Here is a 56,089-nt window from a genome sequence, read left to right as displayed (position 1 = left end):
TCCTCGGCGCGAAGAGCGGCCAACTGCGTGGCATGGTCCTCACCGAGGCCCTGCTGCTGGCCACCGGCGGCCTGGCGGGCGGCGCCCTCATCGGCTGGGCCCTGTCCGAGATGCTCGTGAAGGTCCTGACCGGCGTCTTCGATCCGCCGCCCGCGGGCCTGGCGGTGCCGGGCGGCTACCTGGCCCTGACCGCGGGCGCGGCCGTCGTCGCCGTACTGGCAGCCGCGCTGAACGGCATCCGCAGCGCCGGCCGGCCCGCCGTGGAGGAGCTGCGTGACCTGTGAGCGGACGGGAGCGGGCGGGCCGCGCGCGTCGCCCGCTCCTACGCTGTCCAGCATGCGTACGCACGCGACCGCCGATCCGAGCCGTCACCGCGTCCTCGTCGTCGAGGACGACGACATCATCGGCCGCCACCTGGAGACCGGCCTGCGCGGCAACGGCTACGCACCGACCTGGAGCCGGACGGGCTCCGCAGCGCTGGCCGAGGCCACGCAGGCGCCGTACGACGTGCTGCTGCTCGACCTGGGACTGCCCGACATGGACGGTCTGGACGTCGCGCGCGCCGTGCGCGCCCGGCACCCGGACCTGCTGATCGTCATCCTGACGGCCCGCACGGACGACATCGACGTCATCGCCGGGCTGGACGCGGGGGCCGACGACTACCTCGTCAAGCCCTTCAGCCTGACCGTGCTGCTCGCGCGGCTCCGCGCCCATCTGCGCCGCCGGGTCGTCGCCACGCCACCGCAGGAACCCGTCCGGCTGGCCGACCTCGTCCTCGACGCCGTGGCCCGACGCTGCACACTGCGCGACGCGGACATCGACCTGCGTCCCAAGGAGTTCGACCTGCTCGCCGTCCTCGCCCGGCATGCTGGGGAGGCAGTCTCCCGGGAGACCCTGATGGCCGAGGTCTGGGACGAGAACTGGTTCGGCTCCACCAAGACCCTCGACGTCACCATGGCCGGCCTGCGCCGACGCCTCGCGCAGGCCGCCGGCGCCTCGGTCCCGCCCGTCAGCCTGCCCCGCATCACCACCCTGCGCGGGCACGGCTACCGCCTGGAACTCTGACGGGCCCCGCGGCGCGGCAGCAGCGAGCAGGCCGCCGGTCTTCCCGGCCGCCGCTCATCGGGTTCAGTCCGCGTTGGGCCGGGCGAGGCCGTGGTCGTAGGCGAAGATCACGGCCTGGATCCGGTCGCGGGCCCCGATCTTGGCCAGGACGCGGCCAACGTGGGTCTTGACGGTCGACTCGGAGAGCACGAACCGGGCGGCGATCTCGCCATTGGTCCATCCCTTGCCGACGGCGACGAGGATCTCCCGCTCGCGGTCGGTGAGGGAGACGAGCCTCGGGTCCTCGGCGGCGTCACCCCGGTGGGCGGGGACGTACTGGGCGAACTCGTCCAGGAGGCGGCGAGTGAGGGTGGGCGCGATCACGGCGTCGCCGGAGGCGACGGCGCGGATCCCCGCGAGGAGCTCGTCGGGGCGCGCGTCCTTGAGGAGGAAGCCGCTGGCCCCTGCCCGGATCGCGGCGTGGACGTACTCGTCGAGGTCGAACGTCGTGAGTACGAGGACGCGTGAACGGCCGCCGGCGGCGACGATGCGGCGGGTGGCCTCGATGCCGTCCATGCCGGGCATGCGGACGTCCATCAGGACGACGTCCGGGCGCAGTTCGGCGGCCTTGCGGACGGCCTCCGCGCCGTGGGCGGCCTCCCCGACGACGTCGGTCTCGGGGACGGAGTCCAGGAGCAGGTGGAAGCCGTAGCGTTGCAGCGGCTGGTCGTCCACGATGAGGACAGTGGTCACCGGTCACCGCCCCGGGGCGTGAGGTCGAGGACGGCTTCGACGCTCCATCCTCCGCCGCCCGTCGGCCCCGCGCTGACGGTGCCTCCGTACAGAGCGGCTCTTTCTCGCATGCCCACCAGGCCGTGCCCTTCCTCGTTCGGTGGTCCCGGCTGTGCGGCCGGGCCGGTGTCCTGGACCCGGATGCTCAGCCGGGTGTCCGTCACGGCGACCGCCAGGTGCACCCGGGCGTCGTCGGCGGCGTGCTTCATGGTGTTGGTGAGGGCTTCCTGGACGATGCGGTACACCGTCAGCTGGACCCCGCCGTCCAGGGCCTCCACGTCGCCGGAGGTCCGGTAGACGACCTCCAGTCCGGCGGCGCGCACCGTGGCGCACAGCGCGCCGATGTCCGCGATGCCGGGCTGCGGGCTGAGCTCGGGCCCGTCGGCCTGACCGTCCCCGGCCTCGCGCAGTACGCCGAGTACGCGCCGCAGCTCGCCGAGGGCCTGCCGGCCGGTGTCGCCGATGAGTTGCAGGGCTTTCTTGCCCCGTTCGGGGGCGACGTCCGTGGCGTAGGCACCGGCATCGGCAAGCGTGATGATGACGGACAGGTTGTGGCCGACGATGTCGTGCATCTCGCGGGCGACCCGGGTGCGTTCGGTGGCGGCCGCGAGTCTGCTGCGCTGGTCGCGCTCGATCTCCAGCCGGGCGGCCCGGTCCCGCAGTCCGGCGAGCTGGGCCCGGCGGATGCGCACTACAAGGCCGAGTGCGAGCGCCGCGGTCGCCGTGCTCAGCAGGAAGAACAGGGCGTCCCAGACGGAGACGGCCGAGGACGCGCGGACCGCGACCAGCAGCATGGCTCCCGCCATGACCGCACCGGCCCACGGCAGCTGCCGCAGCCGACCGTGCAGGGCCAGGCTGTACAGGGCGACGAAGAGCGCGACGTCCGCGCGCAGCGCCGCGCCCAGGGACCATTGGAGGACGAACACCGCGGCGATGACCCCGAAAGCCACCATGGGCTTGCGCCGCCGCCACAGCAAGGGCAGTACGAGTCCTGCCTGCAGTGCCAGCATTCCCGCGAGGGGCAGCTCGGTGAAGGCGAGCCGGAAGCGGCGCGGGCCGTCGCCGTCGTCCACACCGTCGCGCAGCAGGTCGGGCAGGCAGAACATCAGCAGGACCACAGCCACGACCACGGTGTCCAGCACCCAGGGATGTGTCCGGTCGGCCTGCCGCAACCGCTGGCCGCCCCGGGACAGCCGGGCGACCAGCGGTCCCATGCCGCTGATGTCATCGGTGGTCACGGACGTCACCTGTCCATGGTGCGGGCGTCAGACGTCGGTGCGCGCGAGCCGGTACGCCGCGCCGCCCAGCGCAAGCGCCGTCCAGCACAGGAAGACCAGCAGTCCGGCGCCCGGCGACAGGGACGTCGAGTCGTGGGTCAGTGCGAACATCGACTCACCCGCGTTGGACGGCAGGTAGGGGCTGATGTCGTCCCGCCAGGAACTCGGCAACAGGGAGACCAGCCCCGGGATCAGCATCAGAGCCGCCACCAGCACCGAGATGCCCCCGGCCACGGACCGCAGCAGCGCGCCCAGCGCCACGCCGATCACCCCGACCAGGCCGAGGTAGAGCCCGGCGCCCAGCAGACTCCGCAGTACACCAGCGTGCGAGAGGCTCATCGCCGCGGGCGTGCCCGAGACGATTCCACTGCCGAACAGGAAGGCGACGAACCCACCCACCGTCCCCACAACCAGTGCGACCAGCCCGAACACAGCCGCCTTCGACCACAGCACGGGCAGCCGACGGGGCACCGCCGCGAGCGTGGAACGGATCATTCCGGTGGAGTACTCTCCCGCCGTGACCAGCACGCCGAGCACGCCCAGGGCGAGTTGGGCGAAGTTCGTACCGAAGAGGGACAGGCTGACGGCCGTCGAGTCGGCGAAGTCCCGGTCCATGTGGCCGGAGTCGATCCCCGACTTGTAGCGGCTCGCGGAGATCAGGCCGAAGGCCACCAGGAACAGCAGGCCGAGGCCCAGGGTGATCCAGGTCGAGCGCAAAGACCACAGCTTGGCCCACTCGGAGGAGAGCACGCGCCGTCCCGTCACCCGGTAGGCGGGGCGGACGGACGTGGTCCTGGGTTCCTCCGCGGTCGCGGTGAGGGTGCTCACGCGGGCCTCCCGAGGGTGTCGATGCCGGTCGTGGTGCCGTGGTACTCCACGGCATCCCTGGTCAGGTCCATGAACGCCTCCTCCAGCGAGACGCTTCGCGCGCTCAGCTCGAAAAGCGCGATGCCGTGTTCGGCGGCCCTCAGCCCGATCTCGCGGGCGGTCAGCCCGGTCACCTGCAGCTCCTCGGAACCGATCCGGCCGGTGACATCGACGTCCGGCCCGGCGAGCACGTCCCGCAGCCGTGCCGGATCCTGGGTGACGACCTTCACCGTGTCCCCGCCGGCCTCACGGATCAGGTCGGCCACGGTCGTGTCGGCCAGCAGCCGCCCGCGTCCCACGATGATCAGGTGGTCCGCGACCAGGGCCATCTCGCTCATCAGGTGGGAGGACACGAACACCGTCCGACCCTCGTCGGCGAGCCCTTTCAGGAGGTTGCGGATCCAGAGCACTCCTTCCGGGTCCAGCCCGTTGACCGGCTCATCGAGCATCACCGTCTGCGGATCGCCCAGCAGCGCCGCCGCGATGCCCAGCCGCTGGCCCATCCCGAGGGAGAAGGCGCCGGCCCGCTTCTTCGCCACACTGTCGAGCCCGGCAAGGCCGATGACCTCGTCGACCCGGCTGCCGGGAATGCCGTGGGTGAGTGCGAGTGCCTTGAGGTGGTTGTACGCCGAGCGGCCCGGGTGGATCGACTTGGCCTCCAAAAGGGCGCCGACCTCCTGCAGCGGAGCGCGGTGGCGAGCGTAGTGGTGGCCGTTCACGGTCACGGAGCCGCTGGTCGGGGCGTCGAGGCCGACGATCATGCGCATGGTCGTGGACTTGCCCGCGCCGTTGGGCCCCAGGAAGCCGGTCACCGTGCCCGGCTTCACCACGAAGTCCAGCCCGTCCACGGCCGTCTTCTCGCCGTACCTCTTGGTCAACCGCCGTGCGTCGATCATTCGCGTTCTCCCTGTCGGGCTCCGGCGTCCGTCACTTCGGACGCCTCACCCGCAACGCTAGGTGCCGAATCACCCGGATCCCGTGGTACCAGGAGGCTGTACCGCGGCGGGCGCGTAGTACCGCGGTACTACGCGCGCTGGCTGGCAAGGAGGTACGCAGGCGACCGCGGCGGTCGGGGACCCCGTGTCCACCGCCCGCGCCCTCGCTCGGGCAGCGCTCGCGGCCGCCGCCGGAGGCCGCCGCACGGACTCGGCTTCACCGACCGCGCGGTATCCCGCCGTGTCACCGCCCTCCAGGCCACCGCACCCGGGTGGCCGCCGACGGTGACCGTCCTGGCGCTCGGCGCCCTCACCGCGCTGGGCGCCGCCGACGCCACAGGCGACCGGCTCGGCTGCTGGAGCCGGTCCTCGCCTGAGGATGATCACGCGGCGGGCCGATTGGGCTTCCGGCGGTGGGCCGCCGGGGCCGAACCGGTCAGGGAGCCTCCTCACCCTGGGCGACCTCGACCTCGTGGTGGAAGTCGACGACGCCTGCCGCTCCGGCGGTGACGGACAGGACCGTGCAGGCCACGAGGAGGAACGCGGTACGACGGGTGGCCCGCGGGCGCGTCCGGGCGGGTGCGAGAAGCGCCGCGACGCGTTGCGGCACCGGTCCGGTCGTCGCCGCGGGTGCGAAGTCCGGTCGGGTGGAAGGGGAGGCGTTTGCGGCGAGGGCGGCGCGGGCGATGGCCGTGGCGATCAGGCGCCGGTCTCCGGTGACCTCGGCGGCGGCCTCGTCGGCAGCCCGCTCGGCGGCGAGCCGGATGGTGGCGCGGGTGGTACGCAGGGCGGGGTGGCAGTGGGCGGCGAGTTCGGCGGCGGCCAGGAAGTAGTGGTGCCCGGCCCGGTTGTGGGCGCGCTCATGGGCGAAGAGGGCCTCACGCTCGGCAGGTCCCAGACTGCGCAGCATGGCGGTGGTGACGACGATGCGGTGGGGCCGGCCGGGCAGAGCGTACGCGTCCGGATCGGGCGATTCGACCACGCACAGGTCACCTGCGGCGGGGCGGCGGTCGGCCTGCGTCCGGGCGGTTCGGAAGGCGCGGGTCTGCCGGAAGGCCGAGCGTGCGAGAGTCCAGACGCTGAGGGTGAGCACCCCGGTGGCCGCCATGGCGGCGGGGAGGACGACGTAGTCCGAGGGGGTCCGCAGGGGGTGGACGAGTTCGCCGAGGCCGGCGAAGGCGGGGAGTTTGAGCAGTCCGGTCAGAACGAGGGCGCCGAGAGCGGCGATGCAGGCTCCCGCCAGCGCCAGGGCCGAGGCGGTGAGGACCCACAGCGCGGTGGCGGGGGCCAGTCGGTCGAGGGTTCGGCGGGCCAGCTTCGGCGCGGGGAAGGGCAGGATCAGCGGGAGGAGCAGCAGAGCGGTCATCGCTCGTCACCCTCCAGGAGCCGGCGCAGATGCTGCTCGTCACCGGGACTGAGCTGGGCCACGAAGCGGGCCAGAACCGTCTCCCGGTCGGTGTCCCGGTCGAGTTCGGTGTGCATGCGCCGGGCGGTCAGGCCGGGCGCGTCCTGGACAGGGAAGTAGGCATAGCCGCGGCCCTGCCGCTCCCGGCCGACGACGCCCTTCTCGTACAGGCGGGTCAGTATCGTCGCCACCGTCGTCCGGGCCAGGCCGGAGCCGAGCTCGGTCCGCACCCGCCCTGGTGTGAGCGGGGCCCCGGCGGCCCACAGCGCGGCCATGACGGCGGCCTCGAGCTCGCCTGCCGGCCGCCGCTCGTCCCTCACGTCGGTCATGGAAACGTTCCTCGCTCCGCCATCGTCTACAGTTCAATAGACCGTCTACAAGATTGTAGTCAGTCGCCGGATGCCGCCGCGCCACCGATCCGCCGCATCCGACAGTCCGGAAGAACGACGAAGGGGCTCCCAGCCGATGACCACAGCCATGCATCTATCGTCGCAGCTCGCCGTCAATGTGCTGGACGCGCGGTCGCTGCTGTCCGCGTTCGGCGTGCTGGGCGTGGGCGTGGTGCTGTTCGCCGAGACCGGGCTGCTGATCGGCTTCTTCCTCCCGGGCGATTCCCTGCTGTTCACGGCCGGTCTGCTGTGCACGGGCACCGCCGGGAGCGGCCTGAAGCTGTCACTCGCCCCGCTCCTGGTCGCCGCGGCGGTGGGAGCGCTGGCCGGCTCGCAGTGCGGCTACCTCCTTGGCCGTCGAGCGGGCGGCGCCCTGCTCGCCCGAAGCCGCTCGGCCCGCCTGCACGAGGGGGCGAGACGCGCGGAGGAGCTGCTGGAGCGCTACGGGTACGCGAAGGCGATCGTCCTGGCCCGCTTCGTTCCGGTGGTGCGCACGGTCCTGAACCCGATGGCGGGCGCCCTGCGGGTGCCGGTGCGCACGTTCACAGTCTGGCAGGTGACCGGCGGGCTGGGGTGGAGCCTGGGGCTCACCCTGGCGGGCTACGCGCTGGGCTCCTCCGTGCCGAATGTGGACCGCTATCTGCTGCCGATGGTCGCGGTGATCGTGGGCCTGTCGCTGATTCCGGTCGCCTCCGAGGTGTACCGCTCGCGCCGGGACGCGAAGGCGAAGGAGGCACGGGGATGATCATCGCCCTTGACGGCTCGTCGGTCGACGGCTCGGCCTACACCGCCGTGGTGAACCTCGCCCGGCGCTCCCCCCTCTGGTTGGACGACACGGTGTCGGCCTGGTCGACGTACGGGCTCGCCCTGTTCGCGGTGCTCATGGCCATCGGCTGGTGGCATGCCCGGCGGGTGGGCGCCACCGCGTCCGTGACGGCACTCGCCGTGCCGTTCGTCGTGGTCGTTGCCTTCGGTGTGGACGCGGTGCTGAAGCTGCTGGTGCGCGAGGACCGGCCCTGCCAGAGCCTGCGGGTGACCACGCTGGAGGCGTGTCCGGCACCTGGCGACTGGTCCTTCCCCAGCAACCACGCGGCCATCGCCGCCGCGGCGGCCGTCGCCCTGCTGTTCGTCTCCCGCCGGCTCGGCGCGGTCGCCGTGGTGGCCGCCTGCGCGATGGCCGTCTCGCGTGTCTGGGTGGGCGCGCACTACCCCCACGACGTGCTGGCCGGGGTCGTGGTGGGCGCCGTGGCCGCCCTGCTCCTCATGTCGGCACTGCGCGGGCGTGCGGAGGCCGCAGCCCTGCGGCTCGCGGCCACCCGTCTGCGTCCGCTGCTGGTGGTGTCGTGAAGCGCGGCGAGGCCGCCGAACTGGCCGGCAGCTGCGGGCTCGGAGCGTGGACGGCGTTCGGCGTGCTGACCATGGTCGTAGTGGGCCACGACGGCACACCGCTGTTCGCGGACGCCGACCTCCTCTCGTGGTCCGTCGGCCACCGGCCCGACGTGGCGGTGGCGCTCGCCCGCGGGCTGACCGACACCGGGACCGGTGCCGTTCCGTACGCGCTGGCGGTGCTGGCCGCGCTCATCGCGGGGCGCACCCCACGGCAGCGCACGCTCGCCGTGGCGCTCTGTCTGGGCTGCCTCGGTGCGGGCCAGGCGCTGCGGTACGCGGTGATGACACTCGTCACCCGGCCGCGACCGCCCCTGACGGACTGGGCGGCGCATGCCTCGGGATGGGCGTTCCCGTCCGGTCACACCACCACGGCGGCCCTCACCGCGGGACTGCTGATCATCGCCATCCGCATACGCGGCCCGCGTGGCAGGACTGTGCTCACCCTGGTCATCGGCGGCTGGGGTGCGTCGGTCGGGCTGACCCGCGTCTACCTCGGGGTGCACTGGTTCACCGACGTCGTCGGCGGCTGGCTGTTCGCCCTCGGGTGGCTCGGCCTGTGCCTGAGCGCCGTGGCCCGCTGGCTCCCCGACCGTTGGGCCCCCGGCGTGACGGACACGGACTCGGCGCGCGGCACGGCAGAACCGACGGGCAGCACGGCAGGGGGCCGAACGCACACGGCACCGGAACAGACGGACGTGGCACGAGAGCAGAGGGAGGACCATGCGCCAGACGATCCTGGTCGTCGAGGACGATCACGCCCTGCGTGACGTGCTGATGCGCGGACTGCGCGACGAGGACTTCGACCCCGTGCCCGCACCGGACGGCGCCACCGCCCTACGACTGGCCACCCCCGCCATCTCCGCCACCGTGCTCGACATCGGGCTGCCCGACGCCGACGGGAGGGACGTGTGCCAGGCGATGCGCGCGAACGGATTCCTCTCCCCCGTCATCTTCCTGACCGCCCACCACCGGCTGAGCGACCGGCTGTCCGGGTTCTCGGCCGGAGGCGACGACTATCTGCCCAAGCCGTTCCACCTTGCCGAACTTGCAGCCCGCCTGCGCGCAGCCCTCAAACGGGCCGCACCGCCACCCGCTGCCGCAGCGGGAGATCTGGCACTGGACGCCATCCGGCACACGGTCAGCGTCCGAGGCATCCGAGTCGACCTGACACCGACCGAGTTCCGCCTCCTGGCGGCGCTCATGGCGGCTTCCGGCGGCATCGTGCGCCGCTGCGAGCTGGTCCGGGCGGCCTGGCCGGAGGGTGCCCACGTGCACGACAACACCCTCGACCAGTATCTGACCCGCCTGCGACGCAAGCTGCGCGAGGCGGGCAGCGACCGGACGATCGGCACTGCCCGCGGGGTCGGCCACCGCCTGTCATGAGCGGGTCCCGCCACCGGCTACGGCCCGCCGTGACCGGTGTCCTCCACCGTCTGGCACCCCGAACTCTGCGCGGCCGGCTGTCCCTGGTGGCCCTCACCACGGCCCCGCTACTGATGCTGGTCCTCACCGTCGCCTTCAACGCCGTGGCCCAGCACCGCCTCCAGCACCAGGCGGGCGACGAACTGTGCACCCGCGCCTCCGTCGTGACGACAACCGACACCACCGGCACGACCGTACGAGTCCTGGAAACGTCCAACGACGCCCTCCTCGACACCAACGCGTGGATCTACGCCGGCCGACGCCTGCTGAAAGAGCCGCCGAACGCCGGCCGCCTCACCCGCGTCGCCGACGCCCTTACCGGGCGCGGCGGGCGGCGGTGCGTCACCGCCGACGTGGACGGCCCTCTCCGGCTGTGCTCGCAGCCGGTGTCCACGGACAAGAGCGGGGCCCTGGTGGTCACCGCGCTCGGCCTCTCCCCCTACCGGAGTTCGGCCGACACCCTGCTCCTGGGATCGCTCGCGCAGGACGTCATGATGCTCGCCTGCACCTACGCCCTGACCCGGCTGGCAGTAGGCCGCGCGTTGCGCCCGGTCCGCACGATGACCGACCAGGCCACCCAGTGGAGCGCCGTCGCCTCCGAAGAACGCTTCGGCCATACCCGGCACCCGGCCGAACTCGCGCGCCTCGGTACATCACTGGACGCCATACTGGACCGCAGCCGCACCCTCCTGCGCCACGAGCGGCAGCTCACCGGGGAACTCTCGCACGGGCTGTGCATACCCCTGAGCCGGATCATCGCCGAACTCGACTGGTGGCGGACCCGCCCCCGCACCGCCGACGAGACCCACGCCACCCACAAGGTGACCACGGAAGCCGCCCAGACCCTGCGCACATCTGCGACACCCTCCTCGACGACGGCCCGCAGTGGCACACTCACCGCTCCCGGCCCCGCCGAGATCCTCTCCGCGCTGCGACGCCACGCCTCACCGAAGTCCTCAACACGTCGCAGCACTTGACGATCGCCGTTGACGGCCCGCTTCTGGAGGCTGGAGTCCCACCCACCCTCCTGGAACACATCGTCAGCCCGCTCCTGACCAACGCCTGCCGCTACGCCCGCTCCATCGCCATCCGTGCTGTCGCGCACCCGACGGCGTACGCGTCGACGTCATCGACGACGGGCCCGGCGTACCGCCCCCGTTCGCCGGACAACTCTTCGAGCCCGGCCGACGCGCGGATCCCGGCGACGGACACAGCGGAGCGGGCCTGGGACTGCCGCTGGCGCGACGCCTGGCCCGCTCCGTCGGCGGCGAGGTGACCTACGATCCCGGGCACCCGCCCGGGGCACGGTTCGTGGTCAGCCTGCCCGCCGGGTGACCGCGCCGCACTCGACGCCACCGGCGTGTCATGGCGTGATGTCGCGCTGAACGTCCTTGCGGGAGACGGCCAGGTAGCCGACGAAGCCGAGGATGGCCACCGTCCAGGACAGCGTGACCGGCCCCAGGCCCAGGTCGAGTCCGCCCCTGCCGTGGCCGAGGGCCATCCAGTCGGCGACAGAGGCACCGAGCGGGCGGGTGATGACGTACGCGGCCCAGAACGCGGCCACCGCGTTCAGGCTCCCCCACCGATGGGCGACGGCCGGAACGGCGATCGCAGCTGCGTACAGGACGGCGGAGCCCAGGTAGCCGAGGCCGATCGTGGCGGTGAGGTCGCCGGCGGCGGTTCCGAGAGCGAACGTGGCCAGCACGGCGGCCCAGTAGAAGCTCTCGCGGCGCCGGGTGTGGATGCTGTGGATGGACAGGGTGCGCTCGCTGCGGTGCCAGAGGGCGAAGACGGCGGCCAGCGCGGCCATGAAGAACGGGGTCGACAGCGTGTACGGCACGCCGAGGCCGACGTGCAGGACGTCGGCGGCCATGGTGCCGAACACGCTGACCATGACGATCGCCGTCCAGTAGACCCAGGCCACGTACCGACGGACGGCGAACTGCACCGCCAGAGCGGCCACCAGGGCGATGCCGCCGAGGCCGACAGCGGGGATCGGGCCGACCAGGTGGGCCAGGAAGTCGGACGCCGTCTCGCCCACCCCGGTGGTCAGCACCTTGATGATCCAGAAGTAGACAGTCACCTCCGGCACCTTGCTCGCCGCGTGACGGATGTGGCCCACGGGCCGGTTGTGAGTGAGGTGATCAGTCGACATGACAGGCACCATGACACGGTGCCCAGTGCTCGCCCCAGACCCCTTTGCCAGGGTTTTGGCGCTTCCAGTACGGGAGTTGCCCGAGGCAGGACCGAACCTGAAAGCGACCTGAACACAGAAGCAGGTGCACTGGTCAGCAGCGTGCCGCCAGTGATATCGGCTGCCTCCCGGCACCGGTCCGGCCATTGAGAAGCAGGACGCGACAGTTGGTTCGCCCAACGGCCGGACATCGATCCCGTGATCGGTTCGAATCCGGTCAGGTGCGTCTGAACGCCGCTGGGCGAGGACGATCAGACGGTCATCGACGACGAGGGCGAGCACGGTGTCGTCGGCATTCTCCAGCGTCGCCTCCCGCAGACGGACGCAGTCGCCGCGGTTGGCCGCCGGCGAGATCACAGGCCGCCCGCCCCGACCGGTTCCACGTCCTGGCGCTGGCTGCACAGGCAAGACCGACGTGCACGGCAAGCCGAGCAGTGATGATTCCTGGCCTGTGCGGGAGTCTGTCTTTCGACAGCAAGCTTCTGGAAGGCAGCCTCATGACGACCCTGCACGACTTGCTCGAAGCCCACGTTGGTGCCGGTACGCTCCCGGGAGCCGTTGGCCTCGTGGCCCGGGGTGACCAGGTCGAGGTGGCGGCCGTCGGCGCGCACGACGCCGGTGGCGGCGCCCCGATGGCGAGGGACTCCATCTTCCGGGTCGCCTCGATCACCAAGTCCGTCACCGCGGCCGCCCTGCTGATCCTCGTGGAGGAGGGCACGATCGCACTGGACGACCCGATCGGGATGTGGCTGCCGGAGCTGGGGAAGCCGGTGGTCGTACGCACGCCGGCGAGCCCGGTGGACGACGTGGTGCCGGCCGACCGGCCCATCACCGTATTCGACGTGCTGGCCTCCCAGGCCGGGTACGGATTCCCCTCCGACTTCACACTGCCGGCGGTGCAGGAGTTGTTCACGGTGCAGAAGGACGGCCGGGTGCCGAGCAACTTCCCGCCGGCCGACGAGTGGATGGCCGCGCTCGGCCGCATCCCGCTGCTGTACCAGCCCGGCGCTGCCTGGCTGTACGACACCTGCTCCGTCCTGCAAGGGGTATTGATCTCGCGGGTCACCGGACAGCCGCTGCCGGAGTTCCTGACGGAGCGGATCTTCGGGCCGCTGGGCATGGTGGACACCGGCTTCGAGGTGCCGGCCGCCAAGCGGGACCGGTTCACCAGCTTCTACAGGCCAGGCGACGACGGCAGCCTGGAACTCGCCGACGGCCCGGACGGCGAGTGGAGCAGCCTGCCCGCGCTACCGCTCGGCAATGGCGGGCTGGCCTCGACCGCCGACGACTGGCTGGCCTTCTGCCGGATGTTGCTGGCCGGCGGGATGGCGGCCGACGGCCGCCGGGTGCTGTCGGCCGACTCCGTACGCATGATGACCACCGACCATACTAATCCGGCCCAGCGCGACATCGGCCGACTGTTCCTGGAGGGCCAGGGCTGGGGCTTCGGCGGCTCGGTCGACATCGACCGGTCCAACCCGTGGAATGTGCCCGGCCGTTACGGCTGGATCGGCGGCACGGGCACAGCGGCGCACGTCGTCCCGGCCACGGGTGCGGTCACCATCCTGCTGACTCAGGTAGCAGCGATGGGTCCCGTGCCGGCACCGGTGATCAGGGAGTTCTGGCGGTACGCGGCGGACGCCTGACACAACTGCCCCTGCAAAGGGGACGCTGGGTACCGTCCTGACCAGGTGGAAGACCTCGCAGGCCGCATAGCACTTGAGGCTTCGGACTATCTCGCGCCGGGTCTTGCCCTCCTTGCTGCGACGTTCGCAGTAGGTGCGCGGGTCGACGCGCAGGCGAGTCTGCGCAATCCGGTGCAGAGCCGCATTCGCTTGCCGGTCGCCGCCCCGGCTGAGGCGACGGTACTGCCGACTGCCCGAGGAACGCTCGACCGGGCTGCCCCCGCAGAGCGCCGCGAACGACGCCTCACTACCCAGGCGTTCCGGGATGTCCCCCACCGTGATCAGCAAAGTGACGGCCGTGTCCGGACCAATGCCTGGTCTGCGGCGCGAGGAGGTGGCCTTGCTCGCAGGGGTGAGCATCGACCATTCCGTCCGCCTGGAGCGCGGCAACCTCAAGGGCGTCTCCGACACAGTCCTCGACTCACTCGCTCAAGCCCTGCAGCTCGATGCGGCAGAGCGCGCGCATCTGCGCGATCTGCCGCTCGCCTCGAACTCTGGCCCGCGACGCCGTCGGCCCTCCGACCGACAGCAGATCACAGCGAACGTGCAGCGGGCCCTGGCCGCGATGACGGATGTGCCCGCGATCGTCCGCCTCGACATCGTCGCCGCCAATCCGCTCGGCTTCGCCCTGTACGCACCCATGTTCTCCGGCGGGAAAAGACGCCCGCGAACATCGCCCGGTTCAAGTTCTCGACCCCAGGGGGCGCGAGTTCTTCGGCTGCAATTGGGACGAGTCCATGAGCAACACAGTCGCCCTGCGCATACCGAGGCCGGAATGGCTCCGCACGACAAGAGGCTGACCGACCTCATCGGCGAACCGGTGACGCGCAGCGAAGAGTTCCGTACCACCTGGGCAAAGCACAACGTGCGCCTGCACCATTCGGGCAGTGAACAGTTCCACCACCCGGCCGTCGGGGATCTCACACTCGACTTCGACGCCATGCAGTTTTTCGCCAGACCCGGCCTCACGCTCGGCGTCATGAGCGCGCCACCCGGCTCCGTCAGCGAAGACGCTCTCAAACTCCTCGCCACATGGGCCGCCACCCCTGAAGAGGCGGGGCTGGCACACCTTCTGGTCACGCCCGAGGCATGAAGCAAGACCACGCCCCGACCGTCCAGGTGGTGACCGCCCGTTGGGTCGATGAGCAGGAACGGCCTTACGGGAGGTCAGCTGACGGTGTGGGGGTAGGGACTCGGACCCTGGTGGCTTGTGTAGGCAGTGCGCGGACCAAGGTCGGGCATCGGCGGCCCGCAGTTCCTTCAGCTTCCGGACCTGCTGGGCGAGTGCGATCGCAAAGCAGCTGCACGCCGCACGCGCCAAAGGAGCCCGGAACACATAAGGTGCCGACCTCATCGTGCGCGGCAGCGCAGCCGATCTCACGGCGAAGCGGCAGTAGAACGCTCCGCTGCCGCTTCGCCGTCTCACGGCTCCGCGCAGAGTCCCCTCAGCGGTCCCCGGCGGGGCTGCGCCGTATCACTCGCGTATCACAAAGGGATCACCAACTGGGTGGCCCCTCACGGACCAGGAACCCCTGACCTGCTATTTCATGCCCACGCTGGACTGACGTGGACGCCCTTGGACGGTTCCTACAACCTGTGCCAGGTGGTGCCCAGTGAGGGACCCAGGATCAGCACCGGGGCGTCTTCCGGCCCGTCGAAGCGGTATTGCAGGGTGTTCGGGGGTGTCTCACTCACGCCCCAGACCTTCTCATGTCTCGCGACGTCCCACACGGTCGGGGGAACGTGCGTTCGATGCACATGCCCTGACCGCCTCCCTCCCTGCGGCGCCCGTGCCCCGGGTCATGCCGGAGGAACGCGGAACTCGAACTCGGGACGGTCCCACGGCACGGCGGGCGGGTTCGCGGGCGCGGTGCCGGTGCGCACCGCGCCCACGCGGTGGTAGAAGTCCTCGGCGGGGAGGTGCGACACGACCGTGACGTGGTCGAGTCCGGCGGCACGGGCCTCGGACAGCATGTGCGCCACCAGCAGCCGGCCGATCCCCAGCCCTTGCACGTCGTCGGCCACGAACAGCAGGTCGAGCTCCGGTGGCGCGAGGACGAGCGCGTAGAACCCGAGGACCCGGCCGTCGTGCTCACCGCCCCCGACGGCCACGAAGACGCGGTGGGCCTCGATGTAGTCGGGCCCCACCCGGTAGCCCGCGACTGCGCTCGCGTACTTCCCCTCATAGGCGCCGGAGCCGCGCACGAGCCGCGTGAGCCGCTTGGCGTCCTTGGCGACGGCCCTGCGGATGGTGATCTGCGGGCTGGTCGGGGAAGTGCGCCTGCTCATCGGACGAGTATGGCGCACCAGGGGGTGTCTCCTCGCGGCGGGCGGACGCCTGGGGAGCCGGTCCGAGGACGGGCCGGCTCCCCCTGCCGGCCCTCGGGCCGGCTCCCCCTGCTGTGGTCCGGCCGGTCAGCAGCCGATCGGTGACGAGCCGACCGCCACGTCGTCGAACCACAGCGTGTCGTCGCCCGTGCCGTAGCTCTCCCAGCCCAGGCGCAGGGCGGTCGGGCGGGGCGGGGTCGTGCGGGCCAGCCACTGCTGGTCGACGTCCTGGGTGGGGACGCCGTCGGCGTGCAGGCCCGGGACCTGTTCGTCGCCGAGCCAGGTGTCGAGCTTGGGCGCGGACGTGTCGATCGCGAACCGCAGGCACTGCCAACTCCCCGTCGGCAGCGGTCGGCTGAGCGCCACGCCGGTCGGGCTCTGGGCGGGCAGGGTGGCGTCGTCCGTCTCCCGGTTCCACTGCAGGGCGCCGTTCTGGCCGCCGACGCGCAGGCTCCGGCCGCCCTGGGAGGAGTCGGGCATGGAGACGAACGCGACGTGGGCCGCGGGCAGCGCGGTGGTGTGCCGCACCCACATGCGTACGTACATCACCGGGCCGACGGAGGACAGGTCGGCGGTGGCGGCGACGAAGGCGTGGTTGCAGTAACCGGCCCTGCCGTCGACCCGCAGCGACTTGCCTCCGCCGTGCGCGACCGATGTGTCGACGGCGGCCGTGCCGGTGCCCTGGCAGTCGGGTGCGGTGAAGCGCCAGGCCCCGGACGGGGTGGTGCCGGTCTGGTCCTCGAAGCCCGAGCAGATCACGGCCGAACCGCAGTCGGCGCTCGGGGGCGGAGTGGTGGGCGGCGGCGTGCTCGGGGGCGGGGTGGTCGGCGGCTGCGTGGTCGGGGGCGGGGTGGTGGGCGGCGGGGTGCCGGTGCCGCCGCAGGACACGCCGTTGAGGGCGAAGTCGACCGGTGCCGGGGCGGACGAGCGCCAGGTGCCCTGGAGGCCGAAGTCGGCGGTGCCGCCCGTGGCCAGGGCGCCGTTCCAGTTCGTGTTCACGGCGACGACGGAGCTGCCCGTCTGGGTGACGGTGGCGTTCCACGCCGAGGTCACCTGCTGGTCACCGGCGTACGTCCACGTCAGGCGCCAACTCGTCACAGCGGGACCGAGGTTGGTGACCTTGAGCTGGGCGGTGTAGCCGCCCGTCCACTGGTTCACGGTGTAGTCGACCCGGCAGCCGGACTCGGCGCCGCTCGCCGACAGGACGGTGAAGCCGGACGCGAGGAGCGCGACGGCCGTGAGGAACGCCGCGGCCGTCCAAGGGCGGCGCGGGCGGCACAGTAAGCGCCGGAGAAGGGTGCGCATGCATACCTCCGGTGGGGCGAAGGGGCGGGCGGGAGCGCCCCCTTGCTTTTGGGAGCGCTCCCAATGGGTTGGTGCGTCAGCAGGCCGGTGCGTCGGCATGCCGGCGCGTCAGTACGCCGGTGCGTGCGTGCGTCGTACGGGTTGTGCGGTGCGTGAGCGGGTCAGCTGGTCGGGAAGTTGTCGGCGGTGCTGATCCGGCTCTTGACCAGCGCGCCGGACTCCGTCAGCACCCCGCTGCTGCTGTAGTCGCCGCCGTCGCAGGTGCCCGGCTTGAACGCCGCGCTGCTCTCGTTGGCGTCGGAGTACGTCCAGTTGGCGTAGCTGATCTTCAACTGGTCGAGCAGGTCCAGCCAGGCCGTGGTGCTCGCCCGGTCCAGCGACCCGCCGCCCGTGGCGCTCACCGTGCCGAACTCGGTGACGAACAGCGGCAGTTTGGCCGCCGCCCGGCTCACCGTGGCGCGGTAGTTGTCCTTGTGGCTCGCGGCGTAGAAGTGGAACGCGTACATGATGTTGGACGCGTTGACCGGGTTGTTGACGACCTCGGTCTCGCTCGAGCCGTCCGAGACGCCCAGGGAGGACCAGCCGCGGGTGCCGACGATGACGACGGCGTCCGGGTCGGCGGCCCGGATGACGGGGATGACCTGCTCGGCGTAGCTCTTGATGGCCGTCCAGCTCACGCCGTTGGGCTCGTTGGCGATCTCGTAGATGACGTTCTTCTTGGCGGCGTTGCGGGCGGCGACGGACGCGAAGAACGTCTTGGCGCGGTCGATGTTGTAGTTCGGGTCGCCCGGGGTCAGGGTGTGGAAGTCGATCAGGGCGTACATGCCGCGGGCCTCGGCCATGTCGACGTAGCTGTTGACGCGGCTGGTGAAGCCGGCCGGGTCGGTCTCGTAGCCCTGCTCCTGCACGTACATGGCGATGCGCAGCAGGTCCGCCTTCCAGTTGGTCGCCAGGGCGTCCAGGGAGGCGCTGTTGTAGCACTTGCTGAACCACTGGATGCCGTGGGTGCTCATGCCGCGCAGCTGGATGGGGCGGTTGTACTGGTTGCACAGGTTGACGCCGCAGACCTTGAGCTGTCCGTTGACGCCCACGGGGGTGCCGGTGCCCGGGTTGCCGGGGGTGCCCGGGTCGGTCGGGGTGTCGCCGCCGACGGTGCCCGTGCAGGCCACGCCGTTGAGCGTGAACGCGGCGGGCTTGGGGTTGCTGCCCGTGAAGGTGCCGGTGAAGCCGAGGTCGGCACTGCCGCCGGTGGCCAGCGCGCGGTTCCAGTCCACGTTGGTGGCGCTGACCGTGGAACCCGACTGCGACCAGGTGCCGTTCCACCCCTGGGTCACCTTCTGACCGCCGTCCGGCCAGGTCCACTTGAGCGTCCAGCCGCTGACCGGGTCGCCCAGGTTGGTGACCTTCACCCCGGCCTGGAAGCCGCCCTGCCACTGGCTGGTGATCGTGTAGTCGACCTTGCAGCCGGTGGCGGCCACCGCCTGGGGGCCGGCCAGGGTCATCAGGCCCAGGGCCGTCGCGCAGGTGGCCAGGAGGGCCAAAGTGCGTTTCAACGTTCCTCCTCGTGCTCGTGCGATGCGAAGCGAACCGGAGAGATGACAGCGGGAGCGGAATGGGAGCGCTCCCAAAAGTGCGTCGGCCCGAGAACGTACACCGGTGCGCCGATCGCGTACAGGGATTGGACCGTCGAACGATTTCGACTTCCGGGCGAGTGGTCCGTCGGCCGGGCCGTCGGCCGGGCTGGATGCACGGGTGCGCTGCCGCTGCGCGCGGTGGGGTGCGGTCAGCTCCCGGTGCGGCAGGGGCGGCCGGTGAGCAGGGTGTCCGCGGCTCCGCCGATGACGGACTGGAGGCGGTCGCGCGTGGCGGTCAGGTCGGCGATCCGCTCGTCGATGCGGTCGCGTTCGGCGGCCAGCCGGGCGAGGAGCTCGGGGGTGGCGAGGCCGTCGACGACGCACGGCAGGAGCGCGACGATGGTTCTGCTGGACAGGCCGGCGGCGTACAGCTGCTGGATGACCCGCACCTGTTCGACGGAGGCCTCGGGGTAGTGGCGCTGGCCGCTCGGGCTGCGTTCGGGCGTCAGCAGGTGCTGTTCCTCGTAGTACCGCAGGGCCCGGACGCTCACGCCCGCCCTCGCGGCCAGCTCACCGATCCGCACGGGACCCCTCCTCGCCGGGACGTCCCCCGCCCTTGCCCCTCACGTCGACGTGAGGTTTTAGCGTACCCGGGCACGGGGCGAACCGGACGCCCGCCGTCCGCCGTCCGCCGTCGCACCATGCCGCGCCGCACCGTACGAACGACACGAGGGGCCAAGCCCATGACCACCCCCAAGCCCGCGCCCGCACCCGCAGGGATCGATGCCGTGGACGACCACGGCGCCCTCGCGGCCGCCCTCGCCGCACCCCGCGCCACGCCGATCGTCACGGTCAAGCCGATCGCGCTGCCCTCCCCGTCACGGGGCACGGACCTGCACGTACGCGTGTCCGCCCCGGTCAGTGGGCGGGGCCTGCCGATCATCCTGTTCGCGCACGGGTTCGGCTCGAACCTGGACGGTTACGCGCCCCTGACCGACCACTGGGCCGCCCACGGGTGCGTCGTCGTCCAGGCCACCCATCCGGACTCAAGGAGGCTTGGCCTCGCCGCGGACGATCCGCGCCGGCCCCGGATGTGGCGCCACCGGGTCGAGGACCTGAGGCGGCTGCTGGACGAGCTCGACGTCCTCGAAGCGGCCGTACCCGGACTGGCCGGACGGCTGGACCGCGGTCGCGTCGCCGTCGCCGGGCACTCCTTCGGCGGCCAGACGGCCGCGATCCTGCTGGGCCTGCGCGTCACCGACCCGCAGACCGGTGCCGCCGAGGACCTGTCCGACCCGCGCGTCTCGGCCGGGGTGCTGCTGGCCACGGCGGGAGCGGGCGGGGGCCACCTGACGCCCTTCGCGCACGCCCAGCTGCCCTGGCTGCGCGAGCAGGACTTCTCCCACCTCACCGCACCCGCCCTGGTGGTCGCCGGGGACGAGGACGACCTCCCGCTGACCACCCGGGGACCCGAATGGACCACCGATCCCTACACCTTGAGCCCCGGCGACAAGAGCCTGCTGACACTCTTCGGGGCGCAGCACTTCCTGGGGGGCATCTCCGGTTACGACGCGGCCGAGACCACCGACGAGAACCCCGCACACGTCGCCCTGGTCCGACAAGTCACCCTGGCCTACGTGCGGCACGCGCTGGGCATCGACAGCTCCGCCTGGAACGCGGCCCGAGCCGTCCTCGCGGACGGCCGTCACGCGTTGGGTCGGCTGATATCCAAGTGAGCCGGTAATGAGCCGAGTTCCGTCGCGCTGAACGCCAGGGAGGTCCCTGGCGGGAATCCGGAGCTTCTTGGCATTTGCTCCCCTGTCTGCTTCCCGTGCGCCCCTCATAGGCTCCGGGCATTCCACGGATCGAGCGATGACGAAGAGGAACGCAATGCACGAGGCGGGCAGGGGACATGACGGGGACGACTTCACTCGGCGCACCGCGCTGAGGCGAGGCGCCGGTGTGGCGGTGGCGGGAGCGGCCTTCACCTTGGCCTCCGCGCAGGCCGGTTCAGCCGTGGCCGCGGAGGCGACTTCGGCCGTGCGGAGTGACAACGCCTCGGAGGGATCGGGCCCAGGTCGCGAGCACCTGCCCAGGTCGGTGGCGGGAATCCGCATCCCCGGCAGCCGACTGGCCCGGGACGCCGCCGAGTTCGCCCGTGAGGCGTCGTCGGAGACGCTTTTCCATCACGTCATGCGCTCCTATTTGTTCGGCTGTGCGCTGTTCGACCGGCGGGGCGTTTCCTACGACCGTGAACTCGCCTTCGTCGCAGCGGTGCTGCACGACCTCGGTCTGGTCGAGGCCCACCGGACACCGGCCGAACGCTTCGAGGTCGACGGCGCGGATGCCGCGCGGCGTTTTCTGGTGGAACGCCGTGTCCCGGCCGAGCGGGTGGACGTCGTGTGGGACGCGATCGCGCTGCACACCAATACCGGTATCGCCACGAGGAAACGGCCCGAGATCGCGATGGTCTCCCTGGGTTCCGGGCTCGACTTCTCCGGCAACGACCTCCAGCAAATCCCGTCCGGCACGCGCGAGGAAATCCTCGCCGCGTTCCCGAGGAAGGGATTCAAGCATGACGCGCTCTCCACCATCCTGTCGCTGTGCCGCACCAAGCCCCTGTCGACCCTGATGCACCCCTTCGCGGAGGTCGGCCGCCGTCACATCCCGGGTTTCCCGGTCCCCACGGTGGAGGACCTGCTGCTCGGGGCGCCGTTCGCGGACTAGCGTCGAACTCGGTGTGACGCAACCCACGTTCGGCGGACGATGACGTGAGCGGTGCCCGGCCGTCATACCTGTGACAACAACGCCCGTGGCCGGATGAACCCGTGGCGCGGGCGGTTCGAGTGCAGCCAGCACAGCACAGACAGACGGGACACTGCCGACATGACCGACGCCGTCAAGGGCCCTGCGAGCTACTTCCCCGCCATCGAGAAGAAGTACGGTCGCCCGGTGGCGGAGTGGAAGGACCTCATCCGTTCCTCGCCGCTGACCCGGCACATGGAACTCGTGAACTGGCTCAAGGCCGAGCACGGGCTGGGGCACGGTCATGCCAACGCCCTCGTCGCGCACACCCTCGCGGAGTAGCCGGGCTGCACTGACGGCCCGGAGGTCGGGTCGGCCGGTCCGCCCGACGGCTCAGAGGGTGTCCGGGTCCGTCGCCAGGCCGGTCAGGGCTCCCACCGGGTCCGGGTCGGGGGTGCCCCGGGGCCACCAGTCGTCGTGGTCGGGTTCGGACTCGTAGGCGTACCAGAGGCCGTCGCGGCCCAGGCGGAGCTGTATGTGGCCGCGGGGGTGCGTCAGGCGGTTGCGCCAGGGGCGGAAGGCCGGGAGGTCCGCGGCGAGCAGCAGCGGGCGGGCACGGTCGAAGCGGCCCGCCGGCGGGTCCCACGGTTCCTCCAGGACGGCCAGTCCGTCGGGGCCGCCCTGCCGCCACGCCGCGACCGCGCGGGCCAGCTCGGCCGGGGTGCGCCCCGCGGCCGATGCCAGGGAGGAGTACAGGGCGCGGCTGCCGGCGGTCAGCCCGGAGCCGGGGCGGGCGGCGGCGAGCCGGACCGCGTCCTGCCACAGCGTCAGTTCGCCCACCTCGTCGCGGCCGGTCGCCAGCAGGGCGTGCGCGCGGGCGGCGGCGTCGGTGGCGAGCTGGTCGAGCGCGAAGGAGTCCGGGCCGCCCGGCACCGACGGGTACGCCGGGGGCTGCTCCGGGTGCGGCGGCAGGGGCAGGGGCGGCGGCAGGGGACTCAGCCGGCGTTCCGGAGTAAGGACTTCCGAGGCGCGGACGCCCGGCAGCGGTTCGGGGCCGTGCTCCTGGGCCGCCCGTGCCGCCCGTGCGGCGTTGCGGCGGGACAGCGCGTCCAGCAGCTCCCGCTCACCCCGGCCGCGCAGCAGGAGCAGCACGAACGGGTCGTCGTCCAGCAGACGTGCCGTCTGGTAGCAGAGCGCGGCGGCGTGCTTGCAGGGGTGGCCGCGGTCGGGGCAGCTGCACTGCGGTTCCAGGTCGCCCGCTCCCGGCAGCAGGGGGACGCCGCAGTCGGCCAGGGAGTGGGGCAGTTCCTTGTCCAGCAGGGCCGCGATGTGCCCCGGCCGCTCCACCGCCGCCTCCAGGAACCGCTCCCAGCCGTCCTCGCCCAGCGTGCGCAACCGCACCTGCACCCGGTACGGCCGCGGCCGGCTCCCCTGCACGTACGCCAGCACCGATCCCGGGGTCACCGTGATGGCGTCCACGTGCCCCTGCTCGGCGTAACCCCGGCCCCGCAGCAGCCGCTTGACGTCCAGCGCGCCCTCCTCCAGCGCGGTGATCCAGGCGTTGCCCCACCAGGTGTCCGCGAACGGGGCGGGCGCGGGGCCCTCTTCCCCCGACCCGTCGTCGTCCGCACCGGCGGGCGTGGGCGTCCGGGGCGGGAACGCGGGGAACGTGCGGCGCAGGTCACCGTCGCGGGCCGGGGCGGCCATCGAGCCGGGGGTGCGCGGCGGGGCGGCGTGCGGTTGTTCCGTGTGGCGGTCGTGGTCCGGCGCGGTCCGGGTCTCCGGGGCAGCGGCGGGCTCCTCCTGCCAGGCCCCTGCCCCGGGGGCGTTCGCGTGTGGCGGTGTGCGCTCCTCCCCCGCGTCGTCGTCATCCGACGGCATCCGGAACGCGTCCGCCAGCAGCCTGCGTACGTCGCCCGCGCGTCCACCGGGGGCACGGGTGGGTTCGGCGCGTCGGCGGCGGGACGCCGGGCGCGACGCACCCGGGTCCGGCGTCTCGCGGCGCGCCTCGGCCCGCGCCGACCGCAGGGCCTCCCTGGCGAGGTCCGAGGGCCGGGTCGCCGGTCCGCCCAGGGGTGCCGGGGGTACGTCGGCGTCGGTCTCGACGTCTCGGTCGGGAGCGGCGGGTGCGGCGGGGCGGGGGTGCGTCGCGCCCGGCGAGTCGGCTTCCCGCCCCCGCTCGTCGGGGGTCGGTTCGTCGCCCTCTCGGTCACGGTCCGGGGCGGCGTGCTCCTCCGCCGTGAACGTCCTGACGACGGCAGGCCGGCGCGCGTCCTCCACCGTGCCGTCGGATCCGCCCACGCCGTCGGATCCGCTCACGCCGTCGGCTTCCGAGGCGCCGTCGGCTTCCTCCACCCCCGTCGTGTCCCCGCTCGGCGCTCCTCTGTCCGCCCTGGCCCGCCGCAGTGCCTCGCGGGCGATGTCGGCCGGTCGGCGCGGACCCTCGCCGGGATGGCGGCCGGCCGGCGCCTCCTGGGCGGCGGCCGCGAGTTCGGGGCGAGTCGGTTCCGCCGAGGCAGACGGCGGCGTCGGTGGCTGTGTCGGCGTCGGTGCCGCGTCAGGAACGTCCGTGTGCACGTGTCCGGTGGTCGGCTCCGCGTCCGTCTCCGGCTGCGCCGTGCTCCCCCGGCCGTCCCTCGCGGCTCGCAGGGCGCGTCGGGCCGCGTCCGCCGGGCGGTCGCCGTGGTCGGTCATCACGCCTCCCTCCGCAGCGAGACGAGGTCGGACAGCTCGCGGTCGGTGAGTTCCGTGAGGGCCGACTCGCCGGAGCCGAGGATCGCGTCGGCGAGGGCGCGCTTGGCCTGGAGCATGTCGGCGATGCGGTCCTCGACGGTGCCCTCGGTGATGAGGCGGTGGACCTGGACGGGCTGGGTCTGGCCGATGCGGTAGGCGCGGTCGGTGGCCTGTTCCTCCACGGCCGGGTTCCACCAGCGGTCGAAGTGGACGACGTGACCGGCCCGCGTGAGGTTCAGGCCGGTGCCGGCCGCCTTGAGGGAGAGGACGAGCACCGGGGTCGCCCCGCTCTGGAAGCGGTCCACCATCCGCTCGCGTTCCGCCACCGGCGTCCCGCCGTGCAGCAGGTCCACCGGGACCGCTCGGCCGGCCAGGTGTGCGGCGATCAAGCGGGCCATGCCGACGTACTGGGTGAAGACCAGCGCCGAGCCGTCTTCCGCCAGGACGGTGTCCAGCAGCTCGTCCAGCAGGGCGAGCTTGCCGGAGCGGGCGACGAGCCGGTCGTCGGCGTACTGGCCGTGCTCCTCCTTCAGGTACAACGCGGGGTGGTCGCAGATCTGCTTGAGCGCGCCGAGCAGCTTGAGGACCAGGCCCCGGCGGGCGATGCCCTCCGCGCTCTCGATGGCGAGCAGCGACTCGCGCACCACCGCCTCGTACAGCGCGGCCTGTTCACGGGTGAGCGGGACCGGGTGGTCGGTCTCCGTCTTGGGCGGCAGCTCGGGGACGATGCCCGGGTCGGACTTCTTGCGGCGCAGCAGGAAGGGGCGGACCAGGCGGGCGAGGCGCTCCACGGCCTGCGGGTCCTCGCCGTTCTCCACGGCGCGGGCGTGCCGGGCGCGGAACGACTTCAGCGGGCCGAGCAGCCCGGGGGTCGTCCAGTCGAGCAGGGCCCACAGCTCCGAGAGGTTGTTCTCGACGGGCGTGCCGGTGAGCGCGATCCGTGCGGGGGCCGGGAGGGTGCGCAGCGCCTTGGCGGTCGCCGAGTACGGGTTCTTCACGTGCTGGGCCTCGTCGGCCACGACCATGCCCCAGGGTTGTTCGGCGAGCGTGGGGGCCGCGGACCGCATGGTGCCGTACGTGGTGAGCACGAAGCCGCCGGTGAGGTCGTCCAGGGTGCGCTCGGGTCCGTGGAAGCGGCGGACGGGGACGCCGGGCGCGAAACGGGTGATCTCGCGCTGCCAGTTGCCGAGCAGCGAGGCCGGGCAGACCACGAGGGTCGGCTCGGTGCGGGCGCGCTTCAGGTGCAGCGCGATGACGGTGATGGTCTTGCCGAGGCCCATGTCGTCGGCGAGGCAGCCGCCGAGGCCGAGGGTGGTCATCAGGTCGAGCCAGGCCAGGCCGCGCAGTTGGTAGTCGCGCAGGGTCGCGTGCAGGCCGGGCGGCGGGTCGGCCGGGCGGACACCGGCCGTCAGGCGGTCGCGTAGGGCGGCCAGGGCGCCCACCGGGACGGCCTCGACCGTCTCGCCGTCGACCTCGGCGGTGCCGCTGAGCGCGACGGACAGCGCGTCGACCGGGTCGAGCAGGCCCAGTTCGCGTTTGCGGGCCTTGCGGACCAGCGCCGGGTCGACGAGCACCCACTGGTCGCGCAGCCGGACGACCGGCCGGTGCGCCTCGGCGAGCAGGTCCATCTCGGTCTCGCTGAGCGGGTCACCGCCGATCGCCAACTGCCAGCGGAACTGGAGCAGTTCCTCGCTGTCGAAGAAGCCGGTGCCGTCGGTGGCCGAGCCCGGGGCGGGCCGCACGACCGCGGTCGCGGCGAGGTCGTGGGCGAGGTCGCGCGGCCAGTGGACGGCCACCCCGGCCGCCGCCAGCCGGCCGGCGGCGACGCCCAGCAGGTCGCCCAGCTCCTCCTCCGAGAGGGCGAGCACGTCGGGCGCGTCCTGCTCGGCGAGCCGGGCCAGGGGCGGCCAGACGCGGGCCGCGCGGCGCACGGCGAGCGCCGCGTCCACCCGCGCGCGGGGCCCGAAGGCCGCGTCGGCCTCGCCCGCCCACAGCGCCGCCGCGTCGGCCACCAGGGTGGGGTCGGCGAGGCTGTGCACCTGCACCACGGCGGCCCCGGCGCTGCGCGCCCCGCCGGTGCCCGCCCCGTCCCCGGCGTCGAACAGGTCGTACGCCGAAAGGTCCAGGCGCAGCGAGATCCGCACGCCCGCGTCCATGCCGGCGGCGACCTCGGCGGCCCAGTCCTGGGCTCCGGGCAGCCGCTGGGGCCTGCGGTCGGCGAAGGGCCGGCCCGAGGCGTGCGGGGCGGCCGGGGTGCGGGGCAGGGTGTCGGCGACGGCGTCGAGGAAGGCGCGCACCAGCGCCTCCGGCTGGGGCAGCCGCAGCGGACCGGGGCCGGGGAGCGGCACGGCGTGGCCCTCGGGCGGGAGGGCCGCGGCGACCGCGCGCAGGTGGGCGACGTCCTCGGGGTCGAGGGGGCCCGCCCGCCAGGCGTCGTGTCCGGTGGGCGTGAGGCCGGGCAGCAGGCGGCCCCGCGCGGCCAGCCGCACCGCGTGCAGCGCCGCCGCGCCCCAGCAGGCGGTGGCCGGGTGGGCGGCGGGATCGCGCCGGGCGCGCACGAGCAACGGGAGCGCCCGGTCCAGCGGGAGCGACAGTGCGGGGGCCTGCCTGCGGCGGACCGAGGAGCCGTGGCGGCGTACGACCGTCAGCTCCGTGCGCTCGACCTCACCCTCCGGGGTGGGCAGCGGACCGTCCGACGGGTCCCACAGGGCGATGCGGCCCTCGCGCGGGAGGGCGGCGGGCAGGAAGACGGCGGCGAGGCGCACCGGGACGGACACCGACTCCGGTGCCGGGGAGGCCGCCGCTCCTGGGACGGCCGGGCGCGCCGGGGAGGCCGCCCGCTCCCCCGTGGCCGTGTCGCCCATGAGCCCTGTTCACCTCCCGGCCGCGTCCCTGATCAGTCGTCTTCGACTCTACGGGCGGGGTCTGACAATCGGCCCCGACGACCGGCCGCCCACCGGACGACCGGCCCTGACTCGGCCGCGCACCGTACGTCCCGGTCAGGGCACCGTCCGCGAGACGACGTACACCATCGGGTAGGTCGGGTTGCCGGTGTTGACCACCACGTCGTGGGTCGGCTGCGGGTTCTTCTGCTGGTGGATCAGCCCGAAGTAGTCGCCGGGGCGCGAGCCGGGGCCCGAGAACTTCCAGCCGGTGACCTTCTGGTCGCGGGCGCTGATGGTGATGCGGTCCTCGGTCAGGTCGTCCCGGTTGACGCCCAGGTCGGAGAGGAACTGGTCCAGGCCCGCGTGGGTGGTCTGGAACTGGACGTACAGGCGGCTGGTCTTCCAGTTGTTCGTCTCGTAGTACGCGACCTTGTTGGACGGGTGCGGGACGGGCACCTGGTACAGCGTGCGCTGGACCTTCGACGGCCAGCCCTCGGTGAGGCCGGTCGCGGAGTACTTCTTCTCCTTGTCCAGACCGCTGTCGCGGCTCTGCGCGGCGGAGATCACCAGGTAGCCGGCCGGGACGCCGATGAGCAGCCCGATGATGAGCAGGGTGAGCGTCCGGCGGCGGATCATGTGGCGGCGGTCCTCGGACGGCCGGGGCGGCTCGTCCGGCGGCGCGGCCTGGCGGGGCAGCGAAGCGGTCATGCCGTGTCCCTCGTGCGGCGGAACTCGGCGAACCGCTCGTAGCGCTCGTACCGCTCGACCCGGCGCCGCTTGGCGCGCCGGAAGCGGCGGGCGACCAGGCGGGCGAGGTCGGCGGCGCCGACCATGCCCGCCTCGGGGCCGAGCTGGGCGCGCACGATGCGGGCCTCGGGGCGGTAGCCGCGCCCGGTGAGGTGCCGCTTGAACGCGTCGCGCGCGGGGCCGATGAGCAGGTCGTCGGCGGCCGAGACGCCACCGCCGATCACGAAGCAGGACGGGTCGAGGGCGGCGGCGAGGTTGGCGATGCCCACGCCGAGCCACTGCCCGATGTCCTGGAGCAGCTCGACGCACATGGCGTCGCCCTCGCGGGCCAGCTCGGTGATCATCGGGCCGGTGATGTCGGCGATGCTGCCCTTGACGTGCTCGACGATGCCGTACGCCACCGGGGAGTCGGCGGCGGCCAGCTCGCGGGCCTCGCGGACCAGGGCGTTGCCGGAGCTGTACTGCTCCCAGCAGCCGCGGTTGCCGCACGGGCAGCGGTGACCGCCGGGCACGACCTGCATGTGGCCGAACTCGCCGGCGACGCCGTACTTGCCGCGCTTGACCTGGCCGTCCTCCAGGATGGCGCCGCCGATGCCGGTGCCGAGGGTGATCATGACCAGGTGGTCCTCGCCGCGCCCCGCGCCGAAGCGCCACTCCGCCCAAGCGGCGGTGTTGGCGTCGTTGTCGACCAGGACCGGGACCGAGAGGCGGCCGGAGATGCGGTCGCGCAGGGGTTCGTTGCGCCAGTTCAGGTGGGGCGCGAACAGGACGCGGTTGCGGTCGGCGTCGATCCAGCCGGCGGCGCCGATGCCGACGGCGTGCACGTCGTGCCGGTCGGACAGGTCCAGCACCAGCTCGACGATCGTGTCCTCGACGACCTTCGGGCTCTTGGACTTGTCCGGGGTCTCCGCGCGGACCTTCTCCAGGATGTTGCCGTCGGCGTCCACGACGCCCGCCATGACCTTGGTCCCGCCGATGTCGATGCCCACCGTGGGCACGCGCGGCGCGGTCAGGTGGGAGCGGCGCTCACGTGTGCCGACGGTGCGGAGCGCCGGCGCACGGCGGGAGCCGATGGGGGCGCTGAAGTTGCCGTAGGTGCTCATCAAGGCCCGATTCTGCCGCACGGTCCCCCAGGGCGCCGAATGGGGCAACGGGCGCGCAGCGCGGGGCCGCACCCACGCGCGCGTGCCGACGTGCCGTGGGCGGCCCCTTCCGCGCAGGCCCGGCCCGTGGAACGGCGGCACGGTGCGCCACGGCTCACGCAAGCGCCCCAAGCCCCGCCGGCGGGCCACACGAACCGCCCCTCAGCCCCGCCGACTGCCCGCACGAACCACCCCTCAGCCCCGCCGCCGGCTCCCGCCGGCCGCCCTCAGCCCCGTCCCCCCAGCTCGTGGCTCAGGGCCTCCAGCTCGCTGCCGCCCGCCATCTGGTGGGTCAGTTCCTCGAGCGTGATGCGGTCGCGGGTGTAGTGGCCCACGGTCGTGCCCCGCTTCAGCAGGGCGAACCGGTCGCCGACGAGGTACGCGTGGTGCGGGTTGTGGGTGATGAGCACCACGCCCAGGCCCTGGTCGCGTGCCGCCGCGACGTACTTCAGGACCATGCCCGACTGCTTCACGCCGAGCGCCGCCGTCGGCTCGTCGAGGATGAGGACCTTGGCGCCGAAGTACACCGCGCGGGCGATCGCCACGCACTGGCGTTCGCCGCCCGACAGGGTGCCGATGGGCTGGTCGACGTCGCGCAGGTCGATGCCCAGCCGCAGCAGCTCCGCGCGCGTGGTGCGGCGCATGAGGTCGGCGTCCAGGCGCTTGAAGGGGCCGACGCCCTTGCGCGGCTCCGAGCCGAGGAAGAAGTTGCGCCACACCGGCATGAGCGGGACGACGGCCAGGTCCTGGTGGACGGTGGCGATGCCCCGGTCCAGCGCCTCGCGCGGGGAAGCCAGCCGCGTCTCCTCGCCGTCGAGCCGCAGGACCCCGCCGTCGTGCTGGTGGAGCCCGGCGATGATCTTGATGAGGGTCGACTTGCCGGCGCCGTTGTCGCCGAGGACGCAGGTGATCTCCCCCGCGTGCACCTCCAGGGAGACGCCGTCGAGGGCGCGGACGGAGCCGTAGTGCTTGCTGACACCGGTCAGCTCGACGAGGGTCACTTGGCCGCCTCCGCGCGCTTGCGGACCCAGTGGTTGAGCAGGGTCGCGAGGAGCAGCATCGCTCCGAGGAAGAACTTGAACCAGTCCGGGTTCCACTCGGCGAAGACGATGCCCTTGCTGGTCATGCCGAACAGCAGGGCGCCGACCGCCGAGCCGACGGCGCTGCCGTGGCCGCCGGTGATCAGGCAGCCGCCGATGACGGCCGCGATGATGTAGATCAGCTCGTTGCCGACGCCCTCGCCGGACTGGACGACGTCGTAGGAGAAGAGCAGGTGCTGGCCCGAGATCCAGGCGCCGAGGGCCACGCCCATGTAGAGGGCGACGCGGGTGCGGGCGACGGGGACGCCGACCGCGCGGGCGGCGTCCGCGTTGCCGCCGACGGCGAGGATCCAGTTGCCGGCCCGGGTGCGCAGCAGGATCCAGGAGGCGACGGCGACGAGGGCGATCCACCACAGGATGGTGACCTTGACGTCGACGCCGCCGACGGTGAGCGTGGAGGCGAAGACCGCGTGCGCGGCGGGGAAGCCCTCCATGTCGGCGATGGTCTTGGTGGACACCGTGCCGTCGATCAGCTTGGTGAAGCCCAGGTTCATGCCGGTGAGCATCAGGAACGTGCCCAGGGTGACGATGAAGCTGGGCAGCCGGGTGCGGGTGAGCAGGAAGCCGTTGAAGGCGCCCACGGCGAGGGTGGCCAGCAGGGAGACGCCGACGCCGACCCAGACGTTCGCGGTGAGCTGGTAGCTGGTCATCGACGAGATCAGCGCCGAGGACGTGACCAGGACGCCGGCCGAGAGGTCGAACTCGCCGCCGATCATCAGCAGCGCGACGGGCACGGCCATGATGCCGATCGTCGAGGACGCGTACAGGACGGTGCTCAGGCTCGACGCGCGCAGGAAGCCGTCGGCGGCCAGGGCGAACACCACGAAGACCGCGACCGCGCCGACGACCGAGCCCAGCTCGGGGCGGCTCAGCAGCCGACGCGCGGACGCGCTCTGCAGGAACCTTTCTTCAGGCATGCCGTCCGTGGTCGCGCTCATCGGGTCCCCCGCTGCGTGTACGCGGCGAGCGCGGCGGCCTGGTCCTTGGTGACGATCTGCGGGCCGGTCAGCACGGGCCTGCCGCCGCCGAGGGTGTCGGCGTTGTACTTGTACAGCCACAGCAGGTCCACGGCCTCGTAGCCCTGGAGGTAGGGCTGCTGGTCGACGGCGAAGCCGAGGCTGCCGTCCTCCAGGCCCGCGGCGACCTTGGCGTTCAGGTCGAAGGTGTCGATCTCGGCGGTGCTGCCCGCGCCGCGCCGGGCCTGTACGGCGGTGTCGGCGTACGGCGCGCCCAGGGTGACCACGGCGTCGGTGGCCCGGTCCGTCTGGAGCTTCGCCTCCAGCGCGGACTGCACGTCGGGCATGCTCGTGCCGTTGACGTAGAGCCGCTGGAGCGTGCCGTGGAAGGTCTTGGCCACGCCGTCGCAGCGCTGCTCGTGACCCACGTTGCCCTGCTCGTGCAGGACGCACAGCGCCTTCTTGCGCCCGCGCCGGTTGAGTTCCTCGCCGACCGCCTCGCCGGCCACCGACTCGTCCTGGCCGACGTGGGTGAGCGCGCCGAAGGCCTTGGACTGCTCGGACCCCGAGTTCACCGTGATCACCGGGATGCCGGCCTTCGCGGCGCGGGCCAGGGCGGCCTTGAGGGCGTCGGGCTTGGCGAGCGAGACGATGATCCCGTCGACCTTCTTGTCGACGGCCGCGTCGACGAGCTGCGCCTGCTGCTGCGCCTCGTCGTCGTGCGAGTAGAGGAACGCGATGTTGTCCTTGCGGGCGGCCTGCTCGGCGCCGCTCTGGACGATGTCCCAGAACGTGTCGCCATCACCCGAGTGGGTGATCATCGCGACGGTCCAGCGGGGGGTGTCCACCGCCGCCCTGCCGTGCGCGGCCGCGGCCTTGCGGGCGTCCTCGGCGCGCTTGCCCCCGGTGCTGCTGCACCCGGCGAGCGACACGCACAGTGCCCCCGCCAACGCGATCCCTGCCCAGGTCCGAAACCGTGCCACGAGGCCGTGCCCTTCTTGCCGTGTGCTGTCGTGCGCGCGTCCGGCGGCGGTCATGACAGTTCACCGTTCACCGGACGCAAACGCCCCATTATCGAACACGGGCTCGGGCACGTTCGGGCGGGGGCTCCGGGAAGGGTCGCCTTGTCCGGACAATGCGACGAAACGGCTCTCCGGCAGGGCCTGCGTCGGTCCTCGGGTTACGGCCGGACCAGGAGCTGGAACTCGAAGGAGTAGCGGCTCGGGCGGTAGATGTGGTCGCCGAACTCGACCGCCCGGCCCGTGTCGTCGAACGTCGTGCGCTGCATGGTGAGCAGCGGCGCGCCCTCGGCCTCGGTGAGCCGCTCGGCCTCGGCGGCGGTGGCGGCGCGGGCGCCGATCGACTGGCGGGCGCTGTGCAGGGTGATCCCGGCCGTCCGCATCATCCGGTACAGGCCGGTGGCCTCCAGTTCCGCGGTGTCCAGGTCGAGCAGGCCGGGGGGCAGGTGGTTGCAGAGGTACGCCATCGGCTCCCCGTGGGCGAGCCGCAGCCGCTCGATGCGCTGGACGTCGTCGCCCTCGGGCACCCCGAGCGCGGCCGCGACGCCGGCGGTCGCCGGGACGACGGTGTTGACCAGGACCGAGGTGGCGGGGCGCTGGCCGGCCGCCTCCAGGTCGTCGTAGAGGCTGCTGAGTTCCAGGGGGCGCTTGACCTGGCTGTGCACGACCTGGGTGCCGACGCCCCGGCGGCGCACCAGGAGGCCCTTGTCGACCAGTGACTGGATCGCCTGGCGGACGGTCGGCCGGGACAGGCCGAGCCGGGCCGCCAGCTCGATCTCGTTGCCCAGCAGGCTGCCCGGGGTCAGCGCACCGTGCTCGATCGCCGCCTCCAGCTGCTGGGACAGCTGGAAGTACAAGGGCACGGGGGAACTGCGGTCCACCCGGAGGTCGAGCTGCACGGTCGGGTCCACATCTGGTTTCGGCACGGCCCGAGCGTAGCTCCGTGGCCGGTTGACGGGAAGTTGTGTAGTCCGATTGTCCGGACATACGCATTGACAGCGTGCGGGGTGCGACCGCACCTTGATTCCATGCGCATCGGGGTCATCGGGACGGGCCGCCTCGGCACGATCCATGCGAACACGCTCAGCCGCCACCGCGAGGTCGGGTCGCTGATCCTGACGGACGCGGACCCGGCGCGGGCGCAGGACGTCGCGCTGCGCCTCGGCGAGACGGCGGCACCGGGGGTGGACGAGATCTTCCGGTGGGGCGTCGACGCCGTGGTGATCACCACCTCGACGTCCGCCCACGCCGACCTGATCGGCCGGGCGGCCCGCTCCGGGCTGCCGGTCTTCTGCGAGAAGCCGATCGCCCTGGACCTGCCCGGGACCCTGCAGGCCATCGCGGAGGTCGAGTCCGCCGGGACCGTGCTGCAGATGGGTTTCCAGCGCCGCTTCGACGCCGGCTACACGGGGGCGCGCGAGGCGGTGCGCTCGGGACGGCTCGGGCGGCTGCACACCGTGCGGGCGGTGACGTCCGACCAGTCGCCGCCGCCGCCCGAGTGGCTGCCGGTGTCCGGCGGGATCTACCGGGACGCGCTGATCCACGACTTCGACGCGCTGCGCTGGGTGACCGGGCGCGAGGTGGCGGACGTCTACGCCGCCGGGTCCGACGCGGGACCCCCGGTGTTCCGGGCGGCCGGGGACGTCGACACGGCGGCCGTGGTGCTCACCCTCGACGACGGCACGCTCGCCACCGCCACGGCGACCCGGATGAACGGCGCCGGGTACGACGTGCGCATGGAACTCGCCGGGGAACGGGACCAGATCGTCGTGGGCCTGGACGACCGCACCCCGATCGCGTCGACGGAGCCGACCGGCCCGCCCGCCGCGGACAAGCCCTGGGCCGGGTTCCTGGAGCGCTTCGCCCCCGCCTACGAGGCCGAGCTCGCCGCGTTCATCGAGGTGGTCCGGGGCGAGCGCGCCAACCCCTGCGACGGGCGCGAGGCCCTCCAGGCCCTGCGCATCGCCGAGGCCTGCGCCCTGTCCCACCGCGAGCACCGCCCGGTGTCCCTGCGGGAGGTCCCGGGGGCACCGGAGCCGACGGGGCTGGGCTGAGCCGGGGACGACCCGGTCGGGGGTCCTGGCGTCGCTGCCACCGCCCTGTACTTCCTCGTCGTCCTCCCGATCAACATGCTGCACGAGCGCTCAGGGCGTCCACCGCACCGGCAGCCCCCGCCGCCCCCGCATCAGCATGCCGGGCAGCCAGGTGTCGGGGGGCGGGCCGTCGAAGGCGAGGGCGGGGGCGCGCTCCAGCAGGGCGCCCAGGGCGGTGCGGGCCTCCAGGCGGGCCAGCGGGGCGCCCAGGCAGTAGTGGATGCCGTGGCCGAAGGCGAGGTGCCCGCGCGTGTCGCGGCCGATGTCGTAGCGGTCCGGGTCGGCGAAGCGCGCGGGGTCGCGGCCGGCGGCGGCCAGGCCGATCAGCACCGGGTCGCCCTTGCCGATGGTCACACCGGCGATCTCCACGGGCTCCACGGCGAACCGGTACGTCGCGTTCTCCACCGGCCCCTCCCAGCGCAGCGTCTCCTCGACCACCCCGTCGAGCAGGGCCGGGTCGGCGCGCACGGCGGCCACGTCCGCGGGGTGGGTGAGCAGGGCGTGCACGGCGTTGGCGATGAGGTTGACCGTGGTCTCGTGTCCCGCGACGAGCAGCAGGAACGCCATGCCGCGCAGTTCCTCGACGGACAGCCGGTCGCCGTCCTCGGCGGTGGTGCGGATCAGGTCGCTCAGCAGGTCGCCGCCCGGTCCGGCACAGCGCTTGTCCTCGATCAGCTCGGTGAGGTACTCCCCGAGCCGGACCAGCGCGTCGCCCTCGCTGTCGGCGTCGGTGGGCGCGACGATCGCGGTGGACATCGCGCGGAACGCGGCGCGGTCGATCTCCGGGACGCCCAGCAGCTCGCAGATCACGGTGAGGGGCAGCGGATAGGCGAAGGACTCCACGAGGTCGGCGCGGCCGCGGGGCAGCATCGCGTCGAGCAGGTCGCCGGTGATGCGCTCGACGCGCGGGCGCAGTTCCTCCACGCGGCGCACCGTGAACGCGCGCGAGACCAGCGAGCGCAGGCGCGTGTGCTGCGGCGGGTCGCTGATCAGCAGGTGCTTGCCGACGGTCTCCACGTCCAGGAAGTGCATCCCGAGCCGTTCGCTGTCCTTGATCAGCCGCGGGTCGGTGAGCGCGGCGCGCGCCTCCTCGTACCCCACGACGAGCCAGGTCTCGTAGAAGCCGTCGCCGCCGGGCAGGCGCACCCGGTGCACCGGCCCGCGCTCCCGCAGCCGGGCGTACAGCGGGTGCGGGTCCTTGCGCAGTTCCTCGCCGCGGTCGCCCAGGTCGACCACCTCGGTCATCGCCGTCCTCCCCCTCCGCCTCGGCCTTCGCCGTCCGTACCCGCCTCGCCTCTCGCTCATTCCTCCAACGCGTGTGACGTCCCGTCAGTGCCCGTTCGCCGCGCCTTCGTCGAGGAGGCCCGCGTCGTACGCGAGCAGCGCGATCTGCACGCGGTTGTTGAGGTCGAGCTTGGCGAGGATGCGCGAGACGTGGGTCTTGACGGTGGCGACGCTCATGAACAGCCCGGCGGCGATCTCGGCGTTGGCCATGCCCCGGCCGACGGCGACGGCGACCTCGCGCTCGCGGTCGTTCAGCAGGGCGACGCGGGTCCGCGCGCGTGCGCGCCGGGTGTCGGCCGACGCGCCGGCGACGTGCGCCATCAACTGCCGGGTGACGGCCGGCGACAGGACGGGGTCGCCGGCCGCGACCCGGCGCACCGCGTCGATGATCTCGGCGGGCGGGGTGTCCTTGAGGACGAACCCGGCGGCGCCCGCGCGCAGGGCCCGCAGCACCTGTTCGTCGGCGTGGAACGTGGTGAGCACGACGACCTGCGGGGCGTCCGGGCGGCGGCGCAGCCGCTGAGTGGCCGTCAGGCCGTCCACCGCGGGCATGCGGATGTCCATCAGGACGACGTCGGGGCGGGTGCGGGCGACCAGGTCCTCGACCGCGTCGCCGTCGCCGGCCTCGCCGACGATCCGGATGTCGTCGGCACCGCCCATCATCAGGGCCAGCCCGGCCCGCACGAGCGGGTCGTCGTCGACGAGGAGCACTCTGATCGCGGTCATGGTCCCCATGTCATCACGGCGGTCGCGGCCGCCGGGGCGTTCCGTCGGTGTACGGGCCCCCGCCGGTCGGAAGCCGGCCGGGCACCGGCGTGGCTCGCCCCGCTCACGCGTCGGGTTCCCGGGCCGGCACGTCCTCCGCCGCGCCGGCCGGTCCGGTCCAGGGCAGCCACGCGCGTACCTCGAAGCCGCCGCCGCGCGTGGGGCCGTGGGTGAGCCGGCCGCCGGCGAGCGTGGCGCGTTCCGCCAGGCCGATGAGGCCCTGTCCCGAGCCGGGCACCGGACGCACCTCCCCCTCGGGGGCCGGGTTGCGCACGGTCAGGGTGAGCCCCCGTCCCGGCGCGCCCGTCGCGGTCACCGTGACCTCGCTGCCGGGGGCGTGCTTGCGGGCGTTGGTCAGGCCCTCCTGGGCGATGCGGTAGGCGGTGCGGCCGGTGGACGCGGGGACGGCGGCGGGGTCGGCGACGTGGACGTCGAGGACCACCTCCGTGCCGGCGTCGCGGGACTCGGCGGCGAGCGCGTCCAGCCCGGCGAGCGTGGGCTGGGGGCGGCCGGCGTCGTCGGGCTGTCCGGCGCGCAGGACGCCGATGATCTCCCGCAGGTCCTGCAGCGCCTCGTGGGCGCTCTCCCGGATGACCCCGGCGGCGCGGGCGACCTCCTCGCGGGGCGCGTCGGGCCGGAACTCCAGCGCCCCGGCGTGCACGCTGAGCAGGGTCAGCCGGTGCGCGAGCACGTCGTGCATCTCGCGCGCGATGGCCTCGCGGGCCAGCCGCTGGGCCTGTTCGGCGCGCAGCCGGGCCTCGGACTCGGCGTGCCGGGCGCGGTCCCGCAGGCTCAGCATGAGCTGCCGTTTGGCCCGCACCAGCATGCCCCAGCCGAGCACGGCGCCGGTGAGCACGACGATGAACGCGACCGCCGCCGGGTAGGACACGTCCGGGTCCGGGCGCCACAGGTAGTACGGCGGGACGAGGGCCAGACTGACACCGCCGATCCAGGCGACGTACCGGAACGGCCGGTGCACGGCGAGGGTGAACAGCGCGATCAGCGTGGCCCCGCCCGCGGTGTCGGAGACGAAGCCGGCGAGGACCAGCACGGCGGCGAGCTCCACCGGCCGGCGCCGGCGCAGCCAGACGGCCGCGCAGGCCAGGACACCCATCACCTGGTCGAGGACGGCCAGGGAGTGCGGGACGTGCGGGTTGTCCGTCACCCCGTCGGCCGCCAGCAGCCCGACGAAGACGGCCAGCAGGAAGCAGGAGGAGTCCACCAGCCAGTCGCGCACGGTGCGCCGCGGCCGGCGTCCATCCCGCCCGGCGTCCGGGTCGAGTTCACCCGCGAGCGCCGACGGCAGCAGCCACCGGCGCGCCGGGAAGGCCGGCGCGGGCGGTACGGCGGTGTCCATGTGCTGCGTCACGGGGTGAATGTAGTCAGCGGCGGGCCGGGGGCACATCGGCCCGGGCCGACGGTCGGCTCCCGGCGGCACATCGGGGACGAAAGTCGTACGGGCCGTCATCCTTCGGCGCGTCGGCGTCACGCGCCCGTGCCCGGCGAGGGGCGTCCGACCGGCGTCCCAGAACATGAGACGTCCTGTCCAGGTCGGTGCGGCGGGCGCGGACCTGTGGTTGTCTGATGCCATGACCGTGCTCGTGACCCGCCGCCACGTCGATTACGTGCGTGTCACCACCACGGGCTGTTCCGCCGCGAGCTGACGCCGCGCTCCGGCTCCTTCCCCCGGCTTCACCGCCGCACCGCTTCCCCGCCGTACCGACCGCTGCCTCGTGAGGGCCGGCCGGTGCGCCGTCCTGCGGCCCCGCACGCGCGCGTCCCCGTCCCCTCCCTCCTCCTTCTCTTCGTACGCCATCCGTGATCACCCTCCGTACCGGGAGCACCACCATGAGCCAGCCCATCGACTCCGTCACCGCCGGCCACACCCCCGACGAGCCGCCCGCCGGGCCCGACACCTCGGCCTGGTCGTTCGAGACCAAGCAGATCCACGCGGGGGCCGCGCCCGACCCGGTGACCGGCGCCCGGGCCACGCCCATCTACCAGACGACGTCGTTCGTCTTCCGCGACACCCAGCACGCGGCCGACCTGTTCTCGCTCGCCGAGCCCGGCAACATCTACACCCGTATCCACAACCCCACCCAGGACGTCTTCGAGCAGCGCGTCGCCGCGCTGGAGGGCGGGGTCGCGGCCGTGGCGCTGGCCTCCGGACAGGCCGCGGAGACCCTGGCGCTCCTCACGGTGGCGAGCGCGGGCGACCACGTGGTCTCCAGCACCTCGCTGTACGGCGGCACCTACAACCTCTTCCGGCACACCCTGCCGAAGTTCGGCATCGAGGTGTCCTTCGTCGACGACCCCGACGACGCTGAGGCGTGGCGGGCGGCGATCCGGCCGAACACCAAGGCGCTGTTCGCCGAGAGCCTCGGCAACCCGCGCGGCAACGTGCTGGACGTGCGGGCGGTCGCGGACGTGGCGCACGGGGCGGGCGTGCCGCTGATCGTCGACAACACGGTGCCCACCCCCTACCTGCTGCGGCCCATCGAGCACGGCGCGGACATCGTCGTGCACTCGGCGACGAAGTTCCTCGGCGGGCACGGCACGGCGATCGCGGGTGTGGTCGTGGACGGCGGCACCTTCGACTTCGGCGCGCACGCGGACCGGTTCCCCGACTTCACCGAGCCGGATCCGAGTTACCACGGTCTGCGGTACTGGCCGGCGCTCGGCCCGGGTGCCTTCGCCGTCAAGCTGCGGGTGCAGTTGCTGCGCGACCTGGGCCCGGCCCTCTCACCGCACTCCGCCTTCTTGCTGCTGCAGGGCGTGGAGACGCTGAGCCTGCGCATCGAGCGGCACTCGGCGAACGCGCAGGCGATCGCCGAGTGGCTGGAGCAGCGCGACGAGGTCGCCGCCGTCCACTACCCGGGACTGCCGTCCAACCGGTGGTACGAGGCGGCGCAGCGCTACCTGCCGCGCGGGGCGGGCGCGATCATCTCGTTCGAGCTGCGCGACGGCGTGGAGGCGGGCAAGCGGTTCGTGGACGCCGTGGAGCTGTTCAGCCACCTCGCCAACATCGGTGACGTGCGCAGTCTGATCATCCACCCGGCGTCCACGACGCACAGCCAGCTCGACGAGGAGCAGCTGGCGGCCACCGGCACCTCCCCCGGCCTGGTCCGGCTGTCGGTCGGCATCGAGAACCTCGCGGACCTGAAGGCCGACCTGGAGGCCGGGTTCCGCGCGGCGAAGGGCGCGTCCTGAGCACCGTCCTGCCGTCGGCAACGCCCCGCGGGGGCCCCTTACCGCCGGCCACGGGCGCCTGGCGGGAGGGGGACCCGCCGGGGCGCCGCCGGTGGTACGCGCACCCGGCGCCCCTCGCCCTGGAGGCGGGCGGTGAACTGCCCGGCGTACGACTGGCGTTCGAGACGTGGGGGCGGCTCGCGCCGGACGCGTCCAACGCCGTCCTCGTGCTGCACGCCCTCACCGGTGACAGCCACGTCGCCGGTCCCGCCGGGCCGGGTCACCCCACGCCCGGCTGGTGGGACGGGCTGGTGGGGCCCGGCCTGGCGCTGGACACCGACCGCTTCTTCGTCGTCGCGCCGAACGTGCTGGGCGGCTGCCAGGGCAGCACCGGGCCGTCCTCCGCGCGTCCCGGCGGCCGGGCCTGGGGCGGTGCCTTCCCGTTCCTGACGCAGCGTGACCAGGTCGCGGCCGAGGCGGGACTGGCCGACGCGCTGGGCATCGACCGCTGGGCGCTGGTGGTCGGCGGGTCCATGGGCGGGATGCGGGCGCTGGAGTGGGCGGTGGGGTACCCCGAGCGCACCGGGGCGCTGCTGCTGCTGGCGACCACCGCCGCGGCGAGCGCCGAGCAGATCGCGTGGGCCTCGCTCCAGGTGCGGGCGATCCGTTCCGACCCGCACTGGCACGGCGGCGACTACCACGGCAGCGGCGAGGGGCCCGGGGCCGGGCTTGGCCTGGCCCGGCGGATCGCCCACGTCACCTACCGCAGCGAGCCGGAGCTCCAGGTCCGCTTCGGCCGCTCGGCGCAGGCCGAGGAGGACCCGTGGGCCGGCGGCCGCTACCAGGTCGAGTCCTACCTCGACCACCAGGCGGCCAAGCTGGCCCACCGCTTCGACGCGGGCAGCTACGTCGTGCTGTCCGAGGCGATGAACAGCCACGACGTCGGCCGGGGCCGCGGCGGGGTGCGCGCGGCCCTGCGCCGGGTGACCGCCCGCACGCTGGTGGCCGGGGTGGACTCCGACCGGCTCTACCCGCCGTCCCAGCAGGCGGACCTGGCCGCGGCCGTCCCCTCGTCGGACGCCCTGCGCCTGATCTCGTCGCCGTACGGCCACGACGGCTTCCTGATCGAGACGGACCAGGTGGCCGCGCTGGTGGGCGAACTCCTCGCCTGACGGGAGCCGGACGCCCCCCCGGCTGCGGGTCCGGGCGGGGCGCCCGCGGGCCCGCCCGTCAGCCCGCGTGGGTGGAGAACAGGCCGCCCGTCGGGCCCTGCTTGTCGCCGCCCTGCGCCTTCTTCAGGGCGTTGGCCAGGCCCTCGATGGTGAGGGACTGGAGGATGACCCGGCCGTTGCCCTCCAGGGTGGCCAGGGACAGGCCCTCGCCGCCGAAGACGGTGTTCATCAGGCCCTGGCGGTTGAGGCCGCCGACGCGCTGGACGCCGTACTGGATGCCCTCCTCGAAGGCGACGACGCAGCCGGTGTCGACCTCGATGCGGCCGCCGAAGTCGGCCGGGTTCAGGTCGATGAAGTTGCCCGCGCCGGCGATGACCACCGTGCCGCGGCCGGTGAACTTCTCCAGGACGAAGCCCTCACCACCGCTCATGCCGGTACGGCCGCCCTGGAAGGCGATGCCGAAGTCGACGGTGGACTCGGCGGCCACGAACGCGTCCTTCTCGGCGAACCACGCCCGCGTGCCGTCCAGTTCCAGCGCCCGCATCTCACCCGGCAGCACGCCCGCGAAGCCGACGGTGCCCTCGCCGCCCCGGCTGGTGAAGTACTGGAAGGCCAGCGACTCGCCGGCCAGCGCGCGTTGGCCGGCCTGCATGGCCGTGCCCATCGCCTGGCGCAGCAGGCCGCCCATGCCGCCGGAGCCGCCGCCCTGCTGCTGCCCGCCGCGGTCCGACGGGCCGCCGAGGCGGGTCTCCATGGTCACGTTCGTCGTCTTGAACAGGAACTTGCCCGCCTCGCAGTACACCGTCTGACCGGGCTGCAGGGAGACGACCACCATCTGCATGGCGTTGCCGACGATCTCTTGCTGAAGTGTCACACGGGGAGAACGAGCCGGACGGAGGAAAGAGTTCCGGCCGGGCCGACGACGGTGTCCGCAGGTCGGCGTCCGTTCGCCGCCAGCGTCCCCGGCCCGCGGCGGCTGGGATGGACCCATGACCACGACGCACGCATCCGACAAGACCCCCACCCCCCTGCACGGCAAGGTGGCCCTGGTGACCGGCGGCAGCCGGGGCATCGGCGCGGCCACCGCCCTGCGGCTCGCCCGCGACGGCGCGGACGTCGCCGTGACGTACGTGAACGGCAAGGAGGAGGCCGAGGACGTCGTACGGCGCGTCGGCGCGCTCGGCCGGCGGGCCCTCGCGGTGCGCTCGGACGCCGCCGACGCCGGTGAGGCGGCGGACGCCGTCGATCGCGTGGCCCGGCACTTCGGCACCCTGGACGTGCTGGTGAACAACGCGGGCGTCGGCGCGGTCGGCCCGCTGGACGGCCCCACGCTCGCCGACGTGGACCGGGTGCTCGCCGTGAACGTGCGCGGGGTGTTCCTCACCACGCGCGCGGCGGCCGCCCGCATGGAGCGCGGCGGGCGGATCGTCACCATCGGCAGCTGCCTGGCGCAGCGCGTGCCGGCGCCGGGCGCGACGCTCTACGCGATGAGCAAGTCCGCGCTGGTCGGCCTGACGAAGGCCCTGGCCAGGGAGCTGGGGCCGCGCGGGATCACGGCGAACGTCGTGCACCCGGGGCCGATCGACACGGACATGAACCCGGCGGACGGGCCGTTCGCGGACGGCCAGGCGGCGGTGACCGCGCTGGGCCGCTTCGGCACCGCCGACGAGGTGGCCGGCCTGGTGGCGTACCTGGCGTCGGCGGACTACGTCACGGGCGCGGAGTTCGCGGTGGACGGCGGGTACGCGGCGTAGGACCGGCGGGGCGGGGTGCGCGGCGGGTGTCCGGTCCGCGCACCCCGCCCCGGGTCCGGCGCCGCGCGGGTCAGCCGCCCAGCTCCTGGTGCCGGGCCGTGAGGCGGGCCGTGCCCTCCTCGGTCAGGGAACCGAACAGGCGCAGGCGGGAGATGCCGCCGTCCGGGTAGATGTCCACGCGCGCGTGGGTGCCCACCGCGGGCGTCGGCAGGACGAAGCGGTGGTTGGTGTCGGGCTGGAGGCGGGTCCGCGGCAGGACCTCCTGCCAGGGTCCGTCCTCGCCGTCCCGCACGGACACCGACGCCCAGCCCGCGCTGTTGCCCTTCAGGTACGCGGTGTCGATCTCCAGGGCGCGGATCTCGGCCTGCGCCACAAGCCGGTAGCGGATCCAGTCGTTCCCCCGGTCGCGGCGCCGGCGGGTCTCCCAGCCGTCGTCCATCTTGTGGGAGCGGCCCGGCTGGATGGTGTTGGAGGCGGGCGAGTAGAAGAGGTTGGAGGCGTCCTCGACCTGGCCGCCGTTCTCGAGCGCGACCACGTCGAAGGCGCCGAGCACCGCCAGCCACGCGGGGTCGGGCACGACCTCGCCGTACACGCGCAGGCGGGCGATGCCGCCGTCGGGGTGCTGGACGACGCGCAGGTGCGTGAAGCGCTGCTCGGTGCGGACGGCGAAGCCGTTCGCCGCGTGGCCGCCGACCGGGGTGCGCGGGACGAGGGTGGTCCACTTGACGTCGTCGCCGAGCAGGTCCTCCGGTGACGGGGAGCCCGGTACCGACGTGGCCTCGACGGACACGGCCTGCGGGTAGTTGCCGCGGAAGTGGGCCGTGTCGACGACGATCCCGCGGACCACGCCGGGCGCGCCCAGCCGCACCAGCGCCCAGTCGTGGTCGTCCTCGGCCGGCCAGGGGTGCTCGGCGGACACGCCGCGGCGCCGGCGGGTCTCCCAGCCGTCCATGACCTTGCCCTTGTGCCCGAAGTGCTCGGGGTCGAACTCGGCCCGCCCGGGCAGCAGCAGGTTCTCGCGCTGGGCGAAGAACTCGTCGGCGGCGGCGATGACGGCGGCACCGAGCCGGCGGTCGGCGAGGTCGGTGAACCGGGTGAAGGGGAAGTCGGCGGTGCGGTAGTCCGCGTACGGGTCGCCACCGCCGTAGGGCTGCGCGTCGCCGGTGAAGCTGGGTATCGCCGTCACGGTGATCAGGGATTCCTCTCGGAGTCGGCCGGTGCGGGTCTGGGCGGGTGGGTGGTCAGCGGGTCAGCAGGCGGCCCCTCGGCTCGGTGAAGTCGCCGTCCGCGACGATGCGTTCGCCGCGCAGCCAGGTGGACCGCACGACGCCGTACAGCGTCCGGCCGGCGTACGCGGTGACGCGGTTGCGGTGCTGGAGGGCCGCCGGGTCCACGGTGAAGGTCTCGTCGGGGGCGAGGACGGCGAAGTCGGCGTCGTGGCCCGGCGCGATGGCGCCCTTGCGGCCGTCCAGGCCCACCAGGGCGGCGGTGCGGGCCGACATCCAGCGGACCACGTCCTCCAGGCCGTGCCCGCGCGCGCGGGCCGCGGTCCACATGGCCGGGAGGCTGAGCTGGAGGCCGGAGATGCCGCCCCAGGCGGTCGCGAAGTCGTCGGTCTTCAGGTCGGCCGTCGAGGGCGAGTGGTCGGTGACCACGCAGTCGATCGTGCCGTCGGCCAGCGCCCGCCACAGCAGGTCCTGGTTGGCGGCCTCGCGGATCGGCGGGCAGCACTTGAACTCGCTGGCGCCGTCGGGGACTTCCTCGGCGGTGAGGGTGAGGTAGTGCGGGCAGGTCTCCACCGTCAGGCGCACGCCGTCCGCCCTGGCCCGCGCGATCAGCGGCAGGGCGTCGCTGGAGGACAGGTGCAGCACGTGCACGCGTGCGTTCAGGCGCCGGGCCTGGGCGACGAGCGCGGCGATCGCCGTGTCCTCGGCGTCGCGGGGCCGGCTGGCGAGGAAGTCGGCGTACCGGGGGCCGCCGTGCTGCGGGGCCGCGGCCAGGTGGTGGGGGTCCTCGGCGTGCACGATGAGCAGGCCGTCGAAGCCGGCGATCTCGGCCAGGGACCGGGCGAGTTGCTCCTGGTCGAGGTGGGGGAACTCGTCGACGCCGGACGGCGACAGGAAGGCCTTGAAGCCGAACACTCCGGCGTCGTGCAGCGGGCGCAGGTCCTTGACGTTGTCGGGGAGGGCCCCGCCCCAGAAGCCGACGTCGACGTGGGCCTTGTCGCGGGCCACCCGCTGCTTGGTGCGCAGGTGGTCGACGGTGGTGGTGGGCGGCACGGAGTTGAGCGGCATGTCGACCAGGGTGGTGATGCCGCCGGCGGCGGCCGCGCGGGTGGCGGTCCAGAAGCCCTCCCACTCGGTGCGGCCCGGGTCGTTGACGTGCACGTGGGTGTCGACGAGGCCGGGCAGCAGCACGTCGTCGCCGACGTCCTCGAGCCGGGCCCCGGCCGGTACGTCCGCGTCGTACGGCAGGACGGCGGTGATCGTACCGGCGGTGACGGCCACCGAGGCGGCGCGCGTCCCCTCCGGGGTGATGACGCGCGTGGAGCGCAGCACCAGGTCGGCGTCGGACAGCGCCGGTCGAGCCTCGGACACCGGGACCCCTCTCTCCGTAACACGGGGTTCACTTCCACGTAACGGAATTCAACTTTCTGTTGAAGGAGTCTTCACTCCCGTCCATCCGCCGTCAAGGGCACACTCCTCCACAGTGCACCCACGGCCGACAGTCTGGACGTTTCCACAAAGCGGAATTAGAATTCCAACCAGCAGAACGTAGTTACGCACAAGCGGGCAGTCAAGCGACCGGCGGGTAGGCTTCTGCCCTCCCCGCCCGTGCCCGAAAGGAACGCGCCGTGCCGACGTCCAGCGCCAGCACCACCGACTCCGCCAGGTCCGCCGCCGGAGGCGTGCAGTCCCTCGAGCGCGCCTTCGACCTGCTCGAGCGGATGGCCGACGCGGGGGGCGAGGTCGGGCTGAGCGAGCTGTCCGCGAGCAGCGGGCTGCCTCTGCCGACCATCCACCGCCTGATGCGCACCCTCGTGGCCTGCGGCTACGTCCGCCAGCAGGCCAACCGGCGGTACGCGCTCGGGCCGCGCCTGATCCGGCTCGGCGAGTCGGCGTCCCGGCTGCTCGGCACCTGGGCGCGGCCGTACCTGGCGCGGCTGGTCGAGGAGACCGGCGAGACCGCCAACATGGCGCTGCTCGACGGCGACGAGATCGTGTACGTGGCGCAGGTGCCGTCGAAGCACTCGATGCGGATGTTCACCGAGGTCGGCCGCCGCGTCCTGCCGCACTCCACCGGCGTCGGCAAGGCGCTGCTCGCGGACTTCCCCGACGCGGAGGTGCGCGCCCTGCTCGGCCGCACCGGCATGCCGGCCGCGACCGAGAAGACCATCACCACGCCGGAGGGCTTCCTGGCGGCGCTGGAGGAGGTCCGCCGGGCCGGCTACGCGGTCGACGACAACGAGCAGGAGATCGGCGTGCGCTGCCTCGCCGTGCCGGTCCCCGACGCCCCCACCGCGGCGGCCATCTCCATCTCGGGTCCGGCGGGCCGGGTCACCGAGGCCGCCACGGAGCGGATCGTCCCCGTGCTCCAGCAGATCGCCGGGGAGCTGTCCACGGCACTGGTGAGCCAGAACCAGGCGTGAACGACGGGCCGCGGGCCCACGGCGCACGCCGAGCGGCACGCGTCAGCGGCGCGGGGGCACGCGTCGGCGGCCCGGGGACACACGTCAGCGGCGCGACGGCGCACGTCAGCGGCGCGGGGGCACGCGTCGCCGGCGCGAGGGCCGGCGTCAGTGGCGCGGCGGCACACGTCACCGGCACGGCGGCTCGCGTCAGCGGCGCGGCGATTCGCCGAACAGTTCGACCGCGTGGCGCACGTCCGACAGTCCGCCCGCGAGGGCGCTGACCGAGCCGATCGCGCCCGCGATCAGCAGCAGCGAGCCGCGCAGGCGGGGCACCTCGGGCACACCGTGGGTGGCCATCGCGGCCAGGGCGGCGAGCTCGTCCTCGGCTATCGCGCGATCCGGGAACTCGGCGGGGAGCGCGGCGAGTTCGCGGCGCAGCCGGGACACCGCCGTTCTCAGCCCCGTCACCCGGGGATCGTCCTCGCTGCCGGTCACTGGCCGCCTCTGCCCCAAGCTCCGCAACACAGCTTCCCCCCTCGCACGCCGTCGTGCGCCGGTCCGTCGTGTTCCCCCGGGGCCCGTCGGACAGGCCCTCGCCGTCCCCAGACCGTGGCCGGACGCCGTGGGGACGCGGGTCAGTAAACGCCACCGCGCCCCACCGCGCCACAGGGGGGACGGAAATTCAGCCGTGCGTGAGCGCGGCGCGCCGCGCGCCGGAGCCGCCCCACCCGGACGGGCACCGCGGTCGGGTATGCAGGACCCATGACTCGCACACAAGACCCCGACGCCGGGGCTCACCCGGCGGAGCAGACCGCCGGGCCCGTCGTCGGGCTGCTCCTCGCGGCCGGCGGGGGACGGCGCCTGGGGGGCCGGCCCAAGGCGCTGCTCGTCCACCGGGGCCGTCCCCTGGTGGAGCACGCGGTGGGCGTCCTGTGCGCGGCCGGCCTCGCGCGCGTGCACGTGGTCCTCGGGGCGGGCGCCGACGCCGTACGGGAGCGGGCGGACCTCGACGGGTGCGTCCTGGTGGACAACCCGGACTGGGAGCAGGGCATGGGCTCCTCGCTGCGGGCCGGGCTGGCCTCGCTCGCGGGGACGGGGGCGCGGGCCGCCCTCGTCTCGCTCGTGGACCAGCCGGGCATCGGGCCCGAGGCGGTGGCCCGGGTGCTGGCCGCCCTGCGGGACGGGACGTCGCTGGCGTCGGCGGCCTACGACGGCGTCCGCGGCCATCCCGTGCTGCTCGGGTCGGCCCACTGGACGGGCGTCGCGGCGGCGGCGACGGGTGACCGCGGCGCGCGCGGCTACCTGCGCGAACACGAGCGGGAGATCGCCCTCGTCGAGTGCGGTGACGTCGCCCGGCCGCATGACATCGACACGGCGGCGGACCTGGGCCACCTTGAGTGAACGGGGTGGCACCCGGCGCCACCTTGGCTCGAACCGGAGAATCTCGACATCAACAAACCATTGAAGTTCCACGATGAGGAAACTAGTATCCACTGATCAGAAGCACCCGTCCGCACATCCGGTGCCTTCTGTCCCCGTTCGTGCCTCTTGGCATCCGGTGCCACCGCTGAAGGAAGTGACAGCTCATGTCCGCACCAGCGCCGTCCCCGCTGGCCATCGTCGACGCCGAGCCCCTGCCCCGGCAGGAGGAGGTCCTCACCGACGCGGCGCTCGCCTTCGTGGCGGAGCTGCACCGGCGGTTCACGCCGCGCCGTGACGAACTCCTCGCCCGCCGTGCGGAGCGCCGCGCCGAGATCGCCCGCACCTGCACGCTCGACTTCCTCCCTGAGACGGCCGCGATCCGCGCCGACGAGTCCTGGAGGGTCGCCCCCGCCCCCGCCGCCCTGAACGACCGGCGCGTGGAGATCACCGGCCCCACCGACCGCAAGATGACCATCAACGCCCTCAACTCCGGGGCGAAGGTGTGGCTCGCGGACTTCGAGGACGCCTCCGCGCCGACCTGGGAGAACGTCGTCACGGGCCAGCTGAACCTGATCGACGCCTATGCCCGCCGCATCGACTTCACCGACGAGCGCAGCGGCAAGTCCTACGCCCTGCGCGCCGAGAACGAACTCGCCACCGTCGTCATGCGCCCGCGCGGCTGGCACCTGGACGAGCGCCACCTGGCCGACGCCGACGGCCGCCCGGTGCCCGGCGCCCTGGTCGACTTCGGCCTGTACTTCTTCCACAACGCCCAGCGCCTGATCGACCTCGGCAAGGGCCCGTACTTCTACCTGCCGAAGACGGAGTCCCACCTCGAGGCCCGCCTGTGGAACGACGTGTTCGTCTTCGCCCAGGAGCAGCTCGGCGTCCCGCAGGGCACCGTCCGCGCCACGGTCCTCATCGAGACGATCACGGCAGCGTACGAGATGGAGGAGATCCTCTACGAACTGCGCGACCACGCCTCCGGGCTGAACGCCGGCCGCTGGGACTACCTGTTCTCCATCGTGAAGAACTTCCGTGACGGCGGCGAGAAGTTCGTCCTGCCGGACCGCAACGCCGTCACGATGACCGCCCCGTTCATGCGCGCCTACACCGAACTCCTCGTGCGCACCTGCCACAAGCGCGGCGCGCACGCGATCGGCGGCATGGCGGCCTTCATCCCCTCCCGCAAGGACCCCGAGGTCAACCGGGTCGCGTTCGAGAAGGTCCGCGCCGACAAGGACCGTGAGGCCGACGACGGTTTCGACGGCTCCTGGGTGGCCCACCCCGACCTGGTGCCGATCGCCATGGAGTCCTTCGACCGGGTCCTCGGCGACCGGCCGCACCAGAAGGACCGCCTCCGTGAGGACGTCCGCGTCGAGGCCGCCGACCTGATCGCCGTCGACTCCCTCGACGCGAAGCCCACGTACGCCGGTCTCGTCAACGCCGTCCAGGTCGGCATCCGCTACATCGAGGCCTGGCTGCGCGGCCTCGGCGCGGTCGCCATCTTCAACCTGATGGAGGACGCGGCGACCGCCGAGATCTCCCGCTCCCAGATCTGGCAGTGGATCAACGCGGGCGTGCAGTTCGAGAACGGCGAGAAGGCCACCCCGGAGCTGGCCCGCAAGGTCGCCGCCGAGGAACTGGAGAACATCCGGGCCGAACTCGGCGCGGAGGCCTTCGCGGCCGGGCACTGGCAGCAGGCCCACGACCTGCTGCTCCAGGTCGCCCTGGACGAGGACTACGCGGACTTCCTGACGCTGCCCGCCTACGAGCAGCTCAAGGGCTGACCGCCCGGCGGGGCGCGGTCCGCGGGGAGCGCCGCTCCCGCCGGCCCGCGCCCCGCCCGCTCACCCCAGGTGCACCGACCAGTCCTGTTCCGCGGGGGGCTTGCCGTGCAGGTCGGGCACCTGCTTGAGCCACGCGGGACGGGCCCGCCGGCTGCGCTCCGCGCGCCGGGCGTTCTCGGCGGCCAGCTCCTCGGGGCCGGGGAAGTCGGTGGGCAGCCACTGCTGCGACGCCCGCACGCGCGCGTGGAGGTAGCCGACGTACGCGGCGCGGACCTCGTCGGGCGTCGCGAAGCCCGTGAGCCACGCGTCGGGCACCTCGGCGACGACCCGCCGCAGCAGCTCCTCGGTGACCCTCGGCGCCAGCTCCGCGCCGGCGGCGCGCACGTCGGGGCCGTACAGGCCGAGGGCGTGGTGGCGGAAGTCGTAGCGCTTCTCCGGCGCCGAGGCGTCCCAGCGGTGGTGGAAGACCAGGGCCGCGCCGTGGTCGATCAGCCACAGCCGGGGCGGGACGGTGCCGAGCGTCGGCCACACCATCAGGTTGGAGCTGTGCACCGTACGGTCCACGTTGACGGTCAGCGCGTCCAGCCAGACGATCCGGCCCGCCTCCAGCGGGTCCACGGGGAAGGCCTGCGCGATCTCCGGGGTGAAGTCGCGGGCGCCGGGCAGGAAGTCCATGCCGAGGTTGAGGCCCGCGCTGGCGTTCAGCAGGTCGCGGACCTCCTGGTGCGGCTCGTGCGCCCCGAGCGCCGGGTCGAAGTGGGCGAGGACCAGCTCGGGCACCCTCAGCCCCAGCGCGCGGGCCAGCTCCCCGACGATCACCTCGGCGACGAGCGCCTTGCGGCCCTGCGCGGACCCGGTGAACTTCACGACGTACGTGCCGTCGTCGTCGGCTTCGACGACCCCGGGGACGGAGCCGCCGGACCGGAGCGGGGTCACGTATCGAACAGCAGTCACGTCGCGCAGCACACCGGCCAGGGTAGTTCAGCTCATCCGCCGGCCAGCGGGTTCGGCAGGGGCATGTAGCGGGCCGCCGCGCCGTCGGCCGCCGTCCAGCGCAGCAGCAGGTTCGTCTTGCCGGGCAGGGTCGGCGCGGTCAGCAGGGCGGTGGCCTCGGGGAGGTCCGCGCGGGCCAGCTCGCGGCGGACGGCCGGCCAGGGGTCGAGGCCCGGGTGGTGCTCGGCGAGGGCCGCGGCGACCTCCCAGAGGTGGTTGACGACCAGGCAGTACACCAGGCGCTCCCAGCCCGCAGCGCGGGACACCTCGGGCAGCAGTTTGACGCCCTCGGCGTCCCGGAACAGCGCCTGCGCCGGGACGCCGTCGGCGTCGACGGCGACGAGGGTGTTCTGCAGGTGGGCCTCCAGGACGACGCCGTGGCCGGCGAAGGCGGCGAGCACGGGCGGCACCACGGCCGACAGGTACGCCGCCCACCAGGCCGCGGGGTCGCGCGTGGCCGCGAGCGGGCTGCCCGGGAAGCCCTCGACCAGGCCCGCCGCGAGCAGCGGCGTGGTGCCCGGCAGCAGGTGCCCGCCGAAGCCGTCGCGGACCAGCACGGCGAGCTCCTCGAAGGCGAAGGCGGCGGTGCGGTGACCCCGGTCGCTCAGCCAGGCCGCGGCTTGCCCGGCCGTGCCGGGCCGGGCCGCGGCCGACCCGCCCGTCCCCCGTCCCCCCGCCCCCGCGGACCCGCCCGCCGTCGCGAAGGCGCTCGCCACCGCCTGGTCCGTGCGGCGCAGTCTCAGCAGGTCGTGGCGCCACAGTCGGCGGATGTCGTTGGTGATGCGCACGTCGAGGCTGAACTTCAGGAACAGGTCGCGTTCGGGGGCGTAGACGGTGCGGATCGCGGCCGTCGGCCGGACCGGGAAATCGGTCCGGCCCAGCCGGACCAGGCGTCCGTCGGCGAGGGCGGGCGCCAGGTCGCGGCCCACCAGGTCGAGCTGCCAGGGGTGGGCGGGCAGCAGCCGGTAGCCGGGCGGGGCGGTCCCGAGCGCGTCGAGAGCGCGGGTGTCGCCCTCCTCGACGACCTGGTCCTCCCGCACGCCCAGCAGGACCAGCGGGAAGCGGGCGTACGCCTCGGGCGCGTACGGCAGCCACGCGCCGGCCGGGCCGCCGCCGCGCGCCTTGGGCGCCGGGTGGTGCGGGTGGCCGGTCAGCAGGCACTGCTCGGAGCGCAGGTAGGGGTCGTCGGGCGGGGCGGTACGCGCGCGGGCGGCGAGCAGGGCCGCCACGGCCGCCCGGCTGTCCAGCATCTCGGCCGGCAGCTCGTGGTTGGACAGGCCGGTGTGCCGGCGCAGCTCCTCCGCGACCAGTTTGACCAGCTCCGGGTGGTCGAGGCGGTGCCAGGCGCCGGCCGCGTACACCTCGGGCAGCGCGGGCCGCCGGGTGCCGCGCACGCGCAGCAGCCGTCCGCTGGGCAGCCGGTGGACCTGCCGTCCACCCTCCTGCGGCAGCGGCTCGGCAACCTCCCGCAGCAGGCAGTTCAGCAGCGGCGCGGCCGCGTACGCGTCGGCCGTGTCAGCCATGTCGGCTTCGGCCGTGTCGGCCGGGTCGGCTTCGGCCGGGACCGCCGTGGCGGCCGGGTCATGCGGGTGCGCCACGTCGGCGGGTGGGGGGTTGACGTCCACGCGTTCCACTCGTTCTCTACGGTTCGTCGGGCGGGACGATCAGTATCGCTGTCGTCACGGCCCGCCGTCCGCGTACCCCGAGGAGCATGACCGTGCACCGTCCCCCCACCGCCGAGGCCGAGGTCGCCGCCGAGCTGGCCGCCCTGCGCCCCGCCCTCGGTCCCCGGTACGCGGCCGAGCTGCCCGGCGCGCGGGCCGCCGTGCTGACCCGGCTGTGGCGGGCGCTGGCCCATGAGCCGCTGCCCTGGATCACCGGCCGCGCACCGGGCCGGGACGGACTCGCGCTGCGCCTCGCCGACGGCCGCCTCCTGGAGGGCCCGCTCCCCGACCCGTTCGCGGCCGACGCCTACGTCACCGGCGTACGCCTCGCCGGGACGGTGTACGACGATCCCGCGGGGTTGACGGCGGCGCTCGGCGTGCCGCGCGGGACGGGCTTCGCGGCCGAGCTGGGGCACAGCGTCGCCTCGCTGGCGCTGTCCCGGGCCGCGCAGGAGCCGCCGTCGGGTGAGCCGGCCCCGTGGCCGCGGCACGACTGGGAGTGGGAGCAGCGGGTGGTCGACGGGCACCCGTATCACCCGAACTGCCGTTCTCGGCCCGGCTTCTCGGTGGCCGAGCAGTTCGGGTACGGGCCCGAGCACCGGCCCGTGGTCCGGCTGGGGCTGCTGCCCGTGCCCGAGGCCGAGTGCCTGGTGTCGGGCGCGTGGCCGGACGAACTGCGCGACGGCGGACGCTTGTTGATCCCGGTGCACCCGTGGCAGGCGGACCACGTGCTGAAGCGGGCATGCGACCCGGGTCCGCCCGCCCGTCCGCTGATGTCCCTGCGCACGCTGGCGCTGCCGGACGGGCGGCACGTCAAGACCGCGCTGAGCGCCCGGCTGACCTCGTCGGTGCGGGACATCTCCCTCGCCTCGGTGAGCGGCGCGGCGACGCTGTCGGTGTTCGGCGAGGCCCTGGCCGCGCGCACCGACGGTCTGCTGCACGTCACCCGTACGCTGGGCGCGGCCGCGGCCGGCTCCCCCGACCTGGCGGCGGTCCTGCGCGAGGGGCCGGGCGGGTACGCCGGGCCGGGTGAGCGCGTGGTGCCGGTGGCCGCGCTCCCGCTCACCGGCCTGCCGCGCTCGGCGGCCTGGTCGGCCGCGTTCGCCCGGCTGGCGCTGACCGTGGGCCTGCGGCTGCTGGAGACGGGTGTCGCGCTGGAGGCGCACGGGCAGAACCTGCTGGTGGTGCTGGGGCCGTCCGGCGCCCCGCTGCGGCTGGTCTACCGCGACCTGGCCGACATCCGGGTGAGCCCGGCGCGGCTGGCCCGGCACGGCGTGCCCTTGCCGGAGCTGCCCGAGCGGATCCTCACCGACGACCCGACGGCCCTGCGCCGCAAGCTGTTCGGCTCGCTGGTCGGCGGCGCCCTGGCGGGTACGACCGGCAGCCGGCCGGCGCTGGCCGAAGCCCTGGCGTCCGCCGTACGGCACCTGCCGCGCACGCCGGACCTGGCGGCGCTGTGCGAACACCCGCTGCCCGTCAAGGCGTTGACGCTGATGCGGCTGTCGGCGGAAGGCGGCGGGGACCGGTGGGCCGAGGTGCCGAACCCGTTGACCGGGTGACGGGGCGGGCCGACCCCGGCCGCGTCCCCCAACGGCGTCGATACGCCCGGGTTCTGACGTCGTTTTGAAGCAGGACACGTTAGATCAATAAGATCCGCCGATGATCAGAACACAACGGCTGGCGGCGGGCGTCTGCGCCCTGCTCGCCGCGCTCGCGTCCGGGATCGCGTTCCCGGCCGGGGCGGTCGCCGACGAGACCACCGCCCTGGCGCCGAAGGTCGACCTCGTCCTCGACGTGAGCGGCTCGATGCGCACCAAGGACATGGACGGCGGGACGCGGATGGCCGCGGCCAAGCAGGCGTTCAACGAGGTGCTGGACGCCACGCCCGAGGAGGTGCAGCTCGGCATCCGCACCCTGGGCGCCACCTACCCGGGCGACGACCGCAAGACGGGCTGCAAGGACACCGCGCAGCTCTACCCGGTGGGACCGCTGGACCGCACCGAGGCCAAGGCCGCCGTGGCGACCCTGTCGCCCACCGGCTGGACGCCGATCGGCCCGGCGCTGCTGAAGGCCGCCGACGACCTCGAGGGCGGCGAGGGCTCCAAGCGCATCGTCCTGATCAGTGACGGCGAGGACACCTGCGCCCCGCTCGACCCGTGCGAGGTGGCCCGCGAGATAGCCGCCAAGGGCATCGGCCTGACCATCGACACCCTGGGCCTGGTGCCCAACACCAAGATGCGGGCGCAGCTCAGCTGCATCGCGGAGGCGACCGGCGGCACCTACACCTCGGTGGAGCACACCGACGACCTCACCGACAAGGTCAACCAGTTGGTGGACCGCGCGGCCGACCCGGTGGTCACCCCGGTGGCCACCGAGGGCGGTTCCTCCTGCCCGAAGGCGCCGACGCTGAAGTCGGGCCTGTACACGGACCGCGAGGAGTTCGGCCAGCAGCGCTGGTACCGGGTCGACGTCGACCCCGGCAAGGAGCTGCGCGCCTCGGTGAGCGTGGCGGCGGACCGCACCATGAACCCCGACTACGGGCTGCTGGTACGGGCGTTCACCACGCACGGCCGGGAGATCGTGCGCGGCGAGGCGGCCGGCGGCGGCCGTACCGACGTGATCTCGACGGGCCTGCGCTACCCGAAGGCCGACTCCGACGACGACGCGCCGGCCGAGACGGTGTGCCTGCTGGTGACCAACTCCTTCTCGGCCGCCTCCGGGGTGAAGACCACGCCCGGCATGCCGGTCGAGCTGACCGTGGACGTGGTCGACGGCCCGTCGCAGGCCGACGACGTGGCGTCGTTCGGGCTCGGCCGCGGCTGGTGGCTGCTCGGCGCGCTGGTGCTGATCGGCTTCCTCGCGGGTCTGGTGTGGGGCTGGCTGTCGCGCTGGCGTGTCGCGGTCTGGAGGACCAACTGATGCGGATGACCACGATGTGGGGCGCGGCCCTGCTGGTGCTGGGGCTGGCGGCGGGTCCTGCCGCGGCCGACTCGACCCCTTCGGCGAGCCCCTCGGGCGACGCCGCGGCGCCCACCTCGGCGGGCACGTCGTTCCGTACGGCGACGGAGATCGAGCAGGGGCGCACCGCCACGGCGAGCGCCTCGACGGGTGACTACCTGTACTGGTCGTTCGCGGCGGACGCGCTGGAACGGCCCACGGTGAAGGCGACGGTCAAGCTGCCCGCGTCCCACGCGGCGCAGACCTGGCAGGTCGACGTGTACGACGGACTGCGCCGCCGCCAGGCGTGCCAGTACGGCGCCCAGACGCGCACCGCGGCCCAGGGCGCGGCCGAGGTCGAGGTGGAGTGCGTGCTGCGCACCGTCCGTGCCTGGTCGGAGCCGTGGGCCGACGACCCGCTGCCGGGCACGTACTACGTGCGGCTGACGACGGTGCGCCTGCAGACGGCGGACCTCGGCCGGCCGGTCGACGCGACGGTCCGGGTGGACTCCAAGGACGTCGGCGGTTCGGCCGCGGTCGACGGATGGCTCGCCGAGCCGCTCGTGCCGGGTGTCGCGGTCGCCTCGCAGGGCGACGGCAAGGACGGCGACGACTCGGCGAGGACGGCGGTGCTGTCGGGCATCGAGCCGGACGGCGGCTGGTCGTCCGGCTGGTGGTCGGACCGCTGGGTGTGGACGGGCGTCGGCGCGGTGCTGGCCGCGCTCGCCGGCATCGGCGGCTACGTGCTCACGCGCGGCACGGGCCGCCCGGGCCGGGTGCCGCCGGGGGCGTGACAAGCCGCTGCGCATAGTATTTGACGAACCATCAGGAGGGCTCACCGCATGTCGCGGTGGGCCCTTCTCCTCGTCCAGGACGTGCGGCGGGCACCCCTCCGGCCGGTCACGCCTCGCGCAGGGCCTTGGCGAGGGCGCCCTCGCCGGTCACCTCGATCCGGCCCTCGCGCACGGCGTCGGGCACGCGCACCTCACCCCGCGCGACGGCCGTGCAGGTGGCGGTGTCCAGCACCAGCCGCGCGTCGGGTTCCGCCGGAGCGGGTCCGTCGCCGTACACCGGACCGCCCTCGGCGCCGACGTGCAGGTGGAACTCGCCCTCCTCCAACCGGACTTCGACCAGCCCCTGGCCTTCCAGGGCACGCAGCAGGGGCAGGGCGAACCAGTGGGCGCGCACGGCGTCGGTGGGTCGCCGCTCCCCCAACTCGGGCTGCCCCCACGCCCCGAGGGCCTGGAGGACGGGCAGCAGCTCCCGGCCGCGCGGGGTGAGGTCGTAGACGTAGGCGGCGCCGGGCGGGGGCAGCCGGCGGCGGGTGGTCAGGCCGTCCCTCTCCATGTCCTTCAGCCGCGAGGCGAGTACGTCCGTGCTGACGCCCGGCAGGTCGGCGTGCAGGTCCGTGTAGCGGCGCGGACCGGCGAGCAGTTCCCGGACGATCAGCAGGGTCCAGCGG

At 73.5% G+C, this 56,089-nt stretch carries 52 protein-coding genes and 1 pseudogene (2 of these 53 running past the window's edge); 23 read left to right on the top strand and 30 right to left on the bottom strand.

The genetic code is table 11. The features are described 5' to 3' along the window. Together E4U91_RS28045 and E4U91_RS28040 are read left to right on the top strand one after the other, a co-directional pair. A protein-coding gene (locus E4U91_RS28045) for an ABC transporter permease (RefSeq protein ID WP_137309406.1) crosses the window boundary here: on the top strand, positions 1-284 show its final stretch. 2,359 nt of this gene lie to the left of the window's left edge; only the last 284 of its 2,643 coding nucleotides appear in the window; its start codon lies off the left edge, out of view; its stop codon occupies positions 282-284. A 52-nt stretch (positions 285-336) separates the two neighbouring features. Then, on the top strand, positions 337-1,065 hold the full coding sequence (locus tag E4U91_RS28040) for a response regulator transcription factor (RefSeq protein WP_168218171.1): 729 nt from the start codon (positions 337-339) through the stop codon (positions 1,063-1,065). A gap of 63 nt (positions 1,066-1,128) precedes the next feature. Here E4U91_RS28040 and E4U91_RS28035 read toward each other — a convergent pair whose 3' ends face one another. From E4U91_RS28035 to E4U91_RS28010, 6 genes are all read right to left on the bottom strand, one after another. Then, positions 1,129-1,797, bottom strand: a complete 669-nt coding sequence (locus E4U91_RS28035) for a response regulator (protein WP_137309404.1) — start codon at positions 1,795-1,797, stop codon at positions 1,129-1,131. Further along, positions 1,794-3,074, bottom strand: coding sequence for a sensor histidine kinase (locus tag E4U91_RS28030; RefSeq protein WP_168218170.1), 1,281 nt, complete (start codon positions 3,072-3,074; stop codon positions 1,794-1,796). Before E4U91_RS28030 ends, E4U91_RS28035 begins: the two co-directional genes overlap by 4 nt. Positions 3,075-3,101: 27 nt before the next feature. Next, a complete protein-coding gene (locus E4U91_RS28025; protein WP_137309402.1) occupies positions 3,102-3,941 on the bottom strand; it encodes an ABC transporter permease in 840 nt (279 codons plus the stop codon). After that, a complete protein-coding gene (locus tag E4U91_RS28020) occupies positions 3,938-4,876 on the bottom strand; it encodes an ABC transporter ATP-binding protein (protein WP_137309401.1) in 939 nt (312 codons plus the stop codon). Before E4U91_RS28020 ends, E4U91_RS28025 begins: the two co-directional genes overlap by 4 nt. Positions 4,877-5,351: 475 nt before the next feature. Then, entirely contained in the window at positions 5,352-6,281 is a 930-nt protein-coding gene (locus E4U91_RS28015) for a M48 family metalloprotease (protein ID WP_137309400.1), read from the bottom strand. Next, complete coding sequence (locus E4U91_RS28010) at positions 6,278-6,649, bottom strand: BlaI/MecI/CopY family transcriptional regulator (RefSeq protein ID WP_137309399.1); 372 nt, start codon at positions 6,647-6,649, stop codon at positions 6,278-6,280. The genes E4U91_RS28015 and E4U91_RS28010 overlap by 4 nt, the downstream gene beginning before the upstream one ends. Positions 6,650-6,785: 136 nt before the next feature. Here E4U91_RS28010 and E4U91_RS28005 point away from each other — a divergent pair, with 136 nt between their 5' ends. From E4U91_RS28005 to E4U91_RS39950, 6 genes are all read left to right on the top strand, one after another. After that, the gene (locus tag E4U91_RS28005; protein ID WP_137309398.1) at positions 6,786-7,454 is read left to right on the top strand and encodes a DedA family protein; all 669 of its coding nucleotides are present in this window, start codon (positions 6,786-6,788) and stop codon (positions 7,452-7,454) included. Continuing rightward, on the top strand, positions 7,451-8,056 hold the full coding sequence (locus E4U91_RS28000; RefSeq protein ID WP_137309397.1) for a phosphatase PAP2 family protein: 606 nt from the start codon (positions 7,451-7,453) through the stop codon (positions 8,054-8,056). Before E4U91_RS28005 ends, E4U91_RS28000 begins: the two co-directional genes overlap by 4 nt. Beyond that, a complete protein-coding gene (locus E4U91_RS27995; RefSeq protein WP_137309396.1) occupies positions 8,053-8,865 on the top strand; it encodes a phosphatase PAP2 family protein in 813 nt (270 codons plus the stop codon). Before E4U91_RS28000 ends, E4U91_RS27995 begins: the two co-directional genes overlap by 4 nt. Beyond that, the gene (locus tag E4U91_RS27990; RefSeq protein ID WP_137309395.1) at positions 8,819-9,481 is read left to right on the top strand and encodes a response regulator transcription factor; all 663 of its coding nucleotides are present in this window, start codon (positions 8,819-8,821) and stop codon (positions 9,479-9,481) included. Before E4U91_RS27995 ends, E4U91_RS27990 begins: the two co-directional genes overlap by 47 nt. Then, positions 9,478-10,497: a sensor histidine kinase gene (locus E4U91_RS27985; protein WP_422070915.1), complete on the top strand. Its 1,020-nt coding sequence runs from the start codon at positions 9,478-9,480 to the stop codon at positions 10,495-10,497. Before E4U91_RS27990 ends, E4U91_RS27985 begins: the two co-directional genes overlap by 4 nt. Positions 10,498-10,582: 85 nt before the next feature. After that, positions 10,583-10,855 carry a sensor histidine kinase gene (locus tag E4U91_RS39950; RefSeq protein ID WP_422070944.1) on the top strand — a complete coding sequence of 91 codons (273 nt, stop codon included), beginning with the start codon at positions 10,583-10,585 and terminating at the stop codon, positions 10,853-10,855. A gap of 28 nt (positions 10,856-10,883) precedes the next feature. Here the strand turns inward: E4U91_RS39950 and E4U91_RS27980 are convergent, their stop codons facing one another. Then, the gene (locus E4U91_RS27980) at positions 10,884-11,675 is read right to left on the bottom strand and encodes a COG4705 family protein (RefSeq protein ID WP_137309394.1); all 792 of its coding nucleotides are present in this window, start codon (positions 11,673-11,675) and stop codon (positions 10,884-10,886) included. Positions 11,676-12,211: 536 nt separating this feature from the next. On the opposite strand from E4U91_RS27980, the gene E4U91_RS27975 reads away from it, so the two are divergent. Beyond that, positions 12,212-13,360 (top strand): serine hydrolase domain-containing protein, encoded by a 1,149-nt coding sequence (locus tag E4U91_RS27975; protein ID WP_137309393.1) that lies wholly within the window; start codon positions 12,212-12,214, stop codon positions 13,358-13,360. A gap of 30 nt (positions 13,361-13,390) precedes the next feature. On the opposite strand, the pseudogene E4U91_RS40120 reads toward E4U91_RS27975, so the two are convergent. Next, positions 13,391-13,714: pseudogene (locus E4U91_RS40120) on the bottom strand (transposase); the annotation flags it as partial. On the opposite strand from E4U91_RS40120, the gene E4U91_RS27970 reads away from it, so the two are divergent. Beyond that, complete coding sequence (locus tag E4U91_RS27970; protein WP_479681757.1) at positions 13,665-14,492, top strand: helix-turn-helix transcriptional regulator; 828 nt, start codon at positions 13,665-13,667, stop codon at positions 14,490-14,492. The pseudogene E4U91_RS40120 and the gene E4U91_RS27970 sit on opposite strands and share 50 nt — an antisense overlap. Positions 14,493-15,199: 707 nt before the next feature. Here the strand turns inward: E4U91_RS27970 and E4U91_RS27965 are convergent. The 4 genes from E4U91_RS27965 to E4U91_RS27950 all read right to left on the bottom strand — a co-directional run bounded on the left by E4U91_RS27965 (position 15,200) and on the right by E4U91_RS27950 (position 19,190). Continuing rightward, positions 15,200-15,688, bottom strand: coding sequence for a GNAT family N-acetyltransferase (locus tag E4U91_RS27965; protein WP_168218169.1), 489 nt, complete (start codon positions 15,686-15,688; stop codon positions 15,200-15,202). A 126-nt stretch (positions 15,689-15,814) separates the two neighbouring features. After that, on the bottom strand, positions 15,815-17,032 hold the full coding sequence (locus E4U91_RS27960; protein WP_137309391.1) for a cellulose-binding domain-containing protein: 1,218 nt from the start codon (positions 17,030-17,032) through the stop codon (positions 15,815-15,817). 161 nt (positions 17,033-17,193) lie between these two features. Then, positions 17,194-18,585: a cellulase family glycosylhydrolase gene (locus E4U91_RS27955; RefSeq protein WP_137309390.1), complete on the bottom strand. Its 1,392-nt coding sequence runs from the start codon at positions 18,583-18,585 to the stop codon at positions 17,194-17,196. 230 nt (positions 18,586-18,815) lie between these two features. Next, complete coding sequence (locus E4U91_RS27950; RefSeq protein WP_137309389.1) at positions 18,816-19,190, bottom strand: MerR family transcriptional regulator; 375 nt, start codon at positions 19,188-19,190, stop codon at positions 18,816-18,818. A 159-nt stretch (positions 19,191-19,349) separates the two neighbouring features. Here E4U91_RS27950 and E4U91_RS27945 point away from each other — a divergent pair, with 159 nt between their 5' ends. The 3 genes from E4U91_RS27945 (at position 19,350) to E4U91_RS27935 (ending at position 21,693) form a co-directional block, all read left to right on the top strand. Then, on the top strand, positions 19,350-20,342 hold the full coding sequence (locus E4U91_RS27945) for an alpha/beta hydrolase family protein (RefSeq protein ID WP_137309388.1): 993 nt from the start codon (positions 19,350-19,352) through the stop codon (positions 20,340-20,342). A 154-nt stretch (positions 20,343-20,496) separates the two neighbouring features. Beyond that, on the top strand, positions 20,497-21,333 hold the full coding sequence (locus tag E4U91_RS27940) for an HD domain-containing protein (RefSeq protein ID WP_137309387.1): 837 nt from the start codon (positions 20,497-20,499) through the stop codon (positions 21,331-21,333). 159 nt (positions 21,334-21,492) lie between these two features. Continuing rightward, positions 21,493-21,693, top strand: a complete 201-nt coding sequence (locus E4U91_RS27935) for a DUF4287 domain-containing protein (protein WP_137309386.1) — start codon at positions 21,493-21,495, stop codon at positions 21,691-21,693. A gap of 51 nt (positions 21,694-21,744) precedes the next feature. On the opposite strand, the gene E4U91_RS27930 is transcribed toward E4U91_RS27935, so the two are convergent. From E4U91_RS27930 to E4U91_RS27895, 8 genes are all read right to left on the bottom strand, one after another. After that, positions 21,745-24,045, bottom strand: a complete 2,301-nt coding sequence (locus E4U91_RS27930; protein WP_137309385.1) for an SWIM zinc finger family protein — start codon at positions 24,043-24,045, stop codon at positions 21,745-21,747. After that, positions 24,045-26,948: a DEAD/DEAH box helicase gene (locus tag E4U91_RS27925; RefSeq protein WP_241678701.1), complete on the bottom strand. Its 2,904-nt coding sequence runs from the start codon at positions 26,946-26,948 to the stop codon at positions 24,045-24,047. Before E4U91_RS27925 ends, E4U91_RS27930 begins: the two co-directional genes overlap by 1 nt. 135 nt (positions 26,949-27,083) lie before the next feature. Then, the gene (locus E4U91_RS27920; protein ID WP_137309384.1) at positions 27,084-27,677 is read right to left on the bottom strand and encodes a sugar kinase; all 594 of its coding nucleotides are present in this window, start codon (positions 27,675-27,677) and stop codon (positions 27,084-27,086) included. After that, complete coding sequence (locus tag E4U91_RS27915; protein WP_137309383.1) at positions 27,674-28,819, bottom strand: ROK family glucokinase; 1,146 nt, start codon at positions 28,817-28,819, stop codon at positions 27,674-27,676. Before E4U91_RS27915 ends, E4U91_RS27920 begins: the two co-directional genes overlap by 4 nt. 266 nt (positions 28,820-29,085) lie before the next feature. Next, complete coding sequence (locus tag E4U91_RS27910) at positions 29,086-29,859, bottom strand: ATP-binding cassette domain-containing protein (RefSeq protein ID WP_137309382.1); 774 nt, start codon at positions 29,857-29,859, stop codon at positions 29,086-29,088. Then, positions 29,856-30,896 carry an ABC transporter permease gene (locus E4U91_RS27905; RefSeq protein WP_137309381.1) on the bottom strand — a complete coding sequence of 347 codons (1,041 nt, stop codon included), beginning with the start codon at positions 30,894-30,896 and terminating at the stop codon, positions 29,856-29,858. The genes E4U91_RS27910 and E4U91_RS27905 overlap by 4 nt, the downstream gene beginning before the upstream one ends. Then, positions 30,893-31,897: a sugar ABC transporter substrate-binding protein gene (locus tag E4U91_RS27900; protein ID WP_137309380.1), complete on the bottom strand. Its 1,005-nt coding sequence runs from the start codon at positions 31,895-31,897 to the stop codon at positions 30,893-30,895. The genes E4U91_RS27905 and E4U91_RS27900 overlap by 4 nt, the downstream gene beginning before the upstream one ends. A gap of 197 nt (positions 31,898-32,094) precedes the next feature. Continuing rightward, positions 32,095-32,832: a GntR family transcriptional regulator gene (locus E4U91_RS27895; RefSeq protein WP_137311029.1), complete on the bottom strand. Its 738-nt coding sequence runs from the start codon at positions 32,830-32,832 to the stop codon at positions 32,095-32,097. A gap of 129 nt (positions 32,833-32,961) precedes the next feature. Here E4U91_RS27895 and E4U91_RS27890 point away from each other — a divergent pair, with 129 nt between their 5' ends. Next, the gene (locus E4U91_RS27890) at positions 32,962-33,987 is read left to right on the top strand and encodes a Gfo/Idh/MocA family protein (protein WP_137309379.1); all 1,026 of its coding nucleotides are present in this window, start codon (positions 32,962-32,964) and stop codon (positions 33,985-33,987) included. A gap of 90 nt (positions 33,988-34,077) precedes the next feature. Here the strand turns inward: E4U91_RS27890 and E4U91_RS27885 are convergent, their stop codons facing one another. The 3 genes from E4U91_RS27885 to E4U91_RS27875 form a co-directional block, all read right to left on the bottom strand. Next, on the bottom strand, positions 34,078-35,271 hold the full coding sequence (locus E4U91_RS27885; protein WP_174867869.1) for a cytochrome P450 family protein: 1,194 nt from the start codon (positions 35,269-35,271) through the stop codon (positions 34,078-34,080). Between the two features lie 84 nt (positions 35,272-35,355). After that, on the bottom strand, positions 35,356-36,036 hold the full coding sequence (locus E4U91_RS27880) for a response regulator transcription factor (protein ID WP_137309378.1): 681 nt from the start codon (positions 36,034-36,036) through the stop codon (positions 35,356-35,358). 103 nt (positions 36,037-36,139) lie between these two features. Next, entirely contained in the window at positions 36,140-37,432 is a 1,293-nt protein-coding gene (locus E4U91_RS27875) for a sensor histidine kinase (protein ID WP_137311027.1), read from the bottom strand. 491 nt (positions 37,433-37,923) lie between these two features. On the opposite strand from E4U91_RS27875, the gene E4U91_RS27870 reads away from it, so the two are divergent. Next, entirely contained in the window at positions 37,924-39,285 is a 1,362-nt protein-coding gene (locus tag E4U91_RS27870; RefSeq protein ID WP_137309377.1) for a bifunctional o-acetylhomoserine/o-acetylserine sulfhydrylase, read from the top strand. Beyond that, positions 39,282-40,436 (top strand): homoserine O-acetyltransferase MetX, encoded by a 1,155-nt coding sequence (gene metX, locus E4U91_RS27865; protein WP_137309376.1) that lies wholly within the window; start codon positions 39,282-39,284, stop codon positions 40,434-40,436. Before E4U91_RS27870 ends, metX begins: the two co-directional genes overlap by 4 nt. Positions 40,437-40,494: 58 nt before the next feature. Here metX and E4U91_RS27860 read toward each other — a convergent pair whose 3' ends face one another. After that, complete coding sequence (locus E4U91_RS27860) at positions 40,495-41,310, bottom strand: AIM24 family protein (RefSeq protein ID WP_137309375.1); 816 nt, start codon at positions 41,308-41,310, stop codon at positions 40,495-40,497. 115 nt (positions 41,311-41,425) lie between these two features. Here E4U91_RS27860 and E4U91_RS27855 point away from each other — a divergent pair, with 115 nt between their 5' ends. Beyond that, on the top strand, positions 41,426-42,190 hold the full coding sequence (locus E4U91_RS27855) for an SDR family oxidoreductase (protein ID WP_137309374.1): 765 nt from the start codon (positions 41,426-41,428) through the stop codon (positions 42,188-42,190). 70 nt (positions 42,191-42,260) lie between these two features. On the opposite strand, the gene alc is transcribed toward E4U91_RS27855, so the two are convergent. Further along, the gene (gene alc, locus E4U91_RS27850; RefSeq protein WP_137309373.1) at positions 42,261-43,376 is read right to left on the bottom strand and encodes an allantoicase; all 1,116 of its coding nucleotides are present in this window, start codon (positions 43,374-43,376) and stop codon (positions 42,261-42,263) included. A 55-nt stretch (positions 43,377-43,431) separates the two neighbouring features. Then, positions 43,432-44,766, bottom strand: coding sequence for an allantoinase AllB (gene allB, locus E4U91_RS27845; RefSeq protein WP_137311026.1), 1,335 nt, complete (start codon positions 44,764-44,766; stop codon positions 43,432-43,434). Positions 44,767-45,044: 278 nt separating this feature from the next. Between allB and E4U91_RS27840 the strand changes: the two genes are divergently transcribed. Beyond that, positions 45,045-45,839, top strand: coding sequence for an IclR family transcriptional regulator (locus tag E4U91_RS27840; RefSeq protein ID WP_137309372.1), 795 nt, complete (start codon positions 45,045-45,047; stop codon positions 45,837-45,839). Positions 45,840-46,028: 189 nt separating this feature from the next. On the opposite strand, the gene E4U91_RS27835 is transcribed toward E4U91_RS27840, so the two are convergent. Further along, the gene (locus E4U91_RS27835) at positions 46,029-46,316 is read right to left on the bottom strand and encodes a DUF5955 family protein (protein ID WP_330344132.1); all 288 of its coding nucleotides are present in this window, start codon (positions 46,314-46,316) and stop codon (positions 46,029-46,031) included. A gap of 267 nt (positions 46,317-46,583) precedes the next feature. On the opposite strand from E4U91_RS27835, the gene E4U91_RS27830 reads away from it, so the two are divergent. Next, positions 46,584-47,222, top strand: a complete 639-nt coding sequence (locus tag E4U91_RS27830; RefSeq protein WP_137309370.1) for a nucleotidyltransferase family protein — start codon at positions 46,584-46,586, stop codon at positions 47,220-47,222. A gap of 185 nt (positions 47,223-47,407) precedes the next feature. Beyond that, entirely contained in the window at positions 47,408-49,033 is a 1,626-nt protein-coding gene (gene aceB, locus E4U91_RS27825; protein ID WP_137309369.1) for a malate synthase A, read from the top strand. Between the two features lie 60 nt (positions 49,034-49,093). Here the strand turns inward: aceB and E4U91_RS27820 are convergent, their stop codons facing one another. Continuing rightward, positions 49,094-49,999, bottom strand: a complete 906-nt coding sequence (locus E4U91_RS27820) for a HipA family kinase (protein ID WP_137309368.1) — start codon at positions 49,997-49,999, stop codon at positions 49,094-49,096. 20 nt (positions 50,000-50,019) lie between these two features. Then, positions 50,020-51,549 carry an IucA/IucC family protein gene (locus E4U91_RS27815; protein WP_137311025.1) on the bottom strand — a complete coding sequence of 510 codons (1,530 nt, stop codon included), beginning with the start codon at positions 51,547-51,549 and terminating at the stop codon, positions 50,020-50,022. 194 nt (positions 51,550-51,743) lie between these two features. Between E4U91_RS27815 and E4U91_RS27810 the strand changes: the two genes are divergently transcribed. The 3 genes from E4U91_RS27810 to E4U91_RS27800 all read left to right on the top strand — a co-directional run bounded on the left by E4U91_RS27810 (position 51,744) and on the right by E4U91_RS27800 (position 55,421). Then, a complete protein-coding gene (locus E4U91_RS27810) occupies positions 51,744-53,249 on the top strand; it encodes an IucA/IucC family protein (protein ID WP_137311024.1) in 1,506 nt (501 codons plus the stop codon). A 100-nt stretch (positions 53,250-53,349) separates the two neighbouring features. Beyond that, positions 53,350-54,609, top strand: a complete 1,260-nt coding sequence (locus E4U91_RS27805; RefSeq protein ID WP_137309367.1) for a VWA domain-containing protein — start codon at positions 53,350-53,352, stop codon at positions 54,607-54,609. Further along, positions 54,609-55,421 carry a hypothetical protein gene (locus tag E4U91_RS27800; RefSeq protein ID WP_137309366.1) on the top strand — a complete coding sequence of 271 codons (813 nt, stop codon included), beginning with the start codon at positions 54,609-54,611 and terminating at the stop codon, positions 55,419-55,421. Before E4U91_RS27805 ends, E4U91_RS27800 begins: the two co-directional genes overlap by 1 nt. 106 nt (positions 55,422-55,527) lie before the next feature. Here the strand turns inward: E4U91_RS27800 and E4U91_RS27795 are convergent, their stop codons facing one another. Next, on the bottom strand, positions 55,528-56,089 hold the 3' portion of the coding sequence (locus E4U91_RS27795; protein ID WP_137309365.1) for a winged helix-turn-helix transcriptional regulator. 65 nt of this gene lie beyond the right edge of the window; 562 of the gene's 627 nt are visible here — the last part of the coding sequence; its start codon lies beyond the right edge, outside the window; it ends in the stop codon at positions 55,528-55,530.

This window comes from Streptomyces lasalocidi, assembly GCF_005280215.1.
In the GTDB taxonomy this organism is placed as follows: domain Bacteria; phylum Actinomycetota; class Actinomycetes; order Streptomycetales; family Streptomycetaceae; genus Streptomyces; species Streptomyces longwoodensis.
The sequence above is the reverse complement of the archived record's forward strand: the minus strand, read 5'-3'. Positions and strand labels throughout refer to the sequence as shown.

What these genes read in the sequence shown, in the direction of transcription:
- E4U91_RS28040 (WP_168218171.1), top strand. Translation starts at nt 337, where the DNA reads ATGCGTACGCACGCGACCGCCGATCCGAGCCGTCACCGCGTCCTCGTC.
- E4U91_RS28020 (WP_137309401.1), bottom strand. Translation starts at nt 4,876, where the DNA reads ATGATCGACGCACGGCGGTTGACCAAGAGGTACGGCGAGAAGACGGCC.
- E4U91_RS28015 (WP_137309400.1), bottom strand. Translation starts at nt 6,281, where the DNA reads ATGACCGCTCTGCTGCTCCTCCCGCTGATCCTGCCCTTCCCCGCGCCG.
- E4U91_RS28010 (WP_137309399.1), bottom strand. Translation starts at nt 6,649, where the DNA reads ATGACCGACGTGAGGGACGAGCGGCGGCCGGCAGGCGAGCTCGAGGCC.
- E4U91_RS28005 (WP_137309398.1), top strand. Translation starts at nt 6,786, where the DNA reads ATGACCACAGCCATGCATCTATCGTCGCAGCTCGCCGTCAATGTGCTG.
- E4U91_RS28000 (WP_137309397.1), top strand. Translation starts at nt 7,451, where the DNA reads ATGATCATCGCCCTTGACGGCTCGTCGGTCGACGGCTCGGCCTACACC.
- E4U91_RS27990 (WP_137309395.1), top strand. Translation starts at nt 8,819, where the DNA reads ATGCGCCAGACGATCCTGGTCGTCGAGGACGATCACGCCCTGCGTGAC.
- E4U91_RS27985 (WP_422070915.1), top strand. Translation starts at nt 9,478, where the DNA reads ATGAGCGGGTCCCGCCACCGGCTACGGCCCGCCGTGACCGGTGTCCTC.
- E4U91_RS27980 (WP_137309394.1), bottom strand. Translation starts at nt 11,675, where the DNA reads ATGTCGACTGATCACCTCACTCACAACCGGCCCGTGGGCCACATCCGT.
- E4U91_RS27975 (WP_137309393.1), top strand. Translation starts at nt 12,212, where the DNA reads ATGACGACCCTGCACGACTTGCTCGAAGCCCACGTTGGTGCCGGTACG.
- E4U91_RS27970 (WP_479681757.1), top strand. Translation starts at nt 13,665, where the DNA reads ATGTCCCCCACCGTGATCAGCAAAGTGACGGCCGTGTCCGGACCAATG.
- E4U91_RS27965 (WP_168218169.1), bottom strand. Translation starts at nt 15,688, where the DNA reads ATGAGCAGGCGCACTTCCCCGACCAGCCCGCAGATCACCATCCGCAGG.
- E4U91_RS27960 (WP_137309391.1), bottom strand. Translation starts at nt 17,032, where the DNA reads ATGCGCACCCTTCTCCGGCGCTTACTGTGCCGCCCGCGCCGCCCTTGG.
- E4U91_RS27945 (WP_137309388.1), top strand. Translation starts at nt 19,350, where the DNA reads ATGACCACCCCCAAGCCCGCGCCCGCACCCGCAGGGATCGATGCCGTG.
- E4U91_RS27940 (WP_137309387.1), top strand. Translation starts at nt 20,497, where the DNA reads ATGCACGAGGCGGGCAGGGGACATGACGGGGACGACTTCACTCGGCGC.
- E4U91_RS27935 (WP_137309386.1), top strand. Translation starts at nt 21,493, where the DNA reads ATGACCGACGCCGTCAAGGGCCCTGCGAGCTACTTCCCCGCCATCGAG.
- E4U91_RS27930 (WP_137309385.1), bottom strand. Translation starts at nt 24,045, where the DNA reads ATGACCGACCACGGCGACCGCCCGGCGGACGCGGCCCGACGCGCCCTG.
- E4U91_RS27925 (WP_241678701.1), bottom strand. Translation starts at nt 26,948, where the DNA reads ATGGGCGACACGGCCACGGGGGAGCGGGCGGCCTCCCCGGCGCGCCCG.
- E4U91_RS27920 (WP_137309384.1), bottom strand. Translation starts at nt 27,677, where the DNA reads ATGACCGCTTCGCTGCCCCGCCAGGCCGCGCCGCCGGACGAGCCGCCC.
- E4U91_RS27915 (WP_137309383.1), bottom strand. Translation starts at nt 28,819, where the DNA reads ATGAGCACCTACGGCAACTTCAGCGCCCCCATCGGCTCCCGCCGTGCG.
- E4U91_RS27905 (WP_137309381.1), bottom strand. Translation starts at nt 30,896, where the DNA reads ATGAGCGCGACCACGGACGGCATGCCTGAAGAAAGGTTCCTGCAGAGC.
- E4U91_RS27890 (WP_137309379.1), top strand. Translation starts at nt 32,962, where the DNA reads ATGCGCATCGGGGTCATCGGGACGGGCCGCCTCGGCACGATCCATGCG.
- E4U91_RS27885 (WP_174867869.1), bottom strand. Translation starts at nt 35,271, where the DNA reads ATGACCGAGGTGGTCGACCTGGGCGACCGCGGCGAGGAACTGCGCAAG.
- E4U91_RS27880 (WP_137309378.1), bottom strand. Translation starts at nt 36,036, where the DNA reads ATGACCGCGATCAGAGTGCTCCTCGTCGACGACGACCCGCTCGTGCGG.
- E4U91_RS27875 (WP_137311027.1), bottom strand. Translation starts at nt 37,432, where the DNA reads ATGGACACCGCCGTACCGCCCGCGCCGGCCTTCCCGGCGCGCCGGTGG.
- E4U91_RS27870 (WP_137309377.1), top strand. Translation starts at nt 37,924, where the DNA reads ATGAGCCAGCCCATCGACTCCGTCACCGCCGGCCACACCCCCGACGAG.
- E4U91_RS27855 (WP_137309374.1), top strand. Translation starts at nt 41,426, where the DNA reads ATGACCACGACGCACGCATCCGACAAGACCCCCACCCCCCTGCACGGC.
- E4U91_RS27830 (WP_137309370.1), top strand. Translation starts at nt 46,584, where the DNA reads ATGACTCGCACACAAGACCCCGACGCCGGGGCTCACCCGGCGGAGCAG.
- aceB (WP_137309369.1), top strand. Translation starts at nt 47,408, where the DNA reads ATGTCCGCACCAGCGCCGTCCCCGCTGGCCATCGTCGACGCCGAGCCC.
- E4U91_RS27815 (WP_137311025.1), bottom strand. Translation starts at nt 51,549, where the DNA reads ATGGCTGACACGGCCGACGCGTACGCGGCCGCGCCGCTGCTGAACTGC.
- E4U91_RS27805 (WP_137309367.1), top strand. Translation starts at nt 53,350, where the DNA reads ATGATCAGAACACAACGGCTGGCGGCGGGCGTCTGCGCCCTGCTCGCC.
- E4U91_RS27800 (WP_137309366.1), top strand. Translation starts at nt 54,609, where the DNA reads ATGCGGATGACCACGATGTGGGGCGCGGCCCTGCTGGTGCTGGGGCTG.